A 53,663-nucleotide genomic window follows, 5' to 3' on the forward strand; every position below is an offset into this window, starting at 1 on the left:
TGTGCTCATCACGGCACGCTCACATCACCCACACATCCAGCAGAAGAGCCGAAACTTCGGCCGACAAGTGCAGGGATTGCCCCGCCGGTGTGACGGGCGTGGCGGGAGTGACCGGCTACCCGGCCGGGCTCGGGTCCGGAGCGGCGACGGCGCGCTCGAGGCGGCGTACGTCGGGGGCGAGCAGCGCCAGCAGCGCGGACCCGCCCATCACCAGGCCGATCACCACCAGCCACCGGTCGAAGCCGACCGCCGCGGCGACCGGCCCGGTCAGCACCAGGCCGAGCGGCCGGGCCACGAACGAGCCCACCAGGTCGAACGAGTAGACGCGCGCGAGCTTGTCCTCGGGGATGTTCTGCTGGATCGACACCTGCCACTGCACGTCGAAGACCTGCAGCCCGAAGCCGTGCAGGAACGCGCCGACCAGGATCGGCAGCAGGTGGTCGCTGAGCGCCATCGCGATCGGGAACGCCGCGGTGAGCGAGAGCAGCGCGGTCCCGACGAACAGGCTGCGTCGCGGCTCCCAGCGCAGGCAGACCAGGCCACCGACCACGAACCCGGCCATCAGGGTGCCGAGCGCGAGCCCCCACGACGACCGGCCGAACTGGTCGCCGACCACGATCGGCCCGAGCACCGACTGAGCACCGCTGTAGACGAGGTGGTACAGCAGCGCCTGCCCGATCAGTAGCACCAGCCAGGTGTGCCGCATGACCTCGCGGAACCCGTCGCCGAGGTCGGCGAGGAAGGTCGGGCGCGCTCCCTCGGGACGGGTGTGCGGCACGTCGAGACGTGAGAAGCAGTACGCCGCGATCGCGAACGTCGCCGCGTCCACGCCGATCGCCCAGCCGGAGCCGACGGCCGCGACCAGGACGCCGCCGAGGGCGAAGCCGACCACGCCGGCGCTCGTCTGCAGCAGGGCCCGCTGGGCGACCGCCCGGGCGACCAGGGCGGCCGGGACCGTCATCCGGGTGAGCGCCGCCGACGACGGCTGGCTGAGCGCCCCCAGGGAGCCGTTGACCATCCCGATCACCGCGAGCATCGGGATCGTCGCCCACCCCCCGACCAGGAGCACGGCGACCGCGGCCTGGGCGACCGCGCACGCCGCGGCCGAGCCCTCGAGCATGAGCTGCCGGGGCACCCGGTCGCCGAGCACGCCGCCGAACAGGACCGTGACCACGTCGGCCAGCGCGTACAGCGCCACCACGAGCCCGAGGTCCGAGGCCGATCCCCCGAGGTCGAGGACCGCGAATGCCAGCGCCACCGGCGTGATGGTGTTGCCGAGGGCACTGGTCGTCGTACCGGCGACGAGCAGCCGGAAGTTGCGGTGCCGCAGCGGCCGGTCGGGCCCGGCCTCGGCGGTGGGGGTGGCACTCACGGCTCCATGCTCATTCGCTGGCGAACTATTCGTCAACGAAATTACTTCTAGGATGCGGGCATGACGCGGGACGACCCTGCCGAGGACTGGGCCGATCGGCACGTCGCGCGGTGGCGTGACCACTGGATCGACGTCCACTTCGAGGACGACGTGGAGGCGATCGTGGTCCGCATCGGCCGCCTGGCCAAGCACTTCCGCACGGTGAAGCAGGATGCGCTGATCGAGACCGGCCTGCAGGACTTCGAGTACGACACCCTGCACCTGCTGATGATCCGCGACACCCCGGGTCAGGCCAGCCCGTCGGCCCTCGCCGCGGACCTCGAGATCAGCAACGCCGGCATGACGGGGCGGCTGGACGCCCTGGAGAAGAACGGCTGGATCCAGCGCCGCGCCTCGGCCGACGACCGGCGCCGGGTCGACGTGGAGGTGACCCGCGCGGGTGTCGCCATCTGGCGCCGGGCCATGCAGCTGCGCGGCGCGGGCGAGGACGAGGTGGTGCACGTGCTGTCCGCCGAGGAGCGCGCCACGCTGGCCGCGCTGCTCAAGAAGATGACGCTCAGCGTGGAGGCCGGCGAGTAGTTCTTCGAGGCCGCCCAGCGCGATCTCAGCGTGGTCACAGGCTGGCCGCCCATGGTTGAGACATGAACGACCAGCCCACCACGCCTCCTCCGGGCCACCACCCCTACTTCCCGCACCCCGCCCCCCAGGGCCCGCCCCCCGAGGGGCCCCCTGCGATGACCCAGACGGCGCCGCTGCCCGTCGGTCGTCGGCCGCGGCGTGCGGGACTGGCGACGGCGGTCCTCGCGACCGCGGTCGTCGTGGGTGGTGCGGCGGGTGTCGGCGGCGCCGCCGCCTGGAGCGCGCTCGACGGCAACGGAACCTCGAGCGCGGGCGGCGCCGGCACCCCCACCACCTCGCAGGTCGTGGACACCCCGGACTCCCCCGCCCCCCAGGGGTCCGTGGAGGCCGTGGCCGCGAAGGTGCTGCCGTCGGTCGTCAAGATCGACGTCTCCGGCGCCCAGGGCTCCGGATCCGGGTCGGGCATCATCCTGAGCTCGGACGGCGAGATCCTCACCAACAACCACGTGGTCGAGGTGGCCGGCAACGGCGGCTCGATCGTGGTCGAGTTCAACGACGGCACCGACGCCAAGGCCCAGGTGCTCGGCACCGACCCGCTCACCGACACCGCGGTCATCAAGGCCGAGGGGGTCTCCGGGCTGACGCCGGCGACCATCGGCAAGTCGTCCGACCTCAAGGTCGGCCAGAGCGTCGTCGCGATCGGCTCGCCGTTCGGCCTCGACTCCACGGTCACCAGCGGCATCGTGAGCGCGCTGGACCGCCCGGTGAACGTGGGCACCGACAGCCAGAACAACGCCACGACGTACCCCGCCATCCAGACGGACGCGGCGATCAACCCCGGCAACAGCGGCGGCGCGCTCGTCGACCTCGACGGCAACGTCGTCGGGATCAACGCCTCGATCCGCACCGCCGGTGCGGTGGAGGGCGAGGCCGGCTCGATCGGCCTCGGGTTCGCCATCCCGATGGACGAGGTGATGCCGGTCGTCGACCAGATGGCCAAGGGCGAGACCCCGACCCACGCCCGCCTCGGCATCCAGGTCTCCGACGCGGCCAGCGGCGAGGGCGCCCAGATCACCGACGGCGCCGAGGTGCAGGACGTGACCGCCGGCTCGACGGCCGACGACGCCGGCCTGGCCAAGGGCGACGTGATCACCAAGGTCGACGACCACGTGATCTCCAGCGCCGACTCGCTGGTCGCGACGATCCGGTCCTACCGGCCCGGCGACCAGGTGACCGTGACGTACCTCCACGACGGCAACTCGAAGACCGTCACCCTCACGCTCGACTCGGACGCCCAGACGTCCAACTCCTAGAAGGAACGAGCGCCCCAGGCTCTTCTCTCCTCCGAGAAGGGAACCGGGCCCCACCGGCTGCAGGTCCGTCTCCCGTCAGCCGGTGGGGCCCTCTCCGTCCGCGCGACACGTCGGGTTTCACCGGCTGACCGGGGACCGGCCTTCCGGTCCTCGCGAGCTCGGACCGGACGTGCGCATCTGGAACTCGCCCAGCCGCGCGACCGGGGCGAAGCCGATGCGGTCGTTGACCTCGATCATGTGCGTGTTCGACTCGGCGTTGTACGTCGAGACCACCTCGATGTCCGGGCGCTCCGCCTGGAGCAGCCGCAGGTTCGCGACCTTGACCGCGAGCCCGAGGCGGCGGCCGCGGGCCGCGCGGTCGACGAGCGTGCCGAACTGCCAGGCCCTCCCCGGCTCGTGCACGGTCGTCACCAGGTCGGTGTAGGCCACCGGCACCCCGCCGGGGTCGAGCGCGAGGGTGTTGTACTTCGTCCGGCCCTGCCGGGCGAGCACCTCCTCGTTCTCCCGGATGACCGACGCGTCCCGGCACTCGGGCTCGACGTCCAGGTCACCGGTCGGCGCCTCGGTGATGACCAGCGAGGACAGCCGCGCCCAGCCGTCCAGCAGCTCGTCGGGGACCGGCCCGGCCCACGAGCGCAGCTCGTGCCCGCCGTGGCGCAACGCCGCCTCCGCCGCGAGCTCGTCGAGGACCGCGTCCGGCACGGGCAGCCGGAGCACCCGCTTGACGTCGCCCAGGGCCAGGTCGAAGCCGGTACGCCGCGCGAACTCCCGGCCCGGTTCACCGGCGCCGTCGGGACCGGCGGCGTACGGCCAGGAGGACTCGGCGACCAGCACGGTCCGCCCGCGATCGCGAGCGACGACCTCGAGGTGGGCGAGCATCGCGGTGCCGTGGCCGCGCCGGCGCGCGGCGGGCACGGTGTGGACCAGCAGCTCGGCGCGGTCGGTGTTGTCGAGCAGGGGCGTCATCACCATCCCGGTGGCCACCACGTGCCCGGACACCAGGCCGGCGTACAGCGCGAGCCACCGGCTGCTGCCCGGGTTCTGCGCGATCGCCCGGAACTCCTCGAGCTGCCAGGGCGAGGCCACCCCCTCACCGGAAGCCAGCTCCGCCTGGAAGTAGGCGCCGTGCCAGGCGTCGAACGCGTCCCGGTCGAACGGGTCGACCGGGACGATCTCCATCGACGTCATCGGACCCGCTGCACCCGGCCCTCGTCCCACACGGGGCCGTCGGACTCGTAGACCTCGCCGTCGGCGCCGTAGACCAGGAACCGGTCGAAGCCGCGCGCGAACCACCGGTCGTGCGTGACCGCGAGGACCGTGCCCTCGAACGCCTCGAGCCCGTCCTCGAGCGCCTCGGCGGACTGCACGTCGAGGTTGTCGGTCGGCTCGTCGAGCAGCAGCAGCGTCGCTCCGGACAGCTCGAGCAGCAGGATCTGGAACCGGGCCTGCTGCCCGCCGCTGAGCGACTCGAACCGCTGCTCCGCCTGGGCGCTCAGCTCGTAGCGGTCCAGCACCCGGCTGGCCTGCTCCCGGCCCATCCCGTCGCGGCGCTCGTCGCCGCGGTGCAGGATCTCCAGCAGCGTCCGGCCCATCAGCTCGGGGTGCTCGTGGGTCTGCACGAACCACCCCGGCCGCACCCGCGCACCGAGGCGCGCCATCCCCCGGTGCTGGACCGGCTCGATGACGACGTCACCGACCGGCTCGTGCTCCTTGTCCGGCCGGGTGCCGCCCGCGGCCAGCAGGCGCAGGAAGTGCGACTTGCCCGAGCCGTTGGAGCCGAGCACCGCCACGCGCTCGCCGTACCAGACCTCGAGGTCGAAGGGCCGCATCAGCCCGGTGAGCTCGAGGCGCTCGCAGACGACCGCGCGCTTGCCGGTGCGGCCGCCCTTGAGCCGCATCTGCACCTGCTGCTCGCGCGGCTGCTCGGTCGGCGGGCCGGCCTCCTCGAACTTCCGGAGCCGGGTCTGCGCCGCCTGGTAGCGGCTGGCCATGCCGTCGTTGTACGCCGCCTTCTGCTTGTACATCAGCATCTGGGCGCGGAGCTTGGCGTGCTCCTCGTCCCAGCGCCTGCGCAGCTCCTCGAAGCGCTCGAACCGCGCGCGGCGCGCCTCGTGGTAGGACGCGAAGCCGCCCGGGTGGGTCCAGACCTTGTTGCCTGCGCTCCCGAGCTCGACCGTCACCACCCGGGTGGCGGTGTTGTCGAGCAGCTCGCGGTCGTGGCTGATCATCAGGACCGTCTTGTCCGACTCGCGGATCCGCTCCTCCAGCCAGATCTTGCCGGGCACGTCCAGGTAGTTGTCCGGCTCGTCGAGCAGCAGCACCTGGTCGGGGCCGCGCAGCAGGAACTCCAGCACCAGCCGCTTCTGCTCACCGCCCGAGAGCGTGCGCAGCTCGCGGTACTTGGCGCGATCGTAGGGCAGGCCGATCGCGGCGGTCGTGCACACGTCCCAGGTGACCTCGAGGTCGTAGCCGCCGGCGTCGGCGTACTCGGCCAGCGCCGTGGCGTACCGCATCTGGGTCTTCTCGTCGTCGGTCTCCATCAGCGCGAGCTCGCAGGCGTCGACCTCGTGGGCGGCGGCGCGGACCCGGGGCGGGGACACGCTGAGCAGCAGGTCCGCGACGGTCGGGTTCTCGCCGAGGCCGGCCCCGACCGCCTGGCGCATCACGCCGAGCCCGCCGGACCGGGTCACGACGCCGGCGTGCGGCTGGAGGTCGCCGGTGATGATCCGCAGCAGCGTCGTCTTGCCGGCGCCGTTCGCGCCCACGAGCGCGACCTTCGCGCCCTCGCCGACCCGGAACGACACGTCGTCCAGCAGCACTCTCCCGTCGGGGAGCTCATAGCGCACCCCGGCCACGTCCACGTGTCCCACGGGCGACCATTGTCCGCGACCGGCGGCGGTCCGGCACCCGGTTATCGGTGCCTGGGCCGGCCGCGCGGTCCCGCCGAGTCGGCGCCAGTGCGGCCCCGCAGACCGCCGACTCGGCGCCAATGCAGGTCAGGCACCTGCAGTGGCGCCGACTCGAGCGACTCTCCGCCTGCAGTAGCGCCGACTCGGCGTGGGGTCGGTGCGGGCTACTCCTCGGTCTGCTTCGCCCAGAGGTTGATCCCGGCCTCCACCGCGTGCTGGTCGATCCGGCGCAGCTCCTCCTCGGTGAGCGCCGGGAAGGACAGCGCGTCGAGGTTGGCGTCGAGCTGCTCGACCGAGCTGGCGCCGATCAGCGCCGACGTCACCCGGCGGTCGCGGACCGCCCACTGCAGCGCGAGCTGCGCCAGCGTCTGGCCGCGCTCCTGCGCGATCTCGTTGAGCTGGCGGACGTGCTTGAGCGTCGCGTCGTCGAGGTGGTCGCCCGGCAGCGTCGACTGGTGCCGCGCGGCGCGCGAGTCCTCGGGCACGCCGTCGAGGTAGCGGTCGGTGAGCAGCCCCTGGGCCAGTGGGCTGAAGACGATGCAGCCCATGCCCTGCTGCTCGAGCTCGTCGAGCAGGCTCTGCCCACCGCGGGGGTCCTCGATCCAGCGGTTGAGCATCGAGTACGACGGCTGGTGGATCAGCAGCGGCGTGCCGAGCTCGCGCGCGATCGACGCCGCCTCGTTCGTCTTCGCGGCGGAGTACGACGAGATGCCGGCGTACAGCGCCTTGCCCTGCCGGACCGCGTGGTCGAGCGCCATCATCGTCTCCTCGATGGGCGTCTCCGGGTCGAACCGGTGGCTGTAGAAGATGTCCACGTAGTCGAGCCCGAGCCGGCCCAGCGACTGGTCGAGCGACGCGAGCACGTACTTGCGCGAGCCGCCGCCTTGGCCGTACGGACCGGGCCACATGTCCCAGCCGGCCTTGGTCGAGATGACCAGCTCGTCGCGCAGGCCCGCGAAGTCGTCGCGCAGGTACCGCCCGAAGTTCTCCTCGGCGCGACCGTACGGCGGGCCGTAGTTGTTCGCCAGGTCGAAGTGGGTCACGCCGCGGTCGAACGCCCGGCGCAGGATCGCGCGCTGGGTCTCCTCGGGACGGTCGGTGCCGAAGTTCTGCCACAGTCCGAGCGAGATCACCGGCAGCTGGAGCCCGCTGCGCCCGGTGAACCGGTACTGCATCCCGGTCGCGTCCGTGTCATACCTGTTCTCCGCCGGCTGGTAGGTCATGGCCCCGATGTTGCCAGTCCGCTCAGGCTCCAAGCATGCGCAGGGCCAGCAGCCGGTAGTGGGCCGCGACCTCGTCCGGGGTCCAGCGGCCCTCGTCGCGGTACCAGCGCGCCACGTCGATGCCGAGGGACAGGATCGCCAGCGAGGTCATGTGCGGGTCGGGGGTGCTGAAGACGCCGGACGCCACCCCGCGCTCGACGACGCCGCGCAGGACCAGGTCGATCTCGTGGCGCACGGCGAGGATCTCGGCCCGGTGCTCCTCGCTGAGCGCCGCGAGCTCGTAGTTGATGACCCGGGCCCCGGTGTGCGCCACGGCGTGGTCGCGGACGAAGTCCTCGACCAGGTCGCCGAGCTGGGTGACCGGGTCGTCCGACCGCGCCACCGAGGCCCGCACGAGCTCGAGCACCCGGAGGTGCCCGGCGTGGGCGAGCTCGAAGAGCAGGCCCTCCTTCGACCGGTGGTGCACGTAGAGCGCGGCCGGGCTCATGCCCGCGGCGGTGGAGATGTCGCGGGTCGTGGTGCCGTGGAAGCCGCGGGCCGCGAACGCGTCGACGGCGGCCCGCGCGAGGCGGGTCCGAGCGTCGGCCGGGGGGCTGGACGCGGTCATGTCGAGCATGCTAAGCAAGCGCTTAGTCACACCGCAAGCACCGAGCCGAGCAGCAGGAGGAGCACGTGCAGGGACTGGCCGGCAAGGTCGCCGTCGTCACCGGAGCCAGCCGCGGGATCGGGCTCGGCGTCGCCCAGCGCCTCGTCGAGGAGGGCGGGCGGGTCTGCATCACCGCACGCAAGCCCGAGGCCCTCGAGGAGGCGGTCACCGCGCTCGGCGGGCCGCGGCACGCGATCGGCGTCGCGGGCAAGGCCGACGACCCCGAGCACCAGCAGGACGCGGTCGAGCAGACGATCGCCGCGTTCGGCAGTGTCGACCTCCTGGTCAACAACGCCGGCATCAACCCCGTCGCCGGCCCGCTCATCGACTTCGACCTGGCCGCCGCCCGCAAGACGGTCGAGGTCAACGCGCTCGGCGCGCTCGCGTGGACGCAGGCGGCCTACCGCGGCTGGATGAAGGACCACGGCGGCGCGGTCGTCAACATCTCCTCGGTCTCCGGCGTGCGCCCCGCGCCGATGATCGGCATGTACGGCGCCTCCAAGGCGATGCTGACCAGCCTGACCGAGACCCTCGCGGTCGAGCTCGGCCCCTCGATCCGCGTCAACGCGGTCGCGCCCGCGATCGTGAAGACCGCGTTCGCGACACCGCTCTACGAGGGCCGCGAGGACGAGGTCGCGGCGCACTACCCGCTGCGCCGGCTCGGCGTCCCCGAGGACGTCGCGGGCGCGGTCGCGTTCCTGCTCTCCGACGACGCCGCGTGGGTGACCGGCCAGACCGTCACCCTGGACGGCGGCGTGACCCTCACCGGCGGCGCCTGATGGGTGCGCTCACCGGCCAGGGCGTGGTGGTCACCGGCGCGGGCCGCGGCATCGGCCGGGCCCTCGCCGTCCGCGCCGCGCAGGAGGGCGCCCGGGTCGTGGTCAACGACCTCGACGCGGCCACCGCGCAGGCGGTCGCCGACGAGATCGGCGGCACCGCGGTCCCCGGTGACGTGACCGCTCCCGACGCGATGATCGACGCGGCCACCGAGGCGCTCGGCCGGGTGGACGTCTTCTTCGCCAACGCCGGGATCGACGGCGCGGGCGGACCCGACAGCCTCCAGGCGCCCGACGACGTCTGGGACCGGGTGCTGGACGTCAACGTGATGGCGCACGTCCGCGCCGCCCGCGTGCTGGTCCCCCGCTGGCTCGCGGACGGCGCCGGCGGGCGGTTCGTCGTGACCGCCTCGGCGGCCGGGCTGCTGACCATGATCGGCAGCGCGCCGTACTCCGTCACCAAGCACGCGGCCGTCGGCTTCGCCGAATGGCTCTCGGTGACGTACGGCGCGCGCGGGGTCGACGTGCACGCGATCTGCCCGCAGGGCGTGCGGACGCAGATGCTCGAGGAGGCGGGCGGCCTGCAGGCGCTGCTCTCGCGTGACTCCGCGCTCGAGCCGGAGCAGGTTGCCGACGCGACGGTCGCCGCGATCGAGGAGGGCCGGTTCCTGGTGCTCCCGCACCCGGAGGTCGCGGGCTACTACGCCGCGCGCGCCACCGACACGGACAGGTGGCTGGCCGGCATGCGCCGGCTCCAGCAGAAGGTCGACGAGGCAGGAGCACTGGGTTGAGCGAGGACACTCCCGGACTGGACCTCGCGGCCTTCCGCCGGTGGTACGACGAGCAGCGGCCGGGCGAGATCGCCGGCGAGCTGTCCGGCCGGGTGATCGCCGGCGGCCGGTCGAACCTCACCTACGAGGTCACCGACGGCGCCGCCTGGTGGATCGTCCGGCGCCCGCCGCTCGGGCACGTGCAGGCGACCGCCCACGACATGGGCCGCGAGTACACCGCGATGACCGCGCTGCGCGACACCGACGTCCCGGTGCCGACGACCTACGCGCACTGCGCCGACCCGGACGTCCTCGGCGCCCCGTTCTACGTGATGGAGCGCGTCGAGGGCACGGCGTACCGCTCCGCGGAGCAGCTCGCCGCGCTCGGACCCGAGCGCACGGCGAGCATCGCCGGCGAGATGGTCGACGTGCTCGCGAAGCTGCACACCGTCGACCCCGCCGGCGTCGGCCTGGCGGAGTTCGGCCGCCCGGCCGGCTTCCTGGAGCGGCAGGTCCGCCGCTGGGGCCAGCAGCTCGAGGGCTCGAAGACCACCGACCGGCCGGACGCCGACGAGCTGCACCGGCGGCTCACCGCGCGGGTCGCCTCCGTCGAGACCGGGGACGACGGCAGCTGGGTCGGGATCGTGCACGGCGACTACCGGCTCGACAACCTGCTCACCGGCGCCGACGACCACGTCAAGGCCGTCGTCGACTGGGAGATGGCCACGCTCGGCGACGTCCGCACCGACCTCGCGCTGCTGCTCGTCTACGACCGGCTGTCGTCGCTGCCCGCGGCGGGGCTGGTGTCCGACGTCAGCAACGCCCCGGGCTACCCGACCGGCGAGGAGCACCTCGCGCGGTACGCCGCGGCGCGCGGCCGCGACCTCGGCGACATGGGGTTCCACCTGGGGCTCGCGTACTTCAAGCTCGCGGTGATCCTCGAGGGGATCCACTACCGCTTCCTCCAGGGCGCGACGGTCGGCGAGGGCTTCGACCGGATCGGCGCCGGCTTCGACCCGCTCATCAGCGCAGGGCTGGACGCCCTGGGAGAGGACGACTGACATGGACTTCACGTTCGACGCGCAGACACAGCAGCGGATCCAGACCCTCGAGAGCTTCCTGGCCGAGCGCATCGTGCCGTCGGAGCCGACGTTCCATGAGCAGCTGGCCGCCCAGGAGAACCGTTGGGAGTGGTCGACGGTCCCGGTGCTCAAGCAGCTCCAGCAGGAGGCCCGCGACCTCGGGCTGTGGAACGTCTTCCTGCCGAAGGAGCACGCCGACTCGCCCGGCCTCTCCAACCTGGAGTACGCGCCGCTCGCCGAGATCACCGGCCGCTCGATGCACCTCGCGCCCCCGGCGCTGAACTGCTCGGCCCCGGACACCGGCAACATGGAGGTGCTCTCGCTGTTCGGCTCCCCGGAGCAGAAGGAGCGCTGGCTGAAGCCGCTGCTGGCCGCCGAGATCCGCTCCGCCTTCGCGATGACCGAGCCGGACGTCGCCTCCTCCGATGCCACCAACATCGCCACCCGGATCGAGCGGGACGGCGACCACTACGTCCTCAACGGCCGCAAGTGGTGGATCACCGGCGCGATGAACCCGAACTGCGAGGTCCTCATCGTGATGGGCAAGACCGACCCCGACGCCTCGCGGCACCGGCAGCAGTCGATGATCCTCGTCCCCCGCGACACCCCGGGCCTGACCGTCAAGCGCGGCATGGAGGTCTTCGGGTACGACGACCACGAGCACGGCGGCCACGCGGAGCTGGTGTTCGAGGACGTGCGGGTGCCGGCGTCGAACCTGATCGGCGAGGAGGGCGCCGGCTTCGCGATCGCCCAGGCCCGGCTCGGCCCCGGCCGCATCCACCACTGCATGCGGTCCATCGGCGTCGCCGAGGCGGCCATCGACCTGATGTGCCGGCGGGCGACCGGCCGGGTGGCGTTCGGCCGCCCGATCGCCGCGCAGGGCGTGGTCCGCGACTGGATCGCCGAGTCCCGGGTGCGGATCGAGCAGCTGCGGCTGCTGGTGCTCAAGACCGCGTGGCTGATGGACACCGTCGGCAACCGCGGCGCGCACACCGAGATCCAGGCGATCAAGATCGCCACGCCCCAGACCGTGCAGTGGATCCTGGACAAGGCGATCCAGGTGCACGGCGCCGGCGGCCTGTCGCAGGACTTCCCGCTGGCGGCGGCGTACGCCGGCATCCGCACCCTGCGGTTCGCCGACGGCCCGGACGAGGTGCACAAGAACTCGCTGGCCAAGGCGGAGATCGCCCGGCACCTGACGGAGCCCGCGGATGGATGAGGCCCGGCTGCGCGAGCGGGTCGACGCGCTGCTCGCCGAGCACCCGCCCGCGTCGACCGACCGGATGGACTTCCTGCACGCCCGGTTCGACGCGGGGCTGGCGTGGGTGCACTTCCCCGAGGGCCTCGGCGGGCTGGGCCTGCCGCGGTCGCTGCAGCCGGTGGTCGAGAAGGCGCTCGCCGCCGCGGGCGCGCCCGACAACGACCCGCGCCGGATCGGCATCGGGCTGGGCATGGCCGCGCCGACGATCCTGGCCTTCGGCACCGACGAGCAGAAGCGGCGCTGGCTGCGGCCGCTGTGGTGCGGCGAGGAGGTGTGGTGCCAGCTGTTCTCCGAGCCCGGCGCCGGCTCCGACCTCGCGGGCCTCGCGACCCGCGCGGTGCTCGATGGTGACACCTGGGTCGTCAACGGCCAGAAGGTGTGGACCTCGTCCGCGCACCTCGCCGACCGGGCGATCCTGGTCGCCCGCACCGACCCCGACGTGCCCAAGCACGCGGGCCTGTCGTACTTCGTCCTCGACATGCACGACCCCGGGGTCGAGGTGCGGCCGCTGCGGCAGATCACCGGCGAGGCGGAGTTCAACGAGGTCTTCCTGACCGACGCGCGCATCTCCGACGGGGACCGGCTCGGCGCGGTCGGCGAGGGCTGGACGGTCGCCAGCGCGACGCTGTCCCACGAGCGGGTGGCGATCGGCGGTGCCGCGTTCCCCCGCGAGTTCGGGATGGTCACGAACGTCGCCCGCACTGGCGGGAGCGGCCCGAGCTGCGCACGCCCGAGACCCACCAGCGGCTGCTGCGCGGCTGGATCGACACGGAGGTCGCCCGGATCACCGCCACCCGGCTGGGGCAGAAGCTGGCCGCCGGCGTGCCCGGGCCCGAGGGCTCGGCGATGAAGCTGTCGTTCGCGAGGATCAACCAGGAGCTGTCCGCGCTCAAGGTGGACCTGCTCGGCGACGAGGGGCTGCGGTACGCCGACTGGACGATGCGCCGCCCGACGTTCGTCGACTTCTTCGGCCAGGACGCCGGGTTCCGCTACCTGCGGGCGAAGGGCAACTCCATCGAGGGCGGCACGTCGGAGGTGCTGCGCAACGTGGTCGCCGAGCGGATCCTCGGGCTGCCCACCGAGCACCGCGTCGACAAGGACGTCCCCTGGAAGGACCTGCCCCGATGACTCACCCCACGAAACCACTCGCTTCGCTCGCGCTTCCGCGGGGACCCCGATGACCACCTCTCCCGCCTCCGTCTCGCTGCTCGCGGACGACGTCGAGGAGGACCTCCGCGCCTCGGTGCGCCGGGCGATCGAGCGGCACGCGCCGACCGAGCGCGTCACCGCGATCTACGACGGCACCGACGAGGTGACCGCGCCGCTGTGGTCGGCGTTCGCCGGGCTCGGGCTGCCCGGCCTGCTGGTGCCGGAGTCGCTGGGCGGCGCCGGGGCGACCGCCCGCGAGGCCGCGGCGGTGCTGGAGGAGCTCGGCCGGGCGGCCGCGCCCTCGCCGTTCCTGACCTCGTCGGTGGTCGCGACGACCGCACTGGTCGCGCTCGGCGACACCGAGATCCTGCCGGCGCTCGCGTCGGGCGAGCAGACCGCGGCGCTGCTGGTGCGGCCGACCGCGCTCCGCCACGGGCCCGCGACCACCACCGCGGTGGGCCTGCCGGCCGACGTGCTGCTGGTCCCCGAGGGCGACGCGCTGTACGCGGTCCGCGGCGCGGCGACCGCGCCGGTCTCCTCCCTCGACATGACCCGGCCGCTCGCCGAGGTGTCGCTCGGCGGTGGCGAGCGGACGCTGGTCTCGGCGGACGCCGCCGCCGCGGTCGACCGGGCGCTGCTCACCGGCGCCGGGCTGCTCGCCGCCGAGCAGGTCGGGGTGGCCCGGTGGGCGCTGGAGACGACCGTGGCCTACCTGTCGGTGCGACGGCAGTTCGGCCGGGTCGTCGGCGGCTTCCAGGCGCTCAAGCACCGGCTCGCGGACCTGTACGCCGAGGTCGAGCAGGCCGACGCCGCCGCCCGGTACGCCGCGGCGTGCCTGGCGACCGACGACCCCGACGCACCCGTCGCCGTGCACGTCGCGGCCTCCTTCTGCGGCGAGGCCGCGACCCACGCCGCCGAGGAGGCGATCCAGCTGCACGGCGGTCTCGGCATGACCTGGGAGCACCCGGCCCACCTGCACCTGAAGCGGGCGAAGGCCGACGAGCTCCTCCTGGGCACGCCGGAGGCACACCGGGCCGCGCTCGCCGTACTCGTCGACCTCCCGCCTCCGGTGGTCGAGCCTGTCGAGACCCCCGCACCCGAAAGGTGACCTCGCCATGGACCTGACCCTGACCGAGGAGCAGCAGGCGTTCCGCGACCTGGCGCGCGACTTCCTGGACCGCGAGGCGCTTCCGCACCGCACGCAGTGGGACCGCGACGAGTCCGTCGACCTCGCGATCATCCCGAAGATGGCCGAGATCGGGTTCTTCGGGCTCACCATCCCCGAGGAGTACGGCGGCCTCGGCGGCGACTACCTCACCTACGTGCTCGGCATGGAGGAGCTCGGGCGCGCGGACTCCGCGCTGCGCGGGATCGTGTCGGTGTCGAACGGCCTGTTCGGCAAGTCAGTGCTGGGCTTCGGCACCGAGGAGCAGAAGCAGGAGTGGCTCCCCCAGATCGCCGCGGGCACGGCCCTGGGGTGCTTCGGGCTCACCGAGCCCGACACCGGCTCCGACGCCGGCAACCTGACCTCGCGGGCCCGCCGGGACGCCGACGACTACGTCCTGAACGGCCAGAAGCTCTTCATCACCAACGGCACCTGGGCGAAGGTCGCGCTGGTCTTCGCCCGGACGAGCGACGACGGCCCGCGCGGGGTCTCGGCGTTCCTCGTGCCGACCGACACCCCGGGCTTCGAGGCCCGTGAGGTGAAGGGCAAGCTCGGCCTGCGCGGGCAGGCGACCGCGGAGCTGTTCCTCTCCGACGTCCGGGTGCCCGCCTCTGCGCGGCTCGGCGAGGAGGGGCAGGGCTTCAGGATCGCGATGACCACCCTGGACAAGGGCCGGGTCTCGGTCGCCGCCGGCTGCGTGGGCATCGTGCAGGGCTGCCTGGAGTCCTCGGTCGCGTACGCGACCTCGCGCACCCAGTTCGGCAAGCCGCTCGCGGGGTTCCAGCTGGTGCAGGAGCTGATCTCGGACATGTCCGTCGACGCGGACGCCGCCCGGCTGCTGGTCTGGCGGTGCGCGGACCTGATCGACCGCGGCGAGCCGTTCGGCACCGCCGCCTCGAAGGCGAAGCTGTTCGCGTCCGAGGCCGCCGTACGCGCCGCCAACAACGCGATCCAGGTGTACGGCGGCGCCGGGTACGTCGACGAGCACCCCGCCGAGAAGTACCTCCGCGACGCCCGCGTGATGACCCTCTACGAGGGCACCAGCCAGATCCAGAAGCTGCTCATCGGCCGCGCCGAGACCGGCGTCAACGCCTTCGTCTGACCCTCGAACAACCAGGAGACACCCGTGCCGCTCGACCCCCAGCTCGCCGCCCTGCTCGAGATGATCGCCACCGCCGGAAACCCGCCGATGTCCCAGCAGACGCCGGAGGAGGCCCGCCGCGGCTTCCGGGCGCTCACCGTCGACCTGCGCGACCCGGCCTCGCTGCCCGCGGTGGCCTCGGTGGAGGAGACCACGGTGCGGGGTGGTGCCGGCCCCCGCCCGGCACGGGTCTACCGACCCGACCTCGCCGGCCCGCTGCCGACGATCGTGATGTTCCACGGCGGCGGCTTCGTGATCGGCGACCTGGACACGCACGAGCTGCAGGCGCGCACGCTCGCCACCGGCTGCGAGGCCGTGGTCGTGTCCGTCGACTACCGGCTCGCGCCGGAGCACCCCTTCCCGGCCGGCGTCGAGGACGCGATCGCCGCGACCCGCTGGGCGTCGGAGCACCTCGCGGAGCTGGGCGGCGGCGACCGCCTGGCGGTCGCGGGCGACAGCGCGGGTGCCAACCTGTCCGCCGTCGCGGCCCAGACGATGCGGGACGAGGGCGTCGCGCTCGCCGGCCAGCTGCTGATCTACCCGGTGACCGACGGGGGCGGGGCCGACCACCCGTCGCTGACGGAGAACGCCACGGGGTACTTCCTCGACCTCGACACCATGACGTGGTTCGACCACCAGTACGTCGGCCACCTGCCGGCCGTCGAGCGCACCGACCCGCGCCTGGCCCCCCGGCACGGCGACCTCACCGGCCTCGCCCCGGCCGTCGTGGTGGTCGCCGAGTTCGACCCGCTGCGCGACGACGGCCTCGCCTACGCCGCCGCACTCGCCGGCGCCGGCGTACCCGTCGAGGTGCGGACCTTCGACGGGCTCATCCACGGCTTCTTCGACATGGGCCCGCACTCCGCCGCCGCACACGCCGCCACCGACGAGACCACCGCGCTGTTCCGGAAGGTGCTGCACGGGTAGTCGGGAGGGGTAGTCCCTGACGCTTCTGCACTCTGGATCGCACCAGAACGACACTTTCGTCAGGGAGTACCCGGATTTCCTCCCCGCCGATGTCGAGGACCGTGTCGCGGCTCCGTCCCGGGCGCGTGCCACCACACTGGGGCACAGCGAACCGAGGAGGCCCACGATGAAGTACCTGCTGCTCAAGCACTACCGCGGCGCGAAGCCGATCGATTGCGCGCCGATGGACCAGTGGACGCCCGATGAGGTCGAGGCCCACCTCGCGTTCATGGGCCACGTCGCCGACCAGCTGCGCGAGCGGGGCGAGTTCGTCGACGCGCAGGCACTGTCTCCCGAGGGCACGTTCGTCCGCTTCGACGGGGAGGGTCGCCCGCCGGTCACCGACGGCCCGTTCGCGGAGACGAAGGACCTGATCGCCGGCTGGATGGTGATCGACGTCGACTCGGTCGAGCGCGCCCACGAGGCGGCCGCGTTCCTGTCGTCGGCGCCCGGCCCCGGGGGCGTCCCGATCCGGGAGTGGATCGAGGTGCGCCCGTTCCTGGAGCACCGCCACACCGACCCGGAGTGATGGACGCGCTGGTCCGGGACCTCGTGCCCCAGGTCCTCGGGGTCCTCGTCCGCCGCGGAGCCGACTTCGCGGCGGCCGAGGACGCCGTCCAGGAGGCGCTGGTCGAGGCGGTACGCCGCTGGCCGGACGACCCGCCCGACGACCCGAAGCCGTGGCTGATCACCGTCGCCTGGCGCAAGTTCCTCGACGCCACCCGGTCGGAGACCGCCCGGCGTACCCGCGAGGAGCGGGTGCACGACGAGCCGGCGCCCGGCCCCGCCGAGGAGCAGGACGACACCCTGCTCCTGCTGTTCCTGTGCTGCCACCCGGCACTGACCTCCGGGTCCGCGATCGCGCTCACCCTGCGCGCGGTCGGCGGGCTGACCACCGCGCAGATCGCGGAGGCCCACCTGGTGCCGGAGGCGACCATGGCCCAGCGGATCAGCCGCGCCAAGCGGACCGTCGCCGGGGCCGGCGTGGGGGCGCCGGGCGACCTGGGCCGGGTGCTGAAGGTGCTCTACCTGATCTTCAACGAGGGCTACACCGGCGACGTCGACCTCGCGGCGGAGGCGATCCGGCTGACCCGGATGCTCCGCGCGTCCAGCGACGAGCCGGAGGTCGCCGGCCTGCTCGCGCTGATGCTGCTGCACCACGCCCGGCGAGCGGCCCGCTGGTCGCCCGACGGCGCGCTGGTGCCGCTGGCCGAGCAGGACCGGTCGTTGTGGGACACCGCGCTGATCGCGGAGGGCGTGGACGTCCTCCAGGCGGCGCTCGCGCTGGACCGGCTCGGCGAGTACCAGTGCCAGGCCGCCATCGCCGCGCTCCACTGCGACGCGCGGTCGGCGGCCGAGACCGACTGGACGCAGGTCCTGGAGTGGTACGACGAGCTGCTGGCGCTCACCGACTCACCGGTGGTGGCGCTGAACCGGGCGGTCGCCGTGGGCGAGGCGGACGGCCCGCTCGCGGGCCTCCGCGCGCTGGAGACGGTGCCCGCCGGCGTACCGCGGCGGACCGCCGTGGAGGCGTGGCTGCACGAGCGCGCCGGCGACCTCACGATCGCGGCGGACCGCTACGCCGAGGCCGCCGCGCGGGCGACCAGCACCGCCGAGCGCGACCACCTCACCCGGCAAGCAGCGCGACTGCGCCACCCGTGACGAGGGCGCCCGCGAGCAGGCCGGTCCCGAACAGCCGCCAGTGCGGCGCCCCGGCGATCACCGCGGCGACCAGCCCCGCGAACACCAGCGTGACCGCGAGCGCGACGTCGGGGGCGCCGTACCACCAGATCCAGGAGAGCAGCAGCCCGGCGGCCACGCCGAGGGCGGCACCCGGCAGCCACCCGGGTCGCGGGTGGTCGGGGACGTTGAGGTCATGCATCGCGTCGGGTCTCCAGCACCCGGAACCCCTTGGCGCTCGCGAGCCGCTCGGTCGGCCAGCCCTGCTCCCCCAGCCACCGCTGGAGGGAGTCGGCGCCGAGGTTCTTGCCGACCACCATCACCAGGCGGCCGCCGGGGGCCAGCCGCGGCAGCCAGGTGAGCAGCAGCTCGTGCAGCGCCTGCTTGCCGATCCGGATCGGCGGGTTGGACCAGATCTCGTCGTACACGTCGCCGCTGGGCACCATCTCGGGGCGGCACGCGACGAAGCGCCCCTCCACACCCATCGCGCGGGCGTTCTCGTTCGCGAGCGCGATCGCGCGGTCGTTGACGTCCACGGCGGTGATCGTCGCCAGCGGTACGGCGGCCGCGATCGCCAGGCCGATCGCGCCGTACCCGCAGCCGAGGTCGAGGAACCGGCCCTGCACCGGCGGCTCGGTCTCGCGGAACAGCACCGCGGTCGCGTGGTCGAGGTGGCCGCGGCTGAAGACGCCGGACCCGCTCACCAGCGTGAGCCGGTGCCCCCACACCTCGCAGGTGAACGTCTCCCGCTCGAACGGCACGGAGGGGTCGGCGCTGAAGTAGTGCTCGTCGCTCATTCGGCCACTCGCTTCGCCCGCGTCTGGAGCGCCCGCGCCTCGAGCTCGTCGTCGGGCGGGTAGGCGACCTGCTCGAGCGTCAGCCCGTGCGCGTGCACGACGGCCACCGCCGGGTCCCGCACCGCCGCGGCCAGGACCTCGCCCGCCCACGCGACCGGCTTGCGGCCCTCGCCGACCGCGATCAGACAGCCGACCAGCGAGCGCACCATGCTGTGGCAGAACGCGTCCGCGCGCACGGTCGCAACCAGGACGCCACCGGCGTCGCGGGCCCAGGACAGCTCCTCCAGCGTGCGGATCGTGGTCGCGCCCTCGCGCTGCTTGCAGAACGACGCGAAGTCGTGGCGGCCGACCAGCAGCGCGGAGGCGGCGTTCATCGCGTCCTCGTCCAGCGGCCGCGGCCAGGCCAGCACGTGCGACCGGGTCAGCGGGTCCACCAGGTCCGGCAGGTCCGCGATCCGGTAGGCGTAGCGCCGCCAGAGCGCCCCGAAGCGCGCGTCGAAGGACGCCGGCACCTCGGCCGCGCGGTGGATCCGCACGTCGGCGGGGAGGATGCCGTTGAGCCGGCGCAGCAGCAGGTCCGGGGCCGGCGGCTCGTCGAGGTCGGCGTGCACGACCTGGCCGCGCGCGTGCACGCCGGCATCGGTGCGCCCGGCGCACACGACGTCGACCGACGGCACGCGCAGCAGCGTCGCCAGCGCGAGCGTCAGCTCGCCCTGCACCGTCCGCAGCCCGGGCTGCGCGGCCCAGCCGTGGAAGTCGGTGCCGTCGTAGGCGAGGTCGAGCCGGATGCGCACGACAGACGATCCTAGAGGCGCTCCCCCGCCACCCAGACGCCGGCGACGTCGGCCGGGGTCCCCAGCGCGAACACCTTGGACAGCGCCGCCTCCGCGGACGCGGCGTGCCGCAGCCCGACGTCCAGCGGGTCGCCGTCCTCGGGGCAGATCCAGACCGCGTCGAACGGCCGGCCCTCGCCCAGGTCCCCGACGTCGAGGCCGAGCGCCAGGGCGCCGGCCCGGGTGGCGAGGAACAGCAGGTGGGCCGGCGTGAGCGGCACGCCCTCCGCGCCGAGGAGCGCCTGCATGAACGACGCCTGCAGTCCCTCCTTGAGCAGCGAGAAGCCGGTGCCCGCGCCGACGTCGGAGCCGAGCGCGACGCGCACGCCGTGCTCGACGTGCCGCCGCAGCGGGAACAGCCCGCTGCCCAGCGCCGAGTTGCTGGTCGCGCAGTGCGCGACGGCCGCGCCGCGGCCGGCCAGCAGCTTCAGCTCGTCGTCGGTGGCGTGCACGTTGTGGGCGAGCACGGAGCGCTCGCCGACCAGCCCGTGCGCGTCGTACGTCCCGACGTAGTGCAGCGCGTCGGCGAACAGCTCGCCGACTGCGGTCACCTCGTCGGGGTTCTCGTTGACGTGCGAGGTGAACCAGGTGCCCGGCTCGTCCTCGAGGACGGCGGCACAGGCGTCGAGGGTGGCCTCGGTGGTCGAGTACGAGAAGCGCGGCGTGACGGCGTACCGGACCCGCCCGGTGCCGTGCCACCGGCGGGCGAGCGCGCGGGACTCGTCGTACGCGCGCTCCGGCGTGGTGAGCAGCGCGTCCGGCAGCCCGCGGTCGCTGACCACCAGGCCCGCGGTGACCCGCAGCCCGACCCGGCTGACCTCCCGGAGGAGGACGTCCACGGCCGGTGCGAAGTGCGAGCCGAAGACCAGCGCGGACGTCGTGCCCGCCCCGACCAGCCCGTCGACGAACTCGCGGGCGATCACCTCGGCGTACGCCGCCTCCGCCAGCCGGCACTCCTCCGGGAGCGCGCACCGGTCGAGCCACTCCAGCAGCGGCAGGCCGAGCGAGCCGATCACCCGCACCTGCGGGAAGTGGACGTGGGTGTCGACGAAGCCGGGCAGCATCACGCCGCCGCGCAGGTCCAGCACCTCCTCGTCCGGGTGGGCGGCGCGGAGCTCGGCGTACGGCCCGCGGGCCGCGATCACCCCGTCGGCGACCAGCAGCCCGGCGTCCTCGTCGTGCCGCAGGACGCCTCCGGCGAACGGGTCGTCGGGGGTGTCCATCACCCGCGCGCGGACCAGCGTCATGGCCGGACCGGGGCGACCTGCCGCAGCAGCGCGGCCGCCACCGACAGCGCCACCACCGCCGGCTCCTTGCCCGGCAGCGACGGGTCGCCGATCGGGCAGGTGATCCGGTCGACCGCGTCGGCCGGGTGTCCCTCGACCAGCAGACCGGAGCGGAACCGCGACCACTTCGCCGCCGACCCGATCAGCCCGACCGGGCCGAGGTGCGCGCAGCGCAGGGCGGCATCGCAGATCGCGAAGTCCTCGGCGTGGTCGTGGGTCATCACCAGCACGTGGGTCCCGGCGGGCACCGAGCCGAGGACCAGCTCCGGCACCGGCGCGTGGTGGACGTGCACGGTGCCGACGGCGTCCGCGAGGCAGGCGAGGCGTTCGTCGGCGAGCTGGTCGCGCCGCGAGTCCACGAGGTGCAGGTCGAGGTCGTGGCGGGCCAGCACCCGGGCCAGCTCCAGCCCGACGTGGCCGACGCCGAACACCGCCACCGCGGGTACGACGGGCAGCGGCTCGAGCAGCAGCGTCACCTCGCCCCCGCAGCACTGCCGGCCGTGGTCGGTGCGGGCCTTGTCGCTGAGCGACACCGTCAGGGTCTCGGGCCGGGTCGGCTCCGCCAGCATCGCCCGGGCCTGCACGACGGCGGTCTCCTCGAGGTTGCCGCCGCCGACGGTCCCCCAGGTCGCGTCGGCGGAGACGACCATCTTCGCGCCGGCCTCGCGCGGGGCGTGGCCGCGCGCCTCGACCACGGTGACCAGCACGCCGGGCACTCGCTCGCGGCGCAGCCGCGCGACCGCGTCCAGCCAGCTCATCGGGCCGGCACCTCCTCGCGGGACCGCAGCCGCTCGACCGCCCAGTAGACCGCCTCCGGCGTCGCCGGCGAGGCCAGCTCGACGCTCGTGCCCGGTGGGCCGAACGCGGCCGCCGCCTGGCGCAGCGCCTCCCGGACCGAGAACGCCAGCATCAGGGGCGGCTCGCCCACGGCCTTGGAGCCGTAGACGACGCCGTCCTCGTGGGCCGCCGGCAGCAGCGTGACGTGGAGCTCGGGCGGCATCTCGCTGAAGCTGGGCAGCTTGTAGGTGCTCGCCGCGTGGGTGAGCAGCCGCCCGTCGGCGTCGTCCCAGCGCAGGTCCTCGAGCGTCAGCCAGCCCGCGCCCTGGACGAAGCCGCCCTCGATCTGGCCGAGGTCGACCAGCGGGGAGAGGCTGTCGCCGACGTCGTGGACGATGTCGACCCGGCGCGTGGTGTACGCGCCGGTGAACCCGTCGACCTCGACCTCGGCCGCGGCGGCGCCGTACGCGAAGTACTTGAACGGGTGGCCGCTCATCAGCGCCGCGTCCCAGTGGATGCCCTCGGTGCGGTAGAAGCCCGCGGCCCACAGCTGGATGCGCTGGGCGTACGCCGCGCGGACCCGCTCCTCCCAGGTGTCGCCCGCGACGCCCTCGAGCCGGGCGAGGATCTGGTCGCAGGCGTCCTGGATGGCGGCGCCGTTGAGGTCGGCGCCGGAGCTCGCGGCGGTGGCCGAGGTGTTGGGGACCTTGTCGGTCCGGGTCGGCGCGAGCCGGACCTTCGCCAGGGGGAGGCCCAGCGCGGTCGCGGCCACCTGAATCATCTTGGTGTGCAGGCCCTGGCCCATCTCGGTGCCGCCGTGGTTGATCAGCACCGAGCCGTCCTTGTAGACGTGCACGAGCGCGCCGGCCTGGTTGAACGCGGTGAAGTTGAACGAGATGCCGAACTTCACCGGCGTCACCGCGAGCCCCCGCTTGGTGTGCGGGTGCGCCGCGTTGAACGCCTCGATCTCGGCGAGCCGCTCGCGCACCCGGCCCTCGGCGACGACCTGGTCCCAGGCCAGCCCGGCGCGCTCGGGGTGCCGGACCTCCTGGCCGTACGGCGTGGTCTGGCCGGCCGTGTAGAAGTTGCGGCGGCGCAGCTCCATGGGGTCGACGCCGAGCAGCGGCGCGCACCGGCCGAGCACGTCCTCGATCACCAGCATCCCCTGCGGCCCCCCGAACCCGCGGAACGCGGTCTGCGAGGTCTTGTGGGTGCGGGCGACGCGGCCGTGCGCGCGCACGTGCGGGATCCAGTACGCGTTGTCGACGTGGCACAGCGCCCGCGCCAGCACCGGCTCGCTGAGGTCGAGCGACCAGCCGCCGTCCGACGTCAGCGTCACGTCGAGCGCCTGCAGGCAGCCCGCGTCGTCGAACCCGACCCGCCAGGCCGCGTGGAACCCGTGCCGCTTGCCGGTCATCGTGATGTCCTGCTGGCGCGTGAGCCGCACCCGCACCGGGCGGCCGGTCAGCGTGGCGCCGAGCGCCGCGACCGCGGCGTACCCGTGCGGCTGCATCTCCTTGCCGCCGAAGCCGCCGCCCATCCGCAGGCACTGCACGGTGACCTCGTGGCTGCGCCGGCCCAGGACGTGCGCGACGATCTCCTGGGTCTCGGTGGGGTGCTGGGTGCTGGACTGCACGAACACCTGCCCGGCCTCGTCGACCAGGGCGACCGCGGCGTGGGTCTCGAGGTAGAAGTGCTCCTGGCCGGCCATCTCGGTCTCGCCGCTGAACACCCGGCTCGCCTTCGCGAGGGCGGTCTCGACGTCGCCGCGCTGGACGGTCGGCTGCCCGCCCTGGAAGCTCCCGGCCGCGATCGCGTCGCGAACCCCCACGATCGCCGGCAGCTCCTCGTAGTCGGCCTCGACCGCCGCGGCCCCGAGCCGGGCGGCCTCGAGGGTCTCGCCGAGCACCCAGCAGACCGCGTGCCCGTGGTACATCACCTCGCTCGGGAACAGCGGCTCGTCGTGCTTGGTGCCGGCGTCGTTGACCCCGGGCACGTCCGCGGCGGTGAGCACCCGCACCACGCCCGGCACGTCGTACGCCGGCGCCGGGTCGAGCCGGGTGACGCGCGCGTGCGCGACGGGCGCCTGCACCGGGTGGGCGTGCAGCACGCCGGGCAGCCGGACGACCAGGTCGTCGGTGTAGAGCGCCTCTCCCGTGACGTGGAGGGCGGCGCTCTCGTGCGGGAGCGGGAGGCCGACGCTCATGCCGTCGCCTCCGCGAAGAGCTTGCGGAGCGCCTCGCCGAGCATCGCGGAGCGGTAGGCCGCGCTCGCCCGGTGGTCGTCCATCGGCGTGCCCTCTCCCGCGAGGACGCGCGCGGCCTCGTCGACCGTCGCCTGCGTCCAGGGCCGGCCCTCCAGCGCCGCCTCCGTGGCGAATGCGCGCAGCGGGGTGGCGGCGACGCCGCCGAGGCCGATGCGGGCGCGGGTGACGACCCCGCCCGCCACGCCGCTCTCCACGCCCCCGGCGACGTCGAGGGCGAACGCCACGGCCACGCCGGAGATGTCGTCGTACCGCCGCTTGGCGATCTTGTGGAAGGCGGTCAGCGCGGCCAGCGGCCGCGGGACGCGCACCGAGCGGATCAGCTCCCCCGGCCGCAGCTCCGTCTGCCGGTAGCCGGTGAAGTACTCCGCGAGCGGCACCTCGCGGTCGCCGGCGCGGCCGCTGAGCACCAGCGTCGCCTCGAGCGCCAACAGCGCCGGCGGCAGGTCGCCGATTGGAGAGGCGGTGCCGAGGTTGCCGCCGATCGTCGCGGCGTTGCGGATCAGCCGGGACGCGAACTGCGGCCACACCCGGTCCAGCAGCGGCACGGCCCCGCCGAGGCCGCGCTCGACCTCGCTCAGCGTGAGCGCCGCGCCGATCTCGATCGGGTCCGTGCTGAGCTCCCGCAGCTCGGGCAGCCGGTCGACCACCACGAGGTACGCGGGCCGGGCGCCGCGCAGGTTCACCTCGACGCCGAGGTCGGTGGCGCCGGCGAGGACGGTCGCGTCGGGGTGCTCGGCGAGGCGGTCGAGTGCCTCGCCGAGCGTCTGGGGGCGGACGAGCTCGCCGACGCCGTCGACCACGCGGGTCGCCGCGGGGGCGGGAGCGGGCCGCGTGCGCCGTACGGCGAGCGGGTCGTCCGCGTCCGGGTCGCCGAGCGCCCAGGCGGCGTCCCGGATCGGCCGGTAGCCGGTGCACCGGCACAGGTTGCCGCTCAGCGCGTGCAGGTCGAAGCCGTTCGGGCCGTGCTCGTGGTCGGCGCGGCCGTTGGCGTGCCGGCCGGCACGGTAGTACTCCGCGGCCATGCTGCACACGAACCCCGGCGTGCAGTAGCCGCACTGCGACCCGCCCCGCTCGGCGAGCTCGCGCTGCACCGGGTGCAGGTGGTCGGAGCGGCCGAGCCCTTCCGCGGTGACGACCTCCTGGCCGTCCAGCGCCGCGGCGGGGACCAGGCAGGCGTTGAGCGCCGTCCACGCGGTGCCGTCGCCGTCGGGGCGGGCGACGAGGACGGAGCAGGCGCCGCACTCCCCCTCGGCGCAGCCCTCCTTGGCGCCGGTGAGCCCGAGCCCGCGGAGGAAGTCCAGCGCGCTGAGGTGCACCGGCGCCCCCGCCAGGGGGCGCGCCGTGCCGTTGACGGTGACCTGCGTCATCTCGCCTCCACGCACGCTCGACGTCCGCATGGTTCCGGGTCACCGCGGCCGCCGGTTATCCATGCCGAACGACGGGCCGCTGCCCGCCACTGTACGTGACGCGGGTCACAGGTGCAGCCCGCTCCGGGTGACCGGGCGCCGTGCAGTTCTCGTTCAATTGAACGACCAGACTGGTTCTACGCGCGGGTAACCGAGGCTGATCGTTCAATTGCGAAGAAACGGCCCCCCGGGGCTCACCCCAGCCGCAGCGACGGATGCCGGTTGACGTCCTTGTAGAGCAGGTACCGGAACCGGCCGGGGCCGCCGGCGTAGCAGGCCTGCGGGCAGAACGCGCGCAGCCACATGAAGTCGCCCTCCTGGACCTCGACCCAGTCCTTGTTCAGCAGGTAGACCGCCTTGCCCTCGAGCACGTAGAGCCCGTGCTCCATCACGTGGGTCTCCGGGAACGGGATCGCGCCGCCGGGCTCGAAGCTGACGATGTTGACGTGCATGTCGTGCCGGACGTCGTCGGGGTCGACGAACCGCTGGGTGCCCCAGGCGTCCGTGCCGGGCATCGGCCGGACCGGCACGTCGCTCTCGTGGGTCACGAACGCCTCGGGCACCGCGACGCCGTCGACCCGCTCGTACGCCTTGCGGATCCAGTGGAACGTCGCGTTCTGGCCGGCTTCGTTGTGCAGCGTCCAAGCGGTGCCGGGTGGCAGGAACGCGTAGCCCCCGGCCTGCACCCGGTGCCGCACGGCGCCGACCGTCAGCGACACCACGCCGCCCACCACGAAGAGCACGGCCTCGGCATCCGGGTCGGGCTCGGGCTCCGACGAGCCGCCCCCGGGCGCGACCTCGACGACGTACCAGCTGAACGTCTCCGCGAAGCCGCTCAGCGGCCGGGCGATCACCCACAGCCGGGTGCCCTCCCAGTGCGGCAGCCGGCTGGTGACGATGTCGCGCATCGTCCCGCGCGGCAGCACGGCGTACGCCTCGGTGAACACGGCCCGGTCGGTCGTGAGCTCGGTCTGCGCCGGCAGGCCACCGGTCGGCACGAAGTACGTCATGCTCCCCTCCTCAGCAGCCGGCCGCGCGGGGCGGCCGCCAGGTCGATCGGTGCGCCGCGCAGCCACGTCTGCCGGACGGTGCCGGTGAGCGTACGCCCGTCGTACGGCGAGACGGGGTTCTTGTGCTGCAACGCCGCGGCCTCCACGCGGAAGGTCTCGTCCGGCGCGAGCACGCAGAAGTCGGCGTCGTTGCCGACGGCGATCTCGCCCTTGCCCGCCAGCCCGACCCGGCGGGCCGGGGCGGTCGCCATCCAGCGCGCCACGTCGGTGAGACCGAGGCCGCGCTCGCGGGCCGCGGTCCAGACGAGCGGCAGCGAGAGCTGGAGGGAGGCGATCCCGCCCCAGGCCTCGGCGAAGTCGCCGCGCTTGAGCTCGGCCGGGCACGGCGAGTGGTCGGACACCACGAAGTCGATGTCGCCGGCCGCCAGCGCGGCCCACAGGCGGTCCCGGTTGGCCCCCTCGCGGACCGGCGGGCAGCACTTGAACTGCGTGGCGCCCTCGGGGACGTCCTCGGCGGCGAGCACCAGGTAGTGCGGGCAGGTCTCCACCGAGACGCCGCTGCCGCGCAGCGACGGCAGCGCGTCCGCCGCGCTCAGGTGGACGACGTGCGCGCGGCTCCCGGTCTCCCGCGCGGTGGCGACGACGAGGTCGATGGCCCGCTGCTCGGCGGCCGCCGGGCGCGAGGCGAGGAACCCGTCGTACGCCGTGCCGTGCGCCTCGGTGACCAGCGCGCCGTCCTCGGCGTGCACGATCATCAGCGCCCCGAGCCGGGCGGTCTCGGTCATGGCGGTCCGCAGCTGCGCGGGGTCGAGCGGCGGGAACTCCGCCACCCCGGAGTCGAGCAGGAAGCACTTGAAGCCGTACACGCCCGCCTCGTGCAGGGGCGCCAGGTCCGCGTGGTTGCCGGGCACGGCGCCGCCCCAGAAGCCGACGTCGACGTGCGCCTGGCCGCCCGCGGCCGCCCGCTTCACCTCGAGCGCCGCGACCGTGGTGGTCGCCGGGACGCTGTTGAGCGGCATGTCGACGATCGTCGTCACGCCACCGGCCGCCGCGGCCCGGGTCGCGGTCGCGAAGCCCTCCCACTCGGTGCGGCCGGGCTCGTTGACGTGCACGTGCGTGTCGACCAGCCCGGGCAGCAGCACCTCGTCGTCGGCCAGCGTGACGACCTCGGCCGCCGACAGGTCGTCGTACCCCGCGACCTCGGCGACCCGCCCGGCGCGGATCCCGATCGCGACCGCCCGCTCCTCGCCCCCGACGACCGCCCGGCGGGCCCGCAGGACCAGCTCAGCTGCCACGGTAGGTCGCGTAGCCGAACGGGTTGAGCAGCAGCGGCACGTGGTGGTGCTCGTCGGCGACGATCCGGAACGTCACCGCGACCTCGGGGTAGAACGCGTCCGGGCCGAGGTACGTGCCGGTGTCGAAGCGCAGCACGTAGGCGCCGGTCTCGAGGTCGGCGCCGAGCCGGCCGACCCGGCCGTCGGCGTCGGTGACGCCCTCGTCGAGCACCTCCCCGAGCGCGTCCTCGAGGCGGACCCCGATGCCGGGCGCGGGCCGGCCGCGGCTGGTGTCCAGGACGTGGGTGCTCAGGGTCGCCATCAGGCCTCCACCTGCCGGAGTCGGACCAGCATGATCTCGCCGAGCTGGCGGACGGTCTCCGCGCGCTCGGTCGCGTCGTCGTTGCCGAGCCGCCGTTCGAGCTCGGCCAGGATCTCGTGGGAGTCGCGCCCTGCCGCGCGGATCAGGAAGACCCGGTCGAAGCGCTCCTCGTAGGCCCGGTTGCCATCGGCCAGCCGCCGCAGCACCTCGGCGTCCGAGCGGTCGACGCCGGCCTGCTCGCGCGCCGAGTGAGCGGCGTCGTGCCCGGCCCCGGCGCGCTCCCCGATCCGCGGGTGCCGGGCCAGAGCCGCCGCCAGCTCGTCGTCGGACAGCGTCGCCGCGGCGGCCGCGGCCGCGCGCTCCAGGGCCGCCGGGTCGCCGTACGGCCGCCCGGCCAGCACCTCGTCGACGAACCGCGGTACGTCGAGGCACGCGGCCAGCGCCGCCCGTGCCCGGTCCTCCGGCAGCTCGTCCAGCCTCACGGCTCCTCCCGGGTCACGGTCGCCTCGATCAGCCCGTACGGCCGGTCCGCGGCCACGAACACCTCGCCCGGGTTGTCGAGCCCGAACGGCGCCAGGTCGACGAGGAAGTGGTGCTTGTTCGGCGCGGAGAAGGAGATCTCGGCGAGGTCGTCGTGGGCCTCGAGGACCGCCCGGCCCATCGCGTAGAGCGTCTCCTGCAGGGCCCGGCTGTAGGTGGTCGCGAACGTCGCCATCACCAGCGCGCGCACCGCGGCGTACGACGCGTCCCAGTCCTCGGGGTCGGCGCGGTGCCGCCAGGTCGCGTCCAGCGAGGTGGCGAGGATCCGGTCGTCGGCCTCGGCCAGCGTCGTGTACTCGTCGCGCAGGAAGCCCTTGAACTCCGACCCGGTCGACTTCAGGACCACCAGGTCGCGGAAGCCGGACTCGACGGCGACGGCCTCCCGCGTCCGCCCGACCGTGGCCGTGCGGACCTCCTGGCCGCGGCGCACGAACGCGTGGTCGTGGCCGGTCCCGTCGACCTGGATCCGCTCCCAGGCGTACTCGTCGACGGCCACCCGCGCGCCGGTCGCGGCGGGCGCCGCCTCCAGCAGCCGCTCCGACAACGCGAGCGCGTAGTCCTCCGGAGAGGAGACGCCGTGCCGCTTCGCGTACGCGAACGCGGTGTTCTTCTGCGTGTCGGTCGGCAGCACCGCGGCCTGGTCGCCGTCGACGTGCGCGGCGGCGAAGTCGCCCCGGAGCGCGGTCGAGACGTTGAGGTCGCGGATCGTGTGCCGGGGCGTGTCCCGGACGATGCGGACCACCCGGGTCTCCGCCTTGCCGTACTGGTTGGCGCCGAGCACGATGCCCATGGTCAGCTCCCCTCTTCCTCGTCGAGCGCGCCGCACTCCCGGCCGCGCCGGATGAAGTCCGCCAGCGCCCGGTCGGTCGCCGGCTCCTCGAGCACCGACGACCGGTCGAGGCGCTCGCGGTAGAACGCGAACGTCGCGGCGTACCGCGTCGGCAGCTGCGCGGGGTGCAGGTCCCACCCCTGGTAGAAGCCCCGCTCCAGGGAGTGGCGCACCAGCCGCAGGTGCGTCTCCCAGCCGCGGCGGACGGCGTCCGCGTCGCCCACCGGCAGCACGTTGGTCGAGCCGTCGGAGAGCCAGACGCCGGTGCCCGCGGCGGCCGCCTGCATCACGGCCTTGGCGTGGTCGGCGGCCGGGTGGTCGAGGCTCTGGTACGGAGCGGCGATCCCGAGGAAGGCGCTGTAGTCGTAGGTCCCGTAGTGCAGGCCGGTGCATCGGCCGTCGGCGGCGTGCACCATCCGCGCGATCAGCGTGGTGCCGTCCGGGCCGAGGATCGACTGCGGCGTCTCGACCTGGATCTCGAAGCGCAGGCTGCCCGGCTCCAGGCCCAGCACCGTCTCGAGGTGTCCGGCGGCGTGCACCATCGCCCCGACCTGGTCGACCGAGGTCACCTTGGGCAGCGTGACCAGGAAGCCCCGCGGCAGCGGCCCGCCGTCGGCGAGCCGCTCCACGAACGTCGCGAGCGTGCGCAGCCCGCGGTGCCGGGTCGGTCGCTCCAGGCTCTTGAACCGGATGCCGAACCACGGCGGCGCCGTGCCGTCGGCGATCGCGACGCGCAGCGCGTCCGCGGCCGCGGCCACCGCCGCGTCCTCCTCGTCGTCCGGGCGCGGGCCGTAGCCGTCCTCGAAGTCGATGCGCAGGTCGTCGAGCGGCCTGGTCGCCAACCGGGCGCGCACCCGCGCGAGCAGGTCGCGGTCGTCGCCGGTCAGCTCGAGGAACAGCGCCTCGTGCTCGGCGAGCGCCGCGAGCGCGACCTCGCCGTACCGCGTCACCGTGTCGGCCGCGAACCGGTCCGCCGGCACGTAGATCGTCTGCACCGGCTGGCGCTCCGGCCGGGGGCCCGGGTAGCGGCGGGCCAGCTCGGCGTCCGCCCCGGCGAGGCGCGCGTCGAGCTCCCCCGTCAGGCGCGCGAGCTCGAGGTCCGCCATGGACGCACCCTAATGGCTTGTCAGAGTTCCTAGGCTGATCCCGTGAGCACCCCCGCCATCGTGCTGATCGGGGCCGAGCACCCCGACGAGCTGCGCGCCGGCTTCGCGCGCTACGAGCGCGAGTACGACGTGCGCCTGGCGCGGTCGTGCCAGGAGGCCCTCGTGGCCACCCACGACGTCGTCGGCGCCGGCGGCACCGTCGCGATGTACGTCTCGGAGTCCGTGGTGCCCGACGCGGAGTCGGTGCTGCACGCCTTCCACAAGCTGCGCGAGAAGGTCCCCACCGCGCGCCGCGTGATCGCCGCGCACTGGGAGCGGTTCATGGCCGACGCCCCGGGCCTGCGGGCCGGCCTGGCCACCGGCAAGTACGACGCGTTCCTGCTGATGCCCCGCGGGATCCGCGACGAGGAGTTCCACAACGCGATCACCGACCTGCTCTCGGACTGGGGCTCGACCGTCCCGGACCCCGAGGTGGTGTCGGTGAAGATCGTGTCGCCGGCCCGCGACGGGCTCACCCTCGCGATCCGCGACTTCCTGGACCGGATGGGCCTGCCCAGCGGCCTCTACCCGCCGGACTCCGACGGCGGCCGGTTCGTGCTGGACAAGTGGGAGGGCGAGCCGGCGTACCCGCTCGTGTACGCGTTGGACCGCCCCGTGGTGCACGCGACCTCGGTGCGCGACGTCGCGATCGCGCTGTACGGCGCGCCCACCGAGCTCGACCTGGACCACGTGGTCGACGTGGCCGTGGTCGGTGGTGGCCCGGCCGGCCTCGCGGCCGCGGTGTACGCCGCGTCCGAGGGTCTCTCGACGGTGATCCTGGAGGCCGAGGCGATCGGCGGCCAGGCGGGCACCAGCTCGATGATCCGCAACTACCTGGGCTTCCCGCGCGGCATCTCCGGGATGCGGCTGGCGCAGCGGGCGCGCAACCAGGCGCTGCGGTTCGGCGCGCGGTTCTACACCGGGCAGGTCGTCGACGAGCTGCGTCCCGGGTACGGCGGCGCCCCGCACGTGCTGTGCACGGAGAGCGGCGAGGTGGCCGCCCGGTCGGTGGTCATCGCCAGCGGCGTCGCCTACCGCAAGCTGCGCGTCGACCCGCTCGAGGAGCTGGTCGGGACGGGCGTCTACTACGGCGCGGCGATGACCGCCGCCCGCGAGATGGAGGGCCAGGACGTCTTCGTGGTGGGCGGCGGCAACTCGGCCGGCCAGGCCGCGATGCACCTGGCCCGGTTCGCGCGCTCGGTCACGATCCTGGTCCGCCGGCCGGCGCTCGAGGAGACGATGTCGGCGTACCTGGTCGGCGAGATCGCCTACAACAGCCGGATCACCGTGCGCACCTGCACCGAGGTGGTCGACGGCGGCGGCGACGGCCGCCTGGAGTGGCTGGCCCTGGAGGACACGCGCACCGGCGAGCGGGGGCGGGTGCCGGCGTACGGCCTGTTCCTGCTGCTCGGCGCCGAGCCGCACTGCGACTGGATCCCCGGCGACATCGCCCGGGACCCGCGGGGCTTCGTGCTCACCGGCCGCGACGTCCCCCAGGAGCACTGGGTCGGCGGGCTGCCGCCGGCGGAGCTGGCGACCACGGTGCCGGGGGTGTTCTGCGCGGGCGACGTGCGGGCGGGATCGATGAAGCGGGTCGCCTCCGCGAGCGGCGAGGGGGCGTCCGTCGTCCCCCTGGTGCACGCCTGGCTGGCGCCTGAGCGCCCGTGATCCGAGCGCGCGAGGATCACGGGGACGGCGCCAGGTCGAGTAGCCGCGCGTCCGAGGGACGAGGGCGCGACCGGCGTATCGAGACCGAGCCGGCCTAGAGCTCGCTCCGGTACGGCGGGTCCGCGCCGGGCCGGGAGACGGTGACCGCCGCGGCCCGGGCCGCGTGGGCGAGCACCGCCTCGATCTCGTCGCTGGTGAGGTCGGCCGGCGACCGGCCCCAGAGCGCGTCGATCACCGCCGCCCCGAAGGTGTCGCCCGCGCCGATGGTGTCGGCGACCTCGACCGGCAGCGAGGCGACCTCGACCGTGTGGTCGCGGCCCACCCAGGTGGCGCCCGCCCCGCCCCGCGTCACCACGACCGCGGCCGGGCCGAGCCCGAGGACGTGCCGGGCCGCGGCCTCGGTGTCGAGGTCCGGGTACAGCGCCTCGAGGTCCTCGTCGGAGGCCTTCACCAGGTCGGCGACGGCGGCCATCCGCTCCACGCGCGCGACCAGGTCGGGGCCGGTGCCGGTGATCGCGGGCCGGGCGTTGACGTCGTAGCTGATCGTCGCGGTCCCGTGCAGGCCGCGGAGCAGGTCCACGACCTGGCTGGCCCCGGGCTCGAGCACCGCGCCGATCGAGCAGACGTGGACGGCGACCGGCCGCCCGGCGTCCACCTCGCCGATCCGCCAGTCGAGGTCGAACTCGTACGACGCCGCGCCGTCGGCGCCGATGGTCGCCGCCGCGGTCGCGGTCCGCTCGAGCACGTGCGGGTCGGTGGCCAGGGCCACGCCCGCGTCGGCGAGGTGCCGGGCCAGGACGGCGCCGCGCGCGTCGTCGGCCCAGGCGGTCACGAACCGCACCCGCCGGCCGAGCCGGCTCAGGGCGACGGCGACGTTGGCCGCGCTGCCGCCGGCGTACTCCGTCGTCGTGCCGTCCGCGCCGTGCACGATGTCGACCAGGGACTCCCCCACCACGAGCACGTCGCGGTCTGCGTCATCGGCCATGGGATGTCTCTACCATGCGGGGCATGGAGGTGTTCCCCCTCGACGCGACCTCGGACGTCCCGCCGTACGAGCAGCTGCGCGTCCAGATCGCCTCCCGCGCCGCGTCCGGGGAGCTCCCGGCCGGCACCAGGCTGCCCACGGTCCGCGCCCTCGCCGCCGACCTCCACCTCGCGGCCAACACCGTCGCGAAGGCCTACCGGGCGCTCGAGTCGGACGGCGTGATCACCACCGAGGGCCGCCGGGGCACGCTCATCGCCTCGGTCGCCGACTCGACCGAGGCCCGCGACGCGACCGCGGCGTACGCCGCCCTCGCCCGCCGCCACGGCCTCACCCGCGAGGAGGCCCTCAACCTCGTCGACCGCTCCTGGTGAGACCCGACGTCGAGTTGGGCCGAAATCACCGTCGAGTTGGGCCTGGTTCCCGGGGACCGCAGAACTCCGGCCCAACTCGTGGGGAACGCGGGCCCAACTCAACGGAAATGAGACCGGCCCGCCAGCGCGAACGCTGACGGGCCGGGGTGAGTACGACGAGGGCCTCAGGCCTTCTCGTCCTCCTCGGTGCTCTCCTCCGTGGCCTCCGCGGCCGGGGCCTCGTCCGCGACGGGCTCCTCCTCGGCGACGACGCTCTCCTCGGGCGACGCCTCCTCGGTGAGCTCGGTCGGCGCGTCGGTCGCGGCGTCCTCGGCGACGGTCTCCTCCACCACGGTGTCCTCGACGAGGGCGTCCTCGGCGACGGTGGACGTGGCGGCGGGGGTCTCGGCCTTCGGGGCAGCCTTCTTCGCCTTCGGCGCGGACGGCTGGTAGGCCTCGGTCACCAGCTCGATGACCGCCATGGGGGCGTTGTCGCCCTTGCGGGGGCCGATCTTGGTGATCCGCGTGTAGCCGCCCGGACGCTCGGCGAAGGTCGGCGCGATCTCGGTGAAGAGGGTGTGCACGACCGACTTGTCGCGGATGGTCCGAAGGACCTCGCGCCGGTTGTGCAGACTGTTCTCACCGAGGTGGGCCTTCTTCGCCTTGGTGATCAGCTTCTCGGCGTGCGGCCGCAGCGCGCGGGCCTTGGCCTCGGTCGTGGTGATGCGACCGTGCTCGAACAGCTGGGTGGCCAGGTTCGACAGGATCAGGCGCTGGTGGGACGGGCTACCGCCGAGGCGGGGACCCTTGGTGGGCTTGGGCATCGTTCTCTCTCATTTCTCCCGGGCCGTACGAGGTACCCGGGTAGACGGCCGACGCGGTGTCGGTCGGTGTGGGATCAGTACTGCTCGTCCTCGACGAACGCGTCGTCGTCGTCGTCGCCGTACGCCGCGAGCGCGGCGTGCGGGTCGAAGCCGGGCGCGCTGTCCTTGAGGGACAGGCCCATCTCGACCAGCTTGGCCTTGACCTCGTCGATCGACTTCGCACCGAAGTTGCGGATGTCGAGCAGGTCCTGCTCCGAGCGGCTGATGAGCTCACCCACGGTGTGGATGCCCTCGCGCTTGAGGCAGTTGTACGAGCGGACGGTGAGCTGCAGGTCCTCGACCGGGAGGGCGAGGTCGGCCGCGAGCTGCTCGTCGACGGGCGACGGGCCGATGTCGATGCCCTCGGCCTCGACGTTGAGCTCACGGGCCAGGCCGAACAGCTCGACCAGGGTCTTGCCGGCCGAGGCGATCGCGTCGCGGGGACGGATCGACGGCTTGGTCTCGACGTCGATGACCAGCTTGTCGAAGTCCGTGCGCTGCTCGACACGGGTGGCCTCGACCTTGTAGGTCACCTTCAGGACCGGGCTGTAGATCGAGTCGACCGGCATCCGGCCGATCTCGTTGTCCGTGCCCTTGTTCTGGACGGCGGACACGTAGCCACGGCCACGCTCCACGACCAGCTCCATCTCCAGCTTGCCCTTGTCGGACAGGGTGGCGATCTTGAGGTCGGGGTTGTGGACCTCGACGCCGGCCGGCGGCGCGATGTCCGCGGCGGTGACGTCACCGGCACCCGACTTGCGCAGGTACATGGTGACCGGCTCGTCGTGCTCCGAGGAGACGACCAGGCCCTTGAGGTTGAGGATGATCTCGGTGACATCCTCCTTGACGCCCTCGATGGTCGAGAACTCGTGGAGGACGTTGTCGATCTTGATGCTGGTGACCGAGGCACCCGGGATGGAGCTGAGCAGGGTACGGCGGAGCGAGTTGCCCAGCGTGTAGCCGAAGCCGGGCTCCAGCGGCTCGATCACGAACCGCGAGCGGAACTCGTCGACGGACTCTTCCGACAGGGTGGGGCGCTGTGCGATGAGCACTTGTTCTTTCCTTTCCGGGTCCGACCGCTATTTGACGGGCCCGAACATGCTGGCGACGGAAGGTGGGTCCCGCTGGGGCCAGGGCAGCAGCCCCAGCGGGGGTCCAAGGGGGCCGGAGCCCCCTTGTGTCACTTCTTGGAGTAGTACTCGACGATGAGCTGCTCCTGGACCGGGATGTCGATCTGGGCCCGGACCGGGAGCTGGTGGACGAGGATGCGCATCCGCGACGGGATGGCCTCGAGCCACGCGGGGACGACGCGCTCGCCGTGGGTCTCGCGAGCCACGATGAACGGCGTCATCTCGAGCGACTTCTCGCGCACGTCGATGACGTCGTGCGCCGCCACCTGGTACGACGGGATGTCGACCTTGCGGCCGTTCACCTTGAAGTGGCCGTGCACGACCAGCTGGCGGGCGTGGCGGCGGGTCCGGGCGAAGCCGGCGCGGTAGACGACGTTGTCGAGGCGGCACTCCAGGAGCTGGAGCAGGTTGTCGCCGGTCTTGCCGGCGCGCCGCGAGGCCTCGGAGTAGTAGTTGTGGAACTGCTTCTCCATCACGCCGTAGGTGAAGCGAGCCTTCTGCTTCTCACGAAGCTGGAGGAGGTACTCGCTCTCCTTGATGCGGCCGCGGCCGTGCTGGCCGGGCGGGTACGGGCGACGCTCGTAGGACGAGTCGCCACCGACGAGGTCGACGCCGAGACGGCGCGACTTCCGGGTCATGGGGCCGGTGTAACGGGCCATTTCTTACAAGTCTCCTGTTCTCGGTCGCCGGGTCAGACGCGGCGGCGCTTGGGCGGGCGGCAGCCGTTGTGCGGCGTGGGCGTGACGTCCTGGATGGTGCCGACCTCGAGGCCGATCGCACCCAGGGACCGGATCGCCGTCTCGCGGCCCGAACCCGGGCCCTTGACGAAGACGTCGATCTTCTTCATGCCGTGCTCCATCGCCCGGCGTCCGGCAGCCTCGGCGGCCATCTGCGCGGCGAACGGGGTGGACTTGCGGGAACCCTTGAAGCCGACGGTGCCGGCCGAGGCCCACGAGATCACCGCACCGGTCGGGTCGGTGATCGTGACGATGGTGTTGTTGAACGTGCTCTTGATGTGGGCTTCGCCCGTCGCGACGTTCTTCTTCTCCTTGCGGCGCACCTTCTTGGCGCCGGCCGCGCTGCGGCTCTTGGGAGGCATGCAGTTATCTCCTGAAGTAGCTGGTCTGTGAGTACGAGGTCAGTGAGTCGCCCTGAGGCGTCGGCTCACTTGGCCTTCTTCTTGCCGGCAACCGTGCGCTTCGGACCCTTGCGGGTGCGGGCGTTGGTCTTGGTGCGCTGACCGCGGACCGGGAGGCCCATGCGGTGACGGCGACCCTGGTAGCTGCCGATCTCGATCTTGCGACGGATGTCGGCCTGGACCTCGCGACGGAGGTCACCCTCGATCTTGAAGTTGGCTTCGATCTCGTCACGGAGCTTGACCAGCTCTTCGTCACCCAGCTGGTGCACGCGCAGGTCCGGGTTCACACCGGTGGCCTGCAGGAGCTGCTGGGCGCGGGTACGGCCGATGCCGTAGATGTAGGTGAGTGCGATCTCGATGCGCTTGTCGCGCGGGAGGTCGACACCAACGAGGCGTGCCATGTGGCGGTTTCCTTCTGTTGTCCGCAGCGGTTTCGGTCGTGTCGCGTCCCGGCCTCGTACGTCCCGGGCTCCGGCCGTCTGCTCCGGAGGTGGCTTCGCCGCGTCGGAGGACGTGGCTAGCGATCACGTTGTGTGGTGTTCAGTTGTGTCTGTTCAAACGGTGTGTGACCCCGCTCCGCGGGCTCACACGGCGCGCATCCCTTCGGGCATCCCTGACTTCGTCAGGTTCGCCCTCGGGCTGCTTCAGCCTTGACGCTGCTTGTGGCGCGGGTTCTCGCAGATCACCATGACGCGGCCGTGGCGACGGATCACCTTGCACTTGTCACAGATCGGCTTGACACTCGGCTTGACCTTCACTGTCAGGCCCTTTCCGGTAGGAGCGGCTTTCTCACTTGTACCGGTAGACGATGCGACCCCGGGTGAGGTCATACGGCGAGAGCTCCACCACCACGCGGTCCTCGGGGAGGATCCGGATGTAGTGCTGGCGCATCTTGCCGCTGATGTGGGCGAGAACCTTGTGGCCGTTGCTCAGCTCCACGCGGAACATCGCGTTCGGGAGAGCCTCCACGACGGTGCCCTCGATCTCGATCACGCCTTCTTTCTTCGGCATGTCCTCCACAATCTGTTGGTTGCTTGTCTACCGTGTGGCCCGGGAACCTCCGCCCCGGCGGGGCGGTGGACCTCGTGAAGCCGCTCGTGGACCCCATCCCGGGCACGCGCACGAGCCACTCCGGGGAGTGATTCGCTTGGTTTCCGGGCAGCCGCGAGGCACCACGAAGCAGACCCACGTTGGGCCGACACGCCAGTTTAGTCGCTAACGGGTCGAAAACCCCAACTCGGCGGCTACGCGAGCAGGCGCAGGGTCTCCTCGCGGGCGGGGCTCGCCCCCGGCTCGGTCCCGGTGTACGCGCCGGCGACCGGGTGGACCATCACCTCGTCGACGCCGTACGTCGCGGCGAGCTCGTCGATCCGCGCCCGGGCCCGGTCGGGGGCACCGATCACCCAGCGCTCCGCCATCTGCTGCATCAGCTCGAGGTGCGGCTGCGGCAGCTCGACCTTCTCGGCCTCCTCGACCAGCCGCTGCGGGCGCAGCTCCTGGCCGGTGCGCAGCGCGAGCATCGACTGGAGCTGCGGCAGCGCGAGCCGCGCGGCCTCCTCCTCGGTCTCGGCGACCACGGCGTTCACCGTGAGGAAGGTCCGCGGCTCGGCCAGCTCCGGGGAGGGCCGGAAGCTCTCCCGGTACAGCGCCAGGGCCTCGGCGGTGCCGCTGCCGGAGAAGTGGTGGGCGAACACGTAGGGCATGCCCTTCTCGGCGGCCAGCCGGGCCGAGTAGTCCGAGGAGCCGAGCAGCCAGGTCACCGGCACCGACGTCGCCTGCGGTGTCGCCCGCAGCGGGTAGGTGCGGCCCTGGATCGCGAGGCCGACGCCGGACGGCTCCATCATCGCGAGCACGTTGTCGACGTACTCGGGGAAGTGGGTGACCGCCTCGTCGCTGACCCCGCCGGCGCCGTGGCGGAGGGCGTAGGACGTGACCGGGTCGCTGCCCGGCGCGCGGCCGATGCCGAGGTCGATGCGACCGGGGAACGCCGCCTCGAGCAGCGCGAACTGCTCGGCGACGACCAGCGGCGCGTGGTTCGGCAGCATCACGCCGCCCGACCCGACCCGGATCCGCGAGGTGGCGCCGGCGACCAGGCCGATCAGCACCGGCGGGTTGGTCGCCGCCACGGCCGGCATGTTGTGGTGCTCGGCCAGCCAGTAGCGCCGGTAGCCGAGGTCGTCGGCCGCCCGCGCGAGCGAGAGCGTCGCCCCGACCGCGTCACCGGTGGTCTGGTCGGTGCGGACGGGGACCAGGTCGAGGACGGACAGGGCGGGACGGCGTTCGCTCACTCCACCTCAACCCCGGCGGGCGGGGCGGCTATTCCGGCTCCAGCTTGCCGGTGCGCTCGGTGATCTCCTCCTCGGACATCTTCCGGGACGCGAGCAGGCTCCCGGTCGCGGTCACCGCCAGCGTCACGATGATGACCCCGAGGCTCAGCAGCGACGAGATCTCGGGCACGTGCACCGGCTCACCGCCGTTGATGAACGGCAGCTCGTTCTCGTGCAGCGCGTGCAGGACCAGCTTCACGCCGATGAACGCGAGGATGAAGGCCAGCCCGAGCGACAGGTAGACGAGGCGCTTGAGGAGGCCGCCGAGCAGGAAGTAGAGCTGCCGCAGCCCCATCAGCGCGAAGACGTTCGCGGTGAAGACGATGTACGGCTCCTGGGTGATGCCGAAGATCGCCGGGATCGAGTCGAGCGCGAACAGCAGGTCGGTGGTGCCGAGCGCGATGATCACGATGAGCATCGGCGACACCACGCGGGCGCCGTTCAGCCGGTAGAACAGCTTGAGCCCGCGGTACTCCTCACCGACGTTGAGGTGGCTCTGGGCGAACCGGATGACCCGGCTGTTCTCGGGGTGCTCGTCCTCGTGGCTGCGGTAGCTCTTCACCAGCGTGACGGCCGTGTAGACGAGGAACGCGCCGAACGCGTAGAAGACCCAGCTGAAGTTCTCGATCAGCTGGTAGCCCAGCGCGATGAAGATGCCCCGGAAGACCAGCGCCAGGATGATGCCCACCATGAGGGCCTCCTGCTGGTACTCGCGCGGCACCCGGAGCGCGGCCATCAAGATGATGAACACGAACAGGTTGTCGATCGACAGCGAGTACTCGGTCAACCAGCCCGTGTAGAACTCGATGCCGAGGTCGTGCCCGTGCGACGCCCAGATCCAGGCGCCGAACACCACGGCCGCGCCGATGTAGACGCTGAGCGCGACCGCGCACTCGCGGAAGGACGGCTCGTGGGGGTTGCGCGCGATGACGAAGACGTCGAACAGCAGCACCGCGCAGGTGATGCCGATCGTGAGGGCCCATTCGAGGGTGGAGATCTCCACGGTGGAGGTGCCTTTGCAGTAGGGGACGACGGATCGTCAGAGGTCTCTCCCACCGCCGTACGGCGGTCCGCGGGCCCGGGGCAGAGCCCGTGCTGACGAGCCCGCGGCGGAAGGGATACTCCCCCCTGCGGCGCCCAGTCTGTCACACGGGTCAGCGACCCCCGAACGGGACCCCTAGGGCGGTGAGCTGGTGCTCGCCTCCGTCGATGGCTGTCAGTACCCAGGTACCCGTCGGCGTCAACGTGAAGGTGTGCTCGAAGTGGGCCGCCCAGCGGCCGTCGTCGGTCACCACGGTCCAGTCGTCCTCCAGGACGCTGACCTCCTTGGTGCCGAGGGTCACCATCGGCTCGACCGCGAGCGCGAGCCCCTCGACGAGCCTGGGGCCCTTGCCCGGCCGGCCGTAGTTCGGCACGTTCGGCGGCTGGTGCATCGCCGACCCGATGCCGTGGCCGGTGTAGTCCTCGAGGATGCCGTAGCCGCCCTGGCCGCGGACGTACCGCTCCACGGCGTGCGAGATGTCGGTGACCCGGCCGCCGAGGTGCGCGGCCGCGATGCCGCGCCACATGGCCTCCTCGGTGACCCGCATCAGCTCGGTCACGTCGTCAGGCACCGCCCCGACCGGGACGGTGATCGCGGCGTCGCCGTGCCACCCCTCCACGATGGCTCCGCAGTCGATGGAGATCACGTCGCCGTCGGTGAGCACCCGGTCTCCCGGGATGCCGTGTACGACCTCGTCGTTGACCGAGGCGCAGATCGAGCCCGGGAAGCCGTGGTAGCCCAGGAACGACGGGGTCGCGCCCGCGGACCGGATGCTGTCCTCGGCGAGCGCGTCGAGCTCGCCGGTGGTGATGCCGGCGCGGACGTGCCCGCGCAGCAGCTCGAGCGTGCGGCCGACCACGAGGCCGGCCTTGCGCATCGCGTCGATCTGGTCGGGCGTCTTGATCTCGACGCCACGGTCGAGGAGCCTCACAGGTTGTCTCCTACCTTCCGGGGTCTCGACACGCCGTCCCCTGCTGCGGCTCCTGAGGAGCCGAGGGACGAGGCGTCTCGAAGGGCGACCACCATCAGCGGATCCGCTGACGCGTCCCCGCTCAGGACTCTTCGAGGCCGTCGAGGGCTTCGAAGATGCGGGCGGTGACCTCGTCGACCTCGCCCATGCCGTCGACCTCGACCACGATGCCGCGCTTGCTGTACACGTCGATCAGCGGCTCGGTCTGCTCGAGGTAGATCTCCTGGCGGCGGCGGATGACGTCCTCGGTGTCGTCCGCGCGGCCCTCGATCTGGGCGCGCTGGAGCAGCCGGCTGACGATCTCGTCCTGGTCGACGGTCAGGCAGACCACGGCGTCGAGCCGGTGCCCGGTGAACTCGATCATCCCGTCGAGCTCCTCGACCTGCGCGAGGGTGCGGGGGTACCCGTCGAGCAGGAAGCCGTTGGCGGCGTCCGGCTCGTCGATGCGGTTGCGGACCATCCGGTTCGTCACCTCGTCGGGCACGTACTCTCCGGCGTCCATGTAGCGCTTCGCCTCGAGCCCGAGCTCGGTGCCCTCCGACACGTTGGCGCGGAAGATGTCGCCGGTCGAGATCGCCGGGATCTTGTAGTGCTCGGCGATGAACTTGGCCTGCGTGCCCTTGCCCGCGCCCGGGGGGCCCATGATGATCAGACGCATGTGACTAGCTCAGCCTCACTCACCGAAGGAAACCTTCGTAGTTGCGCTGCTGGAGCTGGCTCTCGATCTGCTTCACCGTGTCCAGCGCGACGCCGACCATGATCAGGATGCTGGTGCCACCGAACGGGAAGTTCTGGTTGGCGCCGATCACGGCGAACGCGATGAGCGGGATGAGGGCGATGAGGCCGAGGTACAGGGCACCCGGCAGCGTGATGCGGGACAGGACGTAGGACAGGTAGTCCTCGGTCGGCTTGCCCGCCCGGATCCCGGGGATGAAGCCGCCGTACTTCTTCATGTTGTCCGCCACCTCTTGGGGGTTGAAGGTGATCGAGACGTAGAAGTAGGTGAAGAAGACGATCAGCGCGAAGAAGGCGAGCATGTACAGCGGGTGGTCGCCGCGCACCAGGTAGTCGCTGATCCACGTCGCCCACTTGTTGTTCGGGTCGCTGTTGAACGAGGCGAGCATCGCGGGGAGGTAGAGCAGCGACGAGGCGAAGATGACCGGGATGACGCCGGCCTGGTTCACCTTGAGGGGGATGTACGTCGAGCTGCCGCCGAACATCTTGCGGCCCACCATCCGGCGGGCGTACTGCACCGGGATCCGGCGCTGCGCCTGCTCGACGAAGATGACGGCGGCGATGACCACGAGCCCGATCACGATGACGACGCCGAGCGTCCACCAGCCCTTGGACTTCTGCACCGCCCAGAGCGAGGACGGGAAGCCCGAGACGACCTGGGTGAAGATCAGCAGCGACATGCCGTTGCCGATGCCGCGCTCGGTGATCAGCTCGCCGAGCCACATGATCACGGCGGTGCCGGCGGTCATGGTCACGACCATGACGAGGAACGTCGCGGTCCCGTCGTCGTGGAGCAGGTTCTCCTGACAGTTCTGCAGGAGGCTCCCGGACCGGGCGAGCGCGACGATGCCCGTCGCCTGGAGGACCGCGAGGCCCAGCGTCAGGTAGCGGGTGTACTGGGTGATCTTGGTCTGGCCGGACTGGCCCTCCTTCTTGAGGGCCTCCAGGCGCGGGATCACCACGACGAGGAGCTGCAGGATGATGCTCGCGGTGATGTACGGCATGATGCCGAGCGCGAAGATCGTCAGCTGGAGCAGTGCTCCGCCGGAGAACAGGTTGACCAGGCTGTAGAGGCTGGCGTTCTCACCGCTGGTGGCGGCGTCGACGCAGCGCTGGACGTTCGCCACGTTGACACCAGGGGTCGGGATCTGCGATCCGAGCCGGAAGATCGTGATGATCATCAGCACGAACAGCAGCTTCCGCCGCAGGTCCGGTGTCCGGAAAGCGTTCGCGAACGCGCTCAGCACGAGATCCTCTTTCTCCAAGCGTGAAGCGGCCCCCGCGACGTACTCGCAAGGACCCGGGGAAGCCTAACAGCCACCGGGTCAACCCCCGAATGCGCGTCGGGCGCGACGCTCCTGTCGTGGGACAGGACCGCCGCGCCCGATGCGATTTCCACGAACCCGTTACCCGAGATTCCGGGGCTCCCGCGCAAGCGCGAGCGCAGCGAGCGGTTTCGTGGGGTGGTTCATACCGTGGTGACGGTGCCGCCGGCGGCCTCGATCTTCTCCTTGGCCGAGCCGGAGAACGCGTTCGCGCTCACCTGCACGGCCACGGACAGGTCGCCCTGGCCGAGGACCTTGACCGGGTGGCCGTCGCGGACGGCACCCTTGGCGACGAGGTCGTCGATCGACACGGCGCCGCCCTCGGGGAAGAGCTCGTTGATGCGGTCGAGGTTGACGACCTGGAACTCCACCTTGTTCGGGTTCTTGAAGCCCTTGAGCTTCGGCAGCCGCATGTGGAGCGGCATCTGGCCACCCTCGAAGGCGGACGGGACCTGGTAGCGAGCCTTGGTGCCCTTGGTACCACGGCCGGCCGTCTTGCCCTTCGAGCCCTCACCGCGACCCACGCGGGTCTTGGCGGTCTTGGCTCCAGGGGCCGGACGCAGGTTGTGCAGCTTGAGCGTCATGTCAGTCGACCTCCTCGACCGTCACCAGGTGACGGACGGTGTTGACCATGCCCCGGATCTCCGGGCGGTCCTCCTTGACGACCACGTCGCCGATCCGCTTGAGACCGAGCGTGCGCAGGGTCTCGCGCTGGTTCTTCTTGAGGCCGACGAGGCCCCGGTCCTGCCGGACCTTCAGCTGCGCCATCAGGAGGACACCTCCTCGGAGACGCCCGCGGGCACCTCGACGCGCGCCTTGAGCAGCGCGGCCGGGGTGACCTGCTCGACCGGCAGGCCACGACGGGCCGCGACGGCCTCGGGCTGCTCGAGCATCTTCAGGGCCTCGACGGTGGCGTGGACGATGTTGATCTGGTTCGACGAGCCGAGCGACTTGCTCAGCACGTCGTGGATGCCGGCGCACTCGAGCACCGCACGCACCGGGCCACCGGCGATGACGCCGGTACCGGGAGCGGCCGGACGCAGGAGGACGACGCCAGCCGCCTTCTCGCCCTGCACCGGGTGCGGGATCGTGCCCTGGATCCGGGGGACCTTGAAGAAGTGCTTCTTGGCCTCCTCGACGCCCTTGGCGATCGCGGCCGGCACCTCCTTGGCCTTGCCGTAGCCGACGCCGACGAGACCTTCGCCGTCGCCGACGACCACGAGGGCGGTGAAGCTGAAGCGACGACCACCCTTCACGACCTTGGCGACACGGTTGATCGCAACGACGCGCTCGATGTAGGCGGTCTTCTCAGCACCCTGGCCACGACGATCGTCGCGTCCGCCACGGCGCTCGCCACCGCGCTGTCCGCGCTGGGCTCCGCTCATGAGACTGTTCCTCTTCTCTCTCTTGCTGTCTTTGCGATCAGAAGCTCAGGCCACCGGCCCGGGCACCCTCGGCGAGGGCGGCCACGCGGCCGTGGTACTTGTTGCCGGCGCGGTCGAAGACGACGCCGTCGATCCCGGCCGACTTGGCCCGCTCGGCCACCAGCTCGCCGACCTTCTTGGCCTTCGCCGTCTTGTCGCCGTCGAAGCCGCGCAGGTCCGCCTCCATGGTGGACGCCGACGCGATGGTCTTGCCCACCAGGTCGTCGACGACCTGGACGGTGATGTGCTTCGACGAGCGGGTCACGACGAGGCGCGGACGCTCCGCCGTACCCGAGATCTTCTTGCGACCGCGGACCTGGCGGCGCAGGCGCGACTTGACGCGCGCCGCAGTGTGCTTGTTGTTCGAAAGCGAGATCGCCATGGTCACTTACCAGCCTTTCCGACCTTGCGGCGGATGTGCTCACCCGCGTAGCGAACGCCCTTGCCCTTGTACGGCTCGGGCTTGCGCAGCTTGCGGATGTTGGCGGCGACCTCACCGACGAGCTGCTTGTCGATGCCCTGGACACCGAGCCTCGTCGGGCCGTCCACCGTGAAGGTGATGCCCTCGGGGGCGTTGAACGTGATCGGGTGCGAGTACCCGAGCTGGAACTCCAGCTGGGTCGGACCCTTGGACAGGACGCGGTAACCGACGCCCACGATCTCGAGCTTCTTCTCGTAGCCCTCGGTGACGCCGACGACCATGTTGTTGACCAGGGTCCGGGTCAGGCCGTGGAGGGCCTTGCTCTCCCGCGCGTCGTCGGGGCGCTTGACGTCCAGGACGCCCTCACCCTTCTCGACGATGATCGGGGCCGCCACGGTGTGGGACAGGGTGCCCTTCGGGCCCTTGACCGTCACCTGCGGGCCGTCGATCGCGACGTCCACGCCAGACGGGACCGCGATCGGAAGCTTGCCAATGCGCGACATGCTCTTCTACTCCTTCGCAGTTCTCGTCGTCACCAGACGTAGGCGAGGACTTCCCCACCCACGCCCTTCTGGTTGGCCTGGCGGTCGGTCAGCAGGCCCTGGCTCGTCGAGATGATCGCGACGCCCAGGCCGCCGAGCACCTTCGGGAGACCCGTGTGCTTGGCGTAGACCCGGAGACCGGGCTTGCTGATCCGGCGGACGCCCGCGATGGAGCGCTCCCGGTTGCGGCCGTACTTCAGGGTGATGGTGAGGGTCTTGCCCACCTCGCCCTCGGCCGGCTCCTTCACCTCGAACGAGGTGATGTAGCCCTCCTGCTGGAGGATCTCCGCGACGCCCTGCTTCAGCTTGCTGTACGGCATGGACACCGCGTCGTGGTACGCCTGGTTGGCGTTGCGCAGACGAGTCAGCATGTCTGCGATCGGGTCAGTCATCGTCATGATGGGTTTCTTTCTCGTCGTGGTTTCGCCTCGCACTCCGGCGGGGCGACCTTCAACGTGGGTGAGGTGATTACCAGGAGGACTTGGTGACGCCGGGCAGCTCGCCCCGGTGCGCCATCTCCCGCAGGCAGATGCGGCACAGGCCGAACTTGCGGTAGACGGCCTTCGGCCGGCCGCAGCGCTGGCAGCGGGTGTAGCCGCGCACCGCGAACTTCGGCTTGCGAGCGGCCTTCACCTTGAGAGCGGTCTTCGCCATGTCAGTTCTCCTTGAACGGGAAGCCGAGCTGCTTCAGCAGCGCGCGACCCTGCTCGTCGTTGGTGGCGGTGGTGACGATCGTGATGTCCATGCCCCGCGAGCGGTCGATCCGGTCCTGGTCGATCTCGTGGAACATGACCTGCTCGGTGAGACCGAAGGTGTAGTTGCCCCGGCCGTCGAACTGGTTGGGGTTCAGGCCGCGGAAGTCGCGGATGCGCGGCAGCGCGAGCGACAGCAGGCGGTCCAGGAACTCCCACATCCGGTCACCGCGCAGCGTGGTGTGCGCGCCGATCGGCATGCCCTCGCGCAGCTTGAACTGCGCGATCGACTTGCGGGCCTTGGTCACCAGCGGCTTCTGGCCGGTGATCGCGGTGAGGTCCTTGACCGCACCCTCGATCAGCTTCGAGTCGCGAGCCGCCTCGCCGACGCCCATGTTGACCACGATCTTGGTCAGGCCGGGCACCTGCATGACGTTCTGGATGTCGAACTCCGACCGCAGCGCCGGGAGGATCTCCTCGCGGTACCGGGTCTTGAGACGCGGGGTGACCGCAGCGGAAGCGGTGGTCTGGGTCTCGGTCATCAGATTTCCTTGCCGGTCTTGCGGGAGATGCGCACGGAGCGCTCCGCCTCGTACGTCGAACCGTCGGGACGGCGCTTCGTGACCTTGTCGCGGCGGAAGCCGATCCGGGTCACGCCGTCGCCCTCGACCAGCATCACGTTGGACACGTGGATCGGGGCCTCGGCGGTGATGATGCCGCCCGTGGTGCCGGCGCGGCCGCCCTGGTTGACGACCTTGGTGTGCCGCTTGATGCGGTTGACACCCTCGACGATCACCCGCTGCTCCTCACGGAGCACCTGGATGACCTTGCCCTCGGCGCCCTTGTCCTTGCCGGCGATCACCTTGACGGTGTCGCCCTTCTTGATGTTCACGGACTTCTTCCCCATGGTCAGAGCACCTCCGGGGCCAGCGAGATGATCTTCATGAACTTCTTCTCGCGCAGCTCGCGACCCACGGGGCCGAAGATGCGGGTGCCTCGCGGCTCGCCGTCGTTCTTGAGGATCACGGCGGCGTTCTCGTCGAAGCGGATGTACGAACCGTCCGGACGGCGGCGCTCCTTGACGGTGCGCACGACCACGGCCTTGACGACGTCACCCTTCTTCACGTTGCCACCGGGGATCGCATCCTTGACGGTGGCGACGATGACGTCGCCGATACCGGCGTAGCGCCGACCCGAGCCACCGAGAACACGGATGCAGAGGATCTCCTTCGCACCGGTGTTGTCGGCGACCTTGAGTCGCGACTCCTGCTGAATCATTGATTTCTCCTGGTTGTCGTGCCGGTTCTCGTCGCTGCTTCGCAGCTGGCGAGCCTGGCCGAACTCTCTACGGAATTACGGGCTTCGCCCGGGGTCACTTCGCCTTTTCGAGGATCTGGACGACGCGCCAGCGCTTGGTCGCCGACAGCGGCCGGGTCTCCATGAGGAGGACGCGGTCGCCGATGCCGCACTCGTTCTGCTCGTCGTGCGCCTTCAGCTTGCTGGTGCGGCGCATGACCTTGCCGTACAGCGCGTGCTTCACGCGGTCCTCGACGGACACGACCACGGTCTTGTCCATCTTGTCGCTGACGACCAGGCCCTCGCGGACCTTGCGGGAGTTCCGCTCACCTGCATTCGCCTGAGCCTGCTCGCTCATGCGGCACCATCCTCGTTGCTGTCCTGACCCGGAGCGGTCCGGATGCCGAGCTCGCGCTCGCGCACCACGGTGTAGATCCGGGCGATGTCCTTCTTGACCGTGCGGAGCCGGCCGTGGCTCTCCAGCTGGCCGGTGGCCGCCTGGAAGCGGAGGTTGAAGAGCTCCTCCTTGGCCTCGCGCAGCTTGGCCTCCAGGTCGACGGCGTTCAGCTCGTCGAGCTCGTGCGCCTTGCTAGCCATCAGAATTCACCTGCCTCACGGGAGACGAAGCGGCACTTCATGGGGAGCTTGTGCATCGCGCGGCGCATGGCCTCGCGGGCGACGTCCTCCGAGACACCGGAGAGCTCGAACATGACCCGGCCGGGCTTCACGTTGGCGACCCACCACTCGGGCGAGCCCTTGCCGGAACCCATGCGGGTCTCAGCCGGCTTCTTGGTCAGCGGGCGGTCCGGGTAGATGTTGATCCAGACCTTGCCGCCACGCTTGATGTGACGGGTCATCGCGATACGAGCCGACTCGATCTGCCGGTTGGTCACGTAGTGACCCTCGATCGCCTGGATGCCGAACTCGCCGAAGGCGAGACGGGTGCCACCCTTGGCCGCACCGGTCCGCTTGGGGTGGTGCTGCTTGCGGTGCTTGACACGACGGGGCATCAGCATGTCGTCAGCCCTCCTGGGTCTCGGCCGGAGTGGTGGCCTGGGCGGTGTCGCCACCGGCCGGGGCCTCGGTCACGGCAGGGGCGTCGGCACCGCGGTCGGCACGCGTCGGGCGGTCGCCGCGCGAGCCACGGCTCGGGCGGTCGCCACCACGCTGCGGACGACCACCGCGACCGGGAACACCGGCGCGGGCGGCGGCCTGGGCCTGGCGCTCGGCACGGGTGCCGGCGACCTCGCCCTTGTAGATCCAGACCTTCACGCCGATCCGGCCGAAGGTCGTGCGGGCCTCGTAGAAGCCGTAGTCGATGTCGGCGCGCAGGGTGTGCAGCGGCACGCGACCCTCGCGGTAGAACTCGGTGCGCGACATCTCGGCGCCGTTGAGGCGGCCGGAGCACTGGATCCGGATGCCCTTGGCACCGGAGCGCATCGAGGTCTGCATCGCCTTGCGCATCGCGCGACGGAACTGCACGCGGCCGGAGAGCTGCTCGGCCACACCCTGGGCGACCAGCTGAGCGTCGACCTCGGGGTTCTTGACCTCGAGGATGTTCAGCTGGACCTGCTTGCCGGTGAGCTTCTCGAGCTCACCGCGGATGCGGTCGGCCTCGGCGCCGCGGCGGCCGATGACGATGCCCGGACGCGCGGTGTGGATGTCCACCCGCACGCGGTCCCGGGTCCGCTCGATCTCCACCTTGGCGATGCCGGCCCGCTCCATGCCCTTGGAGAGCAGCTTGCGGATGGCAACGTCCTCGCCGACGTACGACTTGTAGAGCTTGTCGGCGTACCAACGGCTCTTGTGGTCGGTCGAGATGCCGAGGCGGAAGCCGTTCGGGTTGATCTTCTGACCCATTACTTCTTTCCACCCTTCTTGGCCACGAGGACCTCGGCCGGCTGGACGGCGAGGGTGATGTGGCTGGTGCGCTTGTTGATGCGGGTCGCGCGGCCCTGGGCGCGGGGGCGCCAGCGCTTCATCGTCGGGCCCTCGTCCACCTGGGCGACGGAGACGATCAGGTCGCCGCGGTCGAGACCCTCGGTGGTCTCGGCGTTGGCGATCGCGCTCTCCAGCACCTTGTAGACGGTCTCCGAGGCGGCCTGCGGCGCGAACTGCAGCAGCGCCAGGGCCTCGTCGACGGGGAGGCCGCGGACCATGTCGACGACACGGCGGGCCTTCATCGGGGTGATCCGCGAGTAGCGAGCGGTCGCGAACGCGCCCGGCTGGTCGCCGAGCAGCGTCTCGCGGCGCGCGCTGACGCGCTGGCGGTCGGTGGTGCTCATCGACGGCGCCCCTTCCGGTCTTCCTTGACGTGCCCGCGGTAGGTGCGGGTGGGAGCGAACTCCCCGAGCTTGTGGCCGACCATCGCGTCGGTCACGAAGACCGGCACGTGCTTGCGGCCGTCGTGCACGGCGATCGTGTGACCGATCATGTCCGGCACGATCATCGACCGGCGCGACCAGGTCTTGATGACGTTGTGGGTGCCCTTCTCGTTCTCGGCGTCCACCTTCTTCTGGAGGTGGTCGTCGACGAAGGGGCCCTTCTTCAGGCTGCGAGGCATCTTTGGTTACTTCCTACCCTTGCCGGACTTGCGACGGCGGATGATCTGGGAGTCGGAGGCCTTGCGCTTGCGCGTGCGGCCCTCGGGCTTGCCCCAGGGAGAGACCGGGTGGCGACCACCGGAGGTCTTGCCCTCACCACCACCGTGCGGGTGGTCGACCGGGTTCATGACGACACCGCGGACGGTCGGGCGCTTGCCCTTCCACCGCATCCGGCCGGCCTTGCCCCAGTTGATGTTCGACTGCTCGGCGTTGCCGACCTCGCCGACCGTCGCGCGGCAGCGGACGTCGACGAAGCGCATCTCGCCGGACGGCATGCGCAGCGTGGCGCGGCTGCCCTCACGGGCGACCAGCTGGGCGCTGTTGCCGGCGGAGCGGGCGATCTTCGCGCCGCCGCCCGGCCGCAGCTCCACGCAGTGGATGGTCGTACCGACCGGGATGTTGCGCAGCGGCAGGTTGTTGCCGGGCTTGATGTCGGCGTTCGGACCCGACTCGACGCGGGTGCCCTGCGACAGGTCGCGCGGCGCGATGATGTAGCGCTTCTCGCCGTCGGCGTAGTGCAGCAGCGCGATGCGCGCGGTGCGGTTCGGGTCGTACTCGATGTGCGCGACCTTGGCCGGCACGCCGTCCTTGTCGTAGCGGCGGAAGTCGATGATGCGGTACGCGCGCTTGTGACCGCCACCCTGGTGCCGGGTGGTGATCCGGCCCTGGTTGTTGCGGCCGCCCTTCTTGGGCAGCGGGCGCGTCAGCGACTTCTCCGGAGTGGTCCGGGTGATCTCGACGAAGTCGGCGACCGACGAGCCGCGACGGCCCGGGGTAGTCGGCTTGTACTTGCGGATAGCCATGTCTCTTCAGTCCTCTAGTCCGCGCCGGTCAGGAGACCGGGCCTCCGAAGATGTCGATCCGGTCGCCCTCAGCCAGGCTGACGATGGCGCGCTTGGTGTCCTTGCGCTTGCCGATGCCGTTGCGGGTGCGACGGGTCTTGCCCGGGCGGTTGATCGTGTTGACCGACGTCACCTTGACGTTGAACACCTTCTCGACCGCGATCTTGATCTCGGTCTTGTTCGCGTCGGGGTGCACCAGGAAGGTGTACTTGTTCGCGTCGAGGAGGCCGTAGCTCTTCTCGGACACGACCGGCGCGAGCAGGATGTCGCGGTGGTCCTTGTGCAGGGTGCTCACTTCGCAGCCTCCTCAGTGGCCTGGGCGGTGCCGCCCACGAAGGCGTCGTACGCGCCCTTCGTGAAGACGACGTCGTCGGAGGCCAGCACGTCGTAGGTGTTCAGCTGGTCGACCGCCACGATGTGCACCTCGGGGGCGTTGCGCAGCGACAGCCAGGTGACGGTGTCGGTGCGCTCGAGGACCAGGAGGAAGTTGCCGCGGTCCGACACCGACGAGAGCGCCTGGAGGGCGGCCTTGGTCGACGGCGCGTCGGCGCTGATCAGCGACTCCACCACGTGGATGCGGTCGTTGCGCGCCCGGTCGGACAGGGCACCGCGGAGAGCGGCGGCCTTCATCTTCTTGGGGGTGCGCTGGTCGTACTTGCGCGGCTGCGGGCCGTGGACGGTGCCACCGCCGGCGAACTGCGGGGCGCGGGTCGATCCCTGGCGGGCGCGACCGGTGCCCTTCTGCTTGTAGGGCTTGCGGCCACCGCCGCGGACCTCGCCGCGGGTCTTGGTGGCGTGGGTGCCCTGGCGCGCGGCGGCCTGCTGGGCCACGACGACCTGGTGGATCAGCGGGACGTTGACCTCGACGTCGAAGATCTCCGCGGGCAGGTCGACCTTGGCCGTCTTCGGCGCGGTGGTCTTCTTCGCGGTGGTCTTCTTCGCGGCGGTCTTCTTCGCGGCAGGCTTCTCTTCGGTAGCCATGCTCAGGCCTCCTTGCCAGAAGTGAGAGAGCTCTTGGCGGCCGAGCGGAGGACCACGAGACCACCCTTGGGGCCGGGGACGGCGCCCTTGAGGAGGATCAGGCCCTTCTCGGTGTCGACGGCGTGCACGGTGACGTTCTGGGTGGTGACGGTGTCGGTACCCATCCGGCCGGCCATGCGGACGCCCTTGAACACGCGACCCGGGGTGGCGCAGGCGCCGATCGAACCCGGCTTGCGGTGGTTGCGGTGGGCACCGTGCGAGGCGGACACACCGGCGAAGCCGTGGCGCTTCATCGTGCCGGCGAAGCCCTTGCCCTTGCTGGTGCCGGTCACGTCGATCTCCTCGCCCGCGGCGAAGGTGTCGACTGCGAGCTCCTGGCCGACGGTGAACTCCGGCGCGAGAGCGGTGCGGATCTCGACCACGTGGCGGCGCGGGGTGACCCCGGCCTTGCCGAAGTGGCCCGCCTTGGGCTTGGTGACCTTGCGGCCGTCGATCTCGCCGAAGCCGACCTGGATCGCGTTGTAGCCGTCGGTCTCGGGAGTCCGGACCTGGGTCACGACGTTGGTGTTCGCGGCGATGACGGTGACGGGGACGATCCGGTTGTTCTCGTCCCACACCTGGGTCATGCCGAGCTTCTCGCCCAGCAGGCCCTTCACGTTGCGTTCGAAAGTGCTCATGTCCAGAACCTCAGAGCTTGATCTCGATGTCGACGCCGGCAGGCAGGTCGAGGCGCATCAGCGAGTCGACGGTCTTCGGCGTGGGGTCGATGATGTCGATCAGGCGCTTGTGCGTGCGCATCTCGAAGTGCTCGCGGGAGTCCTTGTACTTGTGGGGCGAGCGGATGACGCAGTACACGTTCTTCTCGGTCGGCAGCGGCACCGGGCCGGCGACCTTGGCACCCGTACGGGTGACCGTGTCCACGATCTTGCGCGCCGAGGTGTCGATCACCTCGTGGTCATAGGCCTTGAGCCTGATGCGGATCTTCTGTCCCGCCATAGGTCTCTCTCGTCCTCACTCGTTCAGTACCGCGTGCTGTTGGTCCGGGACGTCCTCCGGTTTGAGTCGGTCCCCGTCACTCCCCACCGCTCCCAGTCCGACCCCCGCGGTCGGGCGTGTCGTGCTCTGGGCACATACACGAGCCGCTGGGGATCTCGTTGGTGTTGGTGGCTCCCGGCTCGGTGGTTCACACCGCCGCCGGGCGAATCGGGTCTCCAGGTTCGGTGCGGCCGCACGCCGGACCACTGAGCCATGCTGACGGGAAACCCATCAGGAGACGCGATTCAGTAGTCAAGATGTGTCCGCACCCCGGCAACCCGCCGAAGCAACCGGACCATCTTGGCAGACATCCCCGCCCACACCAAATTCACCGGCCGGGCACTCCGAGCCTGCGAGGAGTGCCCGCTCAGCCGGGGAGGCTGAGGAGGCTCGGCGCGGGCCCGAGCGCAGCGAGGGAACGCGCGAGCCGTCTCGAAACCCACCGGCCGCTCGCACCCCGACTCCCGGAGCCGAGCCCGCGAGGAGGGAGCGTCTCGGGCTCTAGAACGCGTTCCAGAAACCGGGCTATCGTGCCGCATGATCATCGACCTGCCCGAGGGCGTGGACCCCATCCTGCACGTCTGGGGCGAGATGGTCCCGCACATCGGCGTGGCGGCGTCGCGGTTCTCGACGAGCGTCTACCAGCACACCACGCTCGGACTGCGGGAGTTCGAGGCGGCCCGGCTGCGGATCGCCCAGCTGAACGGCTGCCTGTTCTGCCTGGACTGGCGGACCGAGCGCGACGGCGTCCGCGTCGAGGACACCTTCCCGCAGGCG

The 53,663-nt window shown here is 71.9% G+C and carries 67 protein-coding genes and 1 pseudogene (1 of these 68 running past the window's edge); 16 read left to right on the plus strand and 52 right to left on the minus strand.

Annotated elements, in window-relative coordinates; translation table 11 throughout:
• Positions 1-115: 115 nt before the first annotated feature.
• Positions 116-1,372, minus strand: a complete 1,257-nt coding sequence (locus tag ABD086_RS18700; protein ID WP_343909128.1) for an MFS transporter — start codon at positions 1,370-1,372, stop codon at positions 116-118.
• A 60-nt stretch (positions 1,373-1,432) separates the two neighbouring features.
• Between ABD086_RS18700 and ABD086_RS18705 the strand changes: the two genes are divergently transcribed.
• On the plus strand, positions 1,433-1,951 hold the full coding sequence (locus ABD086_RS18705; RefSeq protein ID WP_343909129.1) for a MarR family winged helix-turn-helix transcriptional regulator: 519 nt from the start codon (positions 1,433-1,435) through the stop codon (positions 1,949-1,951).
• Between the two features lie 62 nt (positions 1,952-2,013).
• On the plus strand, positions 2,014-3,264 hold the full coding sequence (locus ABD086_RS18710) for a S1C family serine protease (RefSeq protein WP_343909130.1): 1,251 nt from the start codon (positions 2,014-2,016) through the stop codon (positions 3,262-3,264).
• A 117-nt stretch (positions 3,265-3,381) separates the two neighbouring features.
• Here ABD086_RS18710 and ABD086_RS18715 read toward each other — a convergent pair whose 3' ends face one another.
• From ABD086_RS18715 to ABD086_RS18730, 4 genes are all read right to left on the minus strand, one after another.
• Positions 3,382-4,443: a GNAT family N-acetyltransferase gene (locus tag ABD086_RS18715; RefSeq protein WP_343909131.1), complete on the minus strand. Its 1,062-nt coding sequence runs from the start codon at positions 4,441-4,443 to the stop codon at positions 3,382-3,384.
• A gap of 5 nt (positions 4,444-4,448) precedes the next feature.
• A complete protein-coding gene (locus tag ABD086_RS18720; RefSeq protein WP_343909132.1) occupies positions 4,449-6,134 on the minus strand; it encodes an ABC-F family ATP-binding cassette domain-containing protein in 1,686 nt (561 codons plus the stop codon).
• A gap of 203 nt (positions 6,135-6,337) precedes the next feature.
• Positions 6,338-7,396, minus strand: coding sequence for an L-glyceraldehyde 3-phosphate reductase (gene mgrA, locus ABD086_RS18725; RefSeq protein WP_343909133.1), 1,059 nt, complete (start codon positions 7,394-7,396; stop codon positions 6,338-6,340).
• Positions 7,397-7,418: 22 nt separating this feature from the next.
• Positions 7,419-8,003, minus strand: coding sequence for a TetR/AcrR family transcriptional regulator (locus tag ABD086_RS18730; RefSeq protein WP_343909134.1), 585 nt, complete (start codon positions 8,001-8,003; stop codon positions 7,419-7,421).
• Between the two features lie 65 nt (positions 8,004-8,068).
• Between ABD086_RS18730 and ABD086_RS18735 the strand changes: the two genes are divergently transcribed.
• The 11 genes from ABD086_RS18735 to ABD086_RS18785 all read left to right on the plus strand — a co-directional run bounded on the left by ABD086_RS18735 (position 8,069) and on the right by ABD086_RS18785 (position 18,014).
• Positions 8,069-8,821 carry an SDR family oxidoreductase gene (locus ABD086_RS18735; protein ID WP_343909135.1) on the plus strand — a complete coding sequence of 251 codons (753 nt, stop codon included), beginning with the start codon at positions 8,069-8,071 and terminating at the stop codon, positions 8,819-8,821.
• Complete coding sequence (locus ABD086_RS18740; protein WP_343909136.1) at positions 8,821-9,609, plus strand: SDR family NAD(P)-dependent oxidoreductase; 789 nt, start codon at positions 8,821-8,823, stop codon at positions 9,607-9,609. Before ABD086_RS18735 ends, ABD086_RS18740 begins: the two co-directional genes overlap by 1 nt.
• Positions 9,606-10,649 (plus strand): phosphotransferase family protein, encoded by a 1,044-nt coding sequence (locus ABD086_RS18745; protein WP_343909137.1) that lies wholly within the window; start codon positions 9,606-9,608, stop codon positions 10,647-10,649. The genes ABD086_RS18740 and ABD086_RS18745 overlap by 4 nt, the downstream gene beginning before the upstream one ends.
• Before the next feature lies 1 nt (position 10,650).
• Positions 10,651-11,889, plus strand: coding sequence for an acyl-CoA dehydrogenase family protein (locus tag ABD086_RS18750; protein WP_343909138.1), 1,239 nt, complete (start codon positions 10,651-10,653; stop codon positions 11,887-11,889).
• Positions 11,882-12,781 carry an acyl-CoA dehydrogenase family protein gene (locus tag ABD086_RS18755; protein WP_343909139.1) on the plus strand — a complete coding sequence of 300 codons (900 nt, stop codon included), beginning with the start codon at positions 11,882-11,884 and terminating at the stop codon, positions 12,779-12,781. Before ABD086_RS18750 ends, ABD086_RS18755 begins: the two co-directional genes overlap by 8 nt.
• Complete coding sequence (locus ABD086_RS18760) at positions 12,694-13,059, plus strand: acyl-CoA dehydrogenase family protein (protein ID WP_343909215.1); 366 nt, start codon at positions 12,694-12,696, stop codon at positions 13,057-13,059. Before ABD086_RS18755 ends, ABD086_RS18760 begins: the two co-directional genes overlap by 88 nt.
• 49 nt (positions 13,060-13,108) lie before the next feature.
• A complete protein-coding gene (locus ABD086_RS18765; protein ID WP_343909140.1) occupies positions 13,109-14,188 on the plus strand; it encodes an acyl-CoA dehydrogenase family protein in 1,080 nt (359 codons plus the stop codon).
• Between the two features lie 7 nt (positions 14,189-14,195).
• Positions 14,196-15,347 (plus strand): acyl-CoA dehydrogenase family protein, encoded by a 1,152-nt coding sequence (locus ABD086_RS18770; protein WP_343909141.1) that lies wholly within the window; start codon positions 14,196-14,198, stop codon positions 15,345-15,347.
• Between the two features lie 24 nt (positions 15,348-15,371).
• Positions 15,372-16,313, plus strand: coding sequence for an alpha/beta hydrolase (locus ABD086_RS18775; protein ID WP_343909142.1), 942 nt, complete (start codon positions 15,372-15,374; stop codon positions 16,311-16,313).
• A gap of 166 nt (positions 16,314-16,479) precedes the next feature.
• Complete coding sequence (locus ABD086_RS18780; protein ID WP_343909143.1) at positions 16,480-16,881, plus strand: YciI family protein; 402 nt, start codon at positions 16,480-16,482, stop codon at positions 16,879-16,881.
• Positions 16,881-18,014, plus strand: coding sequence for an RNA polymerase sigma factor (locus tag ABD086_RS18785; RefSeq protein ID WP_343909144.1), 1,134 nt, complete (start codon positions 16,881-16,883; stop codon positions 18,012-18,014). Before ABD086_RS18780 ends, ABD086_RS18785 begins: the two co-directional genes overlap by 1 nt.
• Here the strand turns inward: ABD086_RS18785 and ABD086_RS18790 are convergent.
• The 13 genes from ABD086_RS18790 to ABD086_RS18850 all read right to left on the minus strand — a co-directional run bounded on the left by ABD086_RS18790 (position 17,980) and on the right by ABD086_RS18850 (position 30,478).
• Entirely contained in the window at positions 17,980-18,234 is a 255-nt protein-coding gene (locus ABD086_RS18790; RefSeq protein ID WP_343909145.1) for a hypothetical protein, read from the minus strand. The genes ABD086_RS18785 and ABD086_RS18790 overlap by 35 nt on opposite strands.
• The gene (locus tag ABD086_RS18795; RefSeq protein ID WP_343909146.1) at positions 18,227-18,829 is read right to left on the minus strand and encodes a class I SAM-dependent methyltransferase; all 603 of its coding nucleotides are present in this window, start codon (positions 18,827-18,829) and stop codon (positions 18,227-18,229) included. The genes ABD086_RS18790 and ABD086_RS18795 overlap by 8 nt, the downstream gene beginning before the upstream one ends.
• Entirely contained in the window at positions 18,826-19,623 is a 798-nt protein-coding gene (gene truA / locus ABD086_RS18800) for a tRNA pseudouridine(38-40) synthase TruA (protein ID WP_343909147.1), read from the minus strand. Before truA ends, ABD086_RS18795 begins: the two co-directional genes overlap by 4 nt.
• Positions 19,624-19,634: 11 nt before the next feature.
• The gene (gene guaD, locus ABD086_RS18805) at positions 19,635-20,909 is read right to left on the minus strand and encodes a guanine deaminase (RefSeq protein ID WP_343909148.1); all 1,275 of its coding nucleotides are present in this window, start codon (positions 20,907-20,909) and stop codon (positions 19,635-19,637) included.
• Positions 20,906-21,706 carry a xanthine dehydrogenase accessory protein XdhC gene (gene xdhC, locus ABD086_RS18810; RefSeq protein WP_343909149.1) on the minus strand — a complete coding sequence of 267 codons (801 nt, stop codon included), beginning with the start codon at positions 21,704-21,706 and terminating at the stop codon, positions 20,906-20,908. Before xdhC ends, guaD begins: the two co-directional genes overlap by 4 nt.
• Positions 21,703-23,931 carry a xanthine dehydrogenase molybdopterin binding subunit gene (locus ABD086_RS18815; RefSeq protein WP_343909150.1) on the minus strand — a complete coding sequence of 743 codons (2,229 nt, stop codon included), beginning with the start codon at positions 23,929-23,931 and terminating at the stop codon, positions 21,703-21,705. Before ABD086_RS18815 ends, xdhC begins: the two co-directional genes overlap by 4 nt.
• The gene (locus ABD086_RS18820; protein ID WP_343909151.1) at positions 23,928-25,358 is read right to left on the minus strand and encodes a xanthine dehydrogenase small subunit; all 1,431 of its coding nucleotides are present in this window, start codon (positions 25,356-25,358) and stop codon (positions 23,928-23,930) included. Before ABD086_RS18820 ends, ABD086_RS18815 begins: the two co-directional genes overlap by 4 nt.
• A 233-nt stretch (positions 25,359-25,591) precedes the next feature.
• Positions 25,592-26,407 carry a bifunctional allantoicase/(S)-ureidoglycine aminohydrolase gene (locus tag ABD086_RS18825; RefSeq protein WP_343909152.1) on the minus strand — a complete coding sequence of 272 codons (816 nt, stop codon included), beginning with the start codon at positions 26,405-26,407 and terminating at the stop codon, positions 25,592-25,594.
• A complete protein-coding gene (gene allB, locus ABD086_RS18830; RefSeq protein ID WP_343909153.1) occupies positions 26,404-27,702 on the minus strand; it encodes an allantoinase AllB in 1,299 nt (432 codons plus the stop codon). The genes ABD086_RS18825 and allB overlap by 4 nt, the downstream gene beginning before the upstream one ends.
• Positions 27,692-28,003 carry a hydroxyisourate hydrolase gene (gene uraH / locus ABD086_RS18835; protein ID WP_343909154.1) on the minus strand — a complete coding sequence of 104 codons (312 nt, stop codon included), beginning with the start codon at positions 28,001-28,003 and terminating at the stop codon, positions 27,692-27,694. The genes allB and uraH overlap by 11 nt, the downstream gene beginning before the upstream one ends.
• Positions 28,003-28,485, minus strand: coding sequence for a 2-oxo-4-hydroxy-4-carboxy-5-ureidoimidazoline decarboxylase (uraD, locus tag ABD086_RS18840; protein WP_343909155.1), 483 nt, complete (start codon positions 28,483-28,485; stop codon positions 28,003-28,005). The genes uraH and uraD overlap by 1 nt, the downstream gene beginning before the upstream one ends.
• Complete coding sequence (pucL, locus tag ABD086_RS18845) at positions 28,482-29,333, minus strand: factor-independent urate hydroxylase (protein ID WP_343909156.1); 852 nt, start codon at positions 29,331-29,333, stop codon at positions 28,482-28,484. The genes uraD and pucL overlap by 4 nt, the downstream gene beginning before the upstream one ends.
• A gap of 2 nt (positions 29,334-29,335) precedes the next feature.
• Positions 29,336-30,478 (minus strand): DUF6986 family protein, encoded by a 1,143-nt coding sequence (locus ABD086_RS18850; RefSeq protein WP_343909157.1) that lies wholly within the window; start codon positions 30,476-30,478, stop codon positions 29,336-29,338.
• Between the two features lie 42 nt (positions 30,479-30,520).
• Here ABD086_RS18850 and ABD086_RS18855 point away from each other — a divergent pair, with 42 nt between their 5' ends.
• Entirely contained in the window at positions 30,521-32,185 is a 1,665-nt protein-coding gene (locus ABD086_RS18855; RefSeq protein ID WP_343909158.1) for an NAD(P)/FAD-dependent oxidoreductase, read from the plus strand.
• 94 nt (positions 32,186-32,279) lie between these two features.
• Here ABD086_RS18855 and ABD086_RS18860 read toward each other — a convergent pair whose 3' ends face one another.
• On the minus strand, positions 32,280-33,170 hold the full coding sequence (locus ABD086_RS18860) for a PfkB family carbohydrate kinase (RefSeq protein ID WP_343909159.1): 891 nt from the start codon (positions 33,168-33,170) through the stop codon (positions 32,280-32,282).
• A 23-nt stretch (positions 33,171-33,193) separates the two neighbouring features.
• Between ABD086_RS18860 and ABD086_RS18865 the strand changes: the two genes are divergently transcribed.
• Positions 33,194-33,541, plus strand: a complete 348-nt coding sequence (locus ABD086_RS18865; RefSeq protein WP_343909160.1) for a GntR family transcriptional regulator — start codon at positions 33,194-33,196, stop codon at positions 33,539-33,541.
• A 164-nt stretch (positions 33,542-33,705) separates the two neighbouring features.
• Here ABD086_RS18865 and rplQ read toward each other — a convergent pair whose 3' ends face one another.
• The 33 genes and pseudogenes from rplQ to rpsJ form a co-directional block, all read right to left on the minus strand.
• Positions 33,706-34,344, minus strand: a complete 639-nt coding sequence (gene rplQ / locus ABD086_RS18870; RefSeq protein ID WP_343909161.1) for a 50S ribosomal protein L17 — start codon at positions 34,342-34,344, stop codon at positions 33,706-33,708.
• Positions 34,345-34,418: 74 nt separating this feature from the next.
• Complete coding sequence (locus ABD086_RS18875; RefSeq protein WP_343909162.1) at positions 34,419-35,435, minus strand: DNA-directed RNA polymerase subunit alpha; 1,017 nt, start codon at positions 35,433-35,435, stop codon at positions 34,419-34,421.
• Positions 35,436-35,563: 128 nt separating this feature from the next.
• Positions 35,564-36,172 (minus strand): 30S ribosomal protein S4, encoded by a 609-nt coding sequence (rpsD, locus tag ABD086_RS18880; RefSeq protein ID WP_343909163.1) that lies wholly within the window; start codon positions 36,170-36,172, stop codon positions 35,564-35,566.
• A gap of 32 nt (positions 36,173-36,204) precedes the next feature.
• Positions 36,205-36,612, minus strand: coding sequence for a 30S ribosomal protein S11 (gene rpsK, locus ABD086_RS18885; protein WP_343909164.1), 408 nt, complete (start codon positions 36,610-36,612; stop codon positions 36,205-36,207).
• Positions 36,613-36,677: 65 nt separating this feature from the next.
• Complete coding sequence (rpsM, locus tag ABD086_RS18890) at positions 36,678-37,052, minus strand: 30S ribosomal protein S13 (RefSeq protein ID WP_343909165.1); 375 nt, start codon at positions 37,050-37,052, stop codon at positions 36,678-36,680.
• 243 nt (positions 37,053-37,295) lie between these two features.
• The gene (gene rpmJ, locus ABD086_RS18895) at positions 37,296-37,409 is read right to left on the minus strand and encodes a 50S ribosomal protein L36 (RefSeq protein WP_011757308.1); all 114 of its coding nucleotides are present in this window, start codon (positions 37,407-37,409) and stop codon (positions 37,296-37,298) included.
• Between the two features lie 31 nt (positions 37,410-37,440).
• Entirely contained in the window at positions 37,441-37,662 is a 222-nt protein-coding gene (gene infA / locus ABD086_RS18900) for a translation initiation factor IF-1 (protein ID WP_011757309.1), read from the minus strand.
• A gap of 233 nt (positions 37,663-37,895) precedes the next feature.
• Complete coding sequence (locus ABD086_RS18905) at positions 37,896-38,939, minus strand: LLM class flavin-dependent oxidoreductase (protein WP_343909166.1); 1,044 nt, start codon at positions 38,937-38,939, stop codon at positions 37,896-37,898.
• 28 nt (positions 38,940-38,967) lie between these two features.
• Positions 38,968-39,981 (minus strand): TerC family protein, encoded by a 1,014-nt coding sequence (locus ABD086_RS18910; protein WP_343909167.1) that lies wholly within the window; start codon positions 39,979-39,981, stop codon positions 38,968-38,970.
• A 151-nt stretch (positions 39,982-40,132) separates the two neighbouring features.
• Positions 40,133-40,951, minus strand: coding sequence for a type I methionyl aminopeptidase (gene map / locus ABD086_RS18915; protein ID WP_343909168.1), 819 nt, complete (start codon positions 40,949-40,951; stop codon positions 40,133-40,135).
• Positions 40,952-41,072: 121 nt separating this feature from the next.
• Complete coding sequence (locus tag ABD086_RS18920) at positions 41,073-41,648, minus strand: adenylate kinase (protein WP_343909169.1); 576 nt, start codon at positions 41,646-41,648, stop codon at positions 41,073-41,075.
• A gap of 19 nt (positions 41,649-41,667) precedes the next feature.
• Positions 41,668-42,972 (minus strand): preprotein translocase subunit SecY, encoded by a 1,305-nt coding sequence (secY, locus tag ABD086_RS18925; RefSeq protein WP_343909170.1) that lies wholly within the window; start codon positions 42,970-42,972, stop codon positions 41,668-41,670.
• A gap of 221 nt (positions 42,973-43,193) precedes the next feature.
• On the minus strand, positions 43,194-43,634 hold the full coding sequence (rplO, locus tag ABD086_RS18930; protein WP_343909171.1) for a 50S ribosomal protein L15: 441 nt from the start codon (positions 43,632-43,634) through the stop codon (positions 43,194-43,196).
• Between the two features lies 1 nt (position 43,635).
• Entirely contained in the window at positions 43,636-43,818 is a 183-nt protein-coding gene (rpmD, locus tag ABD086_RS18935) for a 50S ribosomal protein L30 (protein ID WP_343909172.1), read from the minus strand.
• Positions 43,818-44,435 (minus strand): 30S ribosomal protein S5, encoded by a 618-nt coding sequence (gene rpsE / locus ABD086_RS18940; protein ID WP_343909173.1) that lies wholly within the window; start codon positions 44,433-44,435, stop codon positions 43,818-43,820. Before rpsE ends, rpmD begins: the two co-directional genes overlap by 1 nt.
• Before the next feature lie 37 nt (positions 44,436-44,472).
• A complete protein-coding gene (gene rplR / locus ABD086_RS18945; protein WP_343909174.1) occupies positions 44,473-44,856 on the minus strand; it encodes a 50S ribosomal protein L18 in 384 nt (127 codons plus the stop codon).
• Between the two features lie 2 nt (positions 44,857-44,858).
• Complete coding sequence (rplF, locus tag ABD086_RS18950; RefSeq protein WP_343909175.1) at positions 44,859-45,398, minus strand: 50S ribosomal protein L6; 540 nt, start codon at positions 45,396-45,398, stop codon at positions 44,859-44,861.
• 29 nt (positions 45,399-45,427) lie between these two features.
• Positions 45,428-45,835, minus strand: a complete 408-nt coding sequence (gene rpsH, locus ABD086_RS18955; protein ID WP_154615515.1) for a 30S ribosomal protein S8 — start codon at positions 45,833-45,835, stop codon at positions 45,428-45,430.
• Positions 45,836-45,905: 70 nt separating this feature from the next.
• A complete protein-coding gene (locus ABD086_RS18960; protein WP_011757321.1) occupies positions 45,906-46,091 on the minus strand; it encodes a type Z 30S ribosomal protein S14 in 186 nt (61 codons plus the stop codon).
• Position 46,092: 1 nt separating this feature from the next.
• The gene (rplE, locus tag ABD086_RS18965; protein ID WP_343909176.1) at positions 46,093-46,671 is read right to left on the minus strand and encodes a 50S ribosomal protein L5; all 579 of its coding nucleotides are present in this window, start codon (positions 46,669-46,671) and stop codon (positions 46,093-46,095) included.
• Positions 46,671-47,036 carry a 50S ribosomal protein L24 gene (rplX, locus tag ABD086_RS18970; protein WP_343909177.1) on the minus strand — a complete coding sequence of 122 codons (366 nt, stop codon included), beginning with the start codon at positions 47,034-47,036 and terminating at the stop codon, positions 46,671-46,673. Before rplX ends, rplE begins: the two co-directional genes overlap by 1 nt.
• 2 nt (positions 47,037-47,038) lie before the next feature.
• Positions 47,039-47,407, minus strand: coding sequence for a 50S ribosomal protein L14 (gene rplN / locus ABD086_RS18975; RefSeq protein WP_011757324.1), 369 nt, complete (start codon positions 47,405-47,407; stop codon positions 47,039-47,041).
• A 94-nt stretch (positions 47,408-47,501) separates the two neighbouring features.
• Entirely contained in the window at positions 47,502-47,783 is a 282-nt protein-coding gene (gene rpsQ / locus ABD086_RS18980; protein ID WP_343909178.1) for a 30S ribosomal protein S17, read from the minus strand.
• Positions 47,780-48,022, minus strand: a complete 243-nt coding sequence (gene rpmC, locus ABD086_RS18985) for a 50S ribosomal protein L29 (protein ID WP_343909179.1) — start codon at positions 48,020-48,022, stop codon at positions 47,780-47,782. The genes rpsQ and rpmC overlap by 4 nt, the downstream gene beginning before the upstream one ends.
• The gene (gene rplP, locus ABD086_RS18990; protein WP_343909180.1) at positions 48,022-48,441 is read right to left on the minus strand and encodes a 50S ribosomal protein L16; all 420 of its coding nucleotides are present in this window, start codon (positions 48,439-48,441) and stop codon (positions 48,022-48,024) included. The genes rpmC and rplP overlap by 1 nt, the downstream gene beginning before the upstream one ends.
• A 4-nt stretch (positions 48,442-48,445) precedes the next feature.
• Complete coding sequence (rpsC, locus tag ABD086_RS18995) at positions 48,446-49,285, minus strand: 30S ribosomal protein S3 (RefSeq protein WP_343909181.1); 840 nt, start codon at positions 49,283-49,285, stop codon at positions 48,446-48,448.
• Positions 49,285-49,710 carry a 50S ribosomal protein L22 gene (gene rplV, locus ABD086_RS19000; RefSeq protein ID WP_343909182.1) on the minus strand — a complete coding sequence of 142 codons (426 nt, stop codon included), beginning with the start codon at positions 49,708-49,710 and terminating at the stop codon, positions 49,285-49,287. The genes rpsC and rplV overlap by 1 nt, the downstream gene beginning before the upstream one ends.
• Entirely contained in the window at positions 49,707-49,988 is a 282-nt protein-coding gene (gene rpsS / locus ABD086_RS19005) for a 30S ribosomal protein S19 (protein WP_343909183.1), read from the minus strand. Before rpsS ends, rplV begins: the two co-directional genes overlap by 4 nt.
• Positions 49,989-49,994: 6 nt before the next feature.
• Positions 49,995-50,831, minus strand: a complete 837-nt coding sequence (rplB, locus tag ABD086_RS19010; protein WP_343909184.1) for a 50S ribosomal protein L2 — start codon at positions 50,829-50,831, stop codon at positions 49,995-49,997.
• A 28-nt stretch (positions 50,832-50,859) separates the two neighbouring features.
• Positions 50,860-51,165 (minus strand): 50S ribosomal protein L23, encoded by a 306-nt coding sequence (gene rplW / locus ABD086_RS19015; protein WP_343909185.1) that lies wholly within the window; start codon positions 51,163-51,165, stop codon positions 50,860-50,862.
• A gap of 2 nt (positions 51,166-51,167) precedes the next feature.
• Positions 51,168-51,758: pseudogene (rplD, locus tag ABD086_RS19020) on the minus strand (50S ribosomal protein L4); the annotation flags it as partial.
• 95 nt (positions 51,759-51,853) lie between these two features.
• On the minus strand, positions 51,854-52,528 hold the full coding sequence (rplC, locus tag ABD086_RS19025; protein ID WP_343909187.1) for a 50S ribosomal protein L3: 675 nt from the start codon (positions 52,526-52,528) through the stop codon (positions 51,854-51,856).
• A gap of 10 nt (positions 52,529-52,538) precedes the next feature.
• The gene (gene rpsJ, locus ABD086_RS19030; protein WP_008360994.1) at positions 52,539-52,847 is read right to left on the minus strand and encodes a 30S ribosomal protein S10; all 309 of its coding nucleotides are present in this window, start codon (positions 52,845-52,847) and stop codon (positions 52,539-52,541) included.
• Positions 52,848-53,423: 576 nt separating this feature from the next.
• Between rpsJ and ABD086_RS19035 the strand changes: the two genes are divergently transcribed.
• Positions 53,424-53,663 carry the 5' portion of a carboxymuconolactone decarboxylase family protein gene (locus ABD086_RS19035; protein WP_343909188.1) on the plus strand. 261 nt of this gene lie beyond the right edge of the window, so 240 of the gene's 501 nt are visible here — the first part of the coding sequence; the start codon lies at positions 53,424-53,426; its stop codon lies off the right edge, out of view.

Origin of the sequence: Nocardioides aquiterrae (genome assembly GCF_039526625.1) — a bacterium.
Classification (GTDB): Bacteria; Actinomycetota; Actinomycetes; order Propionibacteriales; family Nocardioidaceae; genus Nocardioides; species Nocardioides aquiterrae.

Bases quoted from the DNA above. Each gene is read 5' to 3' on its own strand.
- ABD086_RS18865 (WP_343909160.1), top strand. From the start codon at position 33,194: ATGGAGGTGTTCCCCCTCGACGCGACCTCGGACGTCCCGCCGTACGAG.
- ABD086_RS18740 (WP_343909136.1), top strand. From the start codon at position 8,821: ATGGGTGCGCTCACCGGCCAGGGCGTGGTGGTCACCGGCGCGGGCCGC.
- rpsQ (WP_343909178.1), bottom strand. From the start codon at position 47,783: ATGAGCGAGCAGGCTCAGGCGAATGCAGGTGAGCGGAACTCCCGCAAG.
- rplE (WP_343909176.1), bottom strand. From the start codon at position 46,671: ATGACCGAGACCCAGACCACCGCTTCCGCTGCGGTCACCCCGCGTCTC.
- ABD086_RS18820 (WP_343909151.1), bottom strand. From the start codon at position 25,358: ATGACGCAGGTCACCGTCAACGGCACGGCGCGCCCCCTGGCGGGGGCG.
- ABD086_RS18780 (WP_343909143.1), top strand. From the start codon at position 16,480: ATGAAGTACCTGCTGCTCAAGCACTACCGCGGCGCGAAGCCGATCGAT.
- rplP (WP_343909180.1), bottom strand. From the start codon at position 48,441: ATGCTGATGCCCCGTCGTGTCAAGCACCGCAAGCAGCACCACCCCAAG.
- ABD086_RS18785 (WP_343909144.1), top strand. From the start codon at position 16,881: ATGGACGCGCTGGTCCGGGACCTCGTGCCCCAGGTCCTCGGGGTCCTC.
- rpsS (WP_343909183.1), bottom strand. From the start codon at position 49,988: ATGCCTCGCAGCCTGAAGAAGGGCCCCTTCGTCGACGACCACCTCCAG.
- rplQ (WP_343909161.1), bottom strand. From the start codon at position 34,344: ATGCCCAAGCCCACCAAGGGTCCCCGCCTCGGCGGTAGCCCGTCCCAC.
- rplC (WP_343909187.1), bottom strand. From the start codon at position 52,528: ATGAGCACTTTCGAACGCAACGTGAAGGGCCTGCTGGGCGAGAAGCTC.
- uraH (WP_343909154.1), bottom strand. From the start codon at position 28,003: ATGGCGACCCTGAGCACCCACGTCCTGGACACCAGCCGCGGCCGGCCC.
- ABD086_RS18850 (WP_343909157.1), bottom strand. From the start codon at position 30,478: ATGGCGGACCTCGAGCTCGCGCGCCTGACGGGGGAGCTCGACGCGCGC.
- mgrA (WP_343909133.1), bottom strand. From the start codon at position 7,396: ATGACCTACCAGCCGGCGGAGAACAGGTATGACACGGACGCGACCGGG.
- rplO (WP_343909171.1), bottom strand. From the start codon at position 43,634: ATGACGCTCAAGCTGCACAACCTGCGTCCGGCCCCTGGAGCCAAGACC.
- ABD086_RS18920 (WP_343909169.1), bottom strand. From the start codon at position 41,648: ATGCGTCTGATCATCATGGGCCCCCCGGGCGCGGGCAAGGGCACGCAG.
- infA (WP_011757309.1), bottom strand. From the start codon at position 37,662: ATGCCGAAGAAAGAAGGCGTGATCGAGATCGAGGGCACCGTCGTGGAG.
- rplR (WP_343909174.1), bottom strand. From the start codon at position 44,856: ATGGCGATCTCGCTTTCGAACAACAAGCACACTGCGGCGCGCGTCAAG.
- pucL (WP_343909156.1), bottom strand. From the start codon at position 29,333: ATGGGCATCGTGCTCGGCGCCAACCAGTACGGCAAGGCGGAGACCCGG.
- rplN (WP_011757324.1), bottom strand. From the start codon at position 47,407: ATGATTCAGCAGGAGTCGCGACTCAAGGTCGCCGACAACACCGGTGCG.
- rpsM (WP_343909165.1), bottom strand. From the start codon at position 37,052: ATGGCACGCCTCGTTGGTGTCGACCTCCCGCGCGACAAGCGCATCGAG.
- ABD086_RS18790 (WP_343909145.1), bottom strand. From the start codon at position 18,234: ATGCATGACCTCAACGTCCCCGACCACCCGCGACCCGGGTGGCTGCCG.
- ABD086_RS18765 (WP_343909140.1), top strand. From the start codon at position 13,109: ATGACCACCTCTCCCGCCTCCGTCTCGCTGCTCGCGGACGACGTCGAG.
- rpsC (WP_343909181.1), bottom strand. From the start codon at position 49,285: ATGGGTCAGAAGATCAACCCGAACGGCTTCCGCCTCGGCATCTCGACC.
- rpsJ (WP_008360994.1), bottom strand. From the start codon at position 52,847: ATGGCGGGACAGAAGATCCGCATCAGGCTCAAGGCCTATGACCACGAG.
- ABD086_RS18815 (WP_343909150.1), bottom strand. From the start codon at position 23,931: ATGAGCGTCGGCCTCCCGCTCCCGCACGAGAGCGCCGCCCTCCACGTC.
- ABD086_RS18960 (WP_011757321.1), bottom strand. From the start codon at position 46,091: ATGGCGAAGACCGCTCTCAAGGTGAAGGCCGCTCGCAAGCCGAAGTTC.
- ABD086_RS18710 (WP_343909130.1), top strand. From the start codon at position 2,014: ATGAACGACCAGCCCACCACGCCTCCTCCGGGCCACCACCCCTACTTC.
- rpsE (WP_343909173.1), bottom strand. From the start codon at position 44,435: ATGAGCGGAGCCCAGCGCGGACAGCGCGGTGGCGAGCGCCGTGGCGGA.
- ABD086_RS18750 (WP_343909138.1), top strand. From the start codon at position 10,651: ATGGACTTCACGTTCGACGCGCAGACACAGCAGCGGATCCAGACCCTC.
- ABD086_RS18770 (WP_343909141.1), top strand. From the start codon at position 14,196: ATGGACCTGACCCTGACCGAGGAGCAGCAGGCGTTCCGCGACCTGGCG.
- rpmD (WP_343909172.1), bottom strand. From the start codon at position 43,818: ATGGCGCAGCTGAAGGTCCGGCAGGACCGGGGCCTCGTCGGCCTCAAG.
- ABD086_RS18705 (WP_343909129.1), top strand. From the start codon at position 1,433: ATGACGCGGGACGACCCTGCCGAGGACTGGGCCGATCGGCACGTCGCG.
- ABD086_RS18715 (WP_343909131.1), bottom strand. From the start codon at position 4,443: ATGGAGATCGTCCCGGTCGACCCGTTCGACCGGGACGCGTTCGACGCC.
- rplX (WP_343909177.1), bottom strand. From the start codon at position 47,036: ATGGGGAAGAAGTCCGTGAACATCAAGAAGGGCGACACCGTCAAGGTG.
- rpsD (WP_343909163.1), bottom strand. From the start codon at position 36,172: ATGGCCCGTTACACCGGCCCCATGACCCGGAAGTCGCGCCGTCTCGGC.
- ABD086_RS18730 (WP_343909134.1), bottom strand. From the start codon at position 8,003: ATGACCGCGTCCAGCCCCCCGGCCGACGCTCGGACCCGCCTCGCGCGG.
- rpsK (WP_343909164.1), bottom strand. From the start codon at position 36,612: ATGCCTCCCAAGAGCCGCAGCGCGGCCGGCGCCAAGAAGGTGCGCCGC.
- rplF (WP_343909175.1), bottom strand. From the start codon at position 45,398: ATGTCGCGCATTGGCAAGCTTCCGATCGCGGTCCCGTCTGGCGTGGAC.
- rpsH (WP_154615515.1), bottom strand. From the start codon at position 45,835: ATGACGATGACTGACCCGATCGCAGACATGCTGACTCGTCTGCGCAAC.
- rpmC (WP_343909179.1), bottom strand. From the start codon at position 48,022: ATGGCTAGCAAGGCGCACGAGCTCGACGAGCTGAACGCCGTCGACCTG.
- rplV (WP_343909182.1), bottom strand. From the start codon at position 49,710: ATGAGCACCACCGACCGCCAGCGCGTCAGCGCGCGCCGCGAGACGCTG.
- ABD086_RS18795 (WP_343909146.1), bottom strand. From the start codon at position 18,829: ATGAGCGACGAGCACTACTTCAGCGCCGACCCCTCCGTGCCGTTCGAG.
- ABD086_RS18860 (WP_343909159.1), bottom strand. From the start codon at position 33,170: ATGGCCGATGACGCAGACCGCGACGTGCTCGTGGTGGGGGAGTCCCTG.
- xdhC (WP_343909149.1), bottom strand. From the start codon at position 21,706: ATGAGCTGGCTGGACGCGGTCGCGCGGCTGCGCCGCGAGCGAGTGCCC.
- guaD (WP_343909148.1), bottom strand. From the start codon at position 20,909: ATGACGCTGGTCCGCGCGCGGGTGATGGACACCCCCGACGACCCGTTC.
- rplB (WP_343909184.1), bottom strand. From the start codon at position 50,831: ATGGCTATCCGCAAGTACAAGCCGACTACCCCGGGCCGTCGCGGCTCG.
- ABD086_RS18825 (WP_343909152.1), bottom strand. From the start codon at position 26,407: ATGACGTACTTCGTGCCGACCGGTGGCCTGCCGGCGCAGACCGAGCTC.
- ABD086_RS18755 (WP_343909139.1), top strand. From the start codon at position 11,882: ATGGATGAGGCCCGGCTGCGCGAGCGGGTCGACGCGCTGCTCGCCGAG.